This is a genomic window from Kitasatospora sp. NPDC097643 (genome assembly GCF_040302625.1).
Lineage (GTDB): Bacteria > Actinomycetota > Actinomycetes > Streptomycetales > Streptomycetaceae > Kitasatospora.
The window spans coordinates 1-54,744 of sequence record NZ_JBEOSA010000016.1 but is presented as its reverse complement, the minus strand read 5'-3'; the positions used below and the strand labels follow the sequence as shown (position 1 = coordinate 54,744).

Below are 54,744 nucleotides of genomic sequence, written 5' to 3'. Positions count from 1 at the left end.
AGTGGCCGGCAGGCTTTCACCGAGGGGGGTTCCGGCCTTGGGGCTCGGAGCCGGGCCCGGGCCGAGCTCGGGTCCGGTGGGAGTGGCGTGATGGGGCCGGTGATGGGCGTCGGGGGCGGTCGGCGCGGTGGGAAGGACCGGGAGAAGGGCGGCAAGCGCCCGGACTACCTCGTCGAGGACGCCGAGACGTGGGCGCCGGACAAGCCGAGCAATCCGAACGTGGTGGAATGAGTGAGCTCCGCCAACGTGCGGACGTACAAGACCCGTTGTCCCGCAGGACGGAGAGCCTAGGGGCGCATCGCTGACTGGGGTGAACGTGTCGGGTAGTCGACTGGTGCGGGGCGCGGGTGTGCTGACTGCCGGGGCACTGCTGTGGGGGATGGTCGCTTTCCCGGCAGCAGCCGATCAGATTCGTGACTCGCAGTGGATTCTGCGCACGTTCGAAGTCGAGGCCAAGGTCTGGCCGCAGAGCCAGGGCGAGGGCGTCGTCGTCGCCGTGATCGACAGTGGGGTGATGCCGGATCACCAGGACTTGACGGGGCAGGTGCTGCCCGGTGCGGACTTCTCCGGGCCGAGCACGGACGGCCGGGTCGACTCGGTCGGTCACGGAACGGGAATTGCGAGTCTCATCGCGGGTCATGGGCACGGGGACCGAGCCGGTGTGGTGGGCCTTGCACCCAAGGCCAGGATTCTGCCCGTGCGGATCAGGACCAACGGTGAGTCCCCGGAGCTCGTTCAGTCCGACATCGCGCTGGCGGTTCGCTACGCGACCGATCACGGCGCCAAGGTCATCAACATGTCGGTCGGCGGATACTCGCGGTTCGATTCGGCGGCCCGTGACGCGATCAACTACGCGGTGTCCAAGGACGTCGTCCTGGTGGCGGCGACCGGGAACACCGCTGGTGATTCCGTGGAGTACCCCGCTGCCTTCCCGGGCGTTGTCGCCGTGACGGCGATCGACGAGCAGGGGAAACCGTGGGAGAAGGCGACCGCTGGACCGGAGACCACCCTTGCGGCGCCGGGGGTCGAGATCTATCACGCGTCGGCGAAGTCCACGTCGAGTTACGGCATCAGCCAGGGGACGTCCGACGGAGTTGCCTACGTCTCCGCCACCGCCGCGCTCATCAGGTCGAAGTATCCCTACCTCTCCGCCGGGCAGGTGATCAACCGGATGATCCGGTCGGCTTCCCGCCCGGCGGACGGGGCCGCGGTGCCGAACGACCGGTACGGGTTCGGGGTGCTCGCGCCGGCGAAGGCGTTGGAGGTGGATCCGGTGGTGGATGGTGGGCCGCGGGAGAATCCGTTGGTGGGGCGGCGGGAGTCGCAGGGGGCTCCGGCGGGGGTGACGGAGGAGCCGTCGGAGGTGGCGGTGGCGCCGGGGGCGGAGGGGGACGCGGGGTCCGGGGGGTTCGAGGTCGCGGTGTGGGGGGTGTTGGGCGGGCTGGTGGTGCTGGTGGTGCTGGTGGTGGGGCTGGTCGGCGTGTTGGTGGTGCGGGCGCGCCGGCGGAGGCGGCGGGGGGCCGAGGAGGTGTGGCCGCCGCGGCCGCCGGAGCAGCCGTACGGGGGGTCGTACCCGTATCAGCGGTGAGCCCGGAGCCATTCCTCGCGCAGGGCGGCCATGTGCAGGACGTCGTGGTAGCGGCCGTTCCACTGGTGGGCTTGGCGGGCGCGGCCTTCGATGGTGAAGCCGGCTTTGCGGTAGGCGTGGGCGGCGCGTTCGTTGTGGTCGAAGACTTCCAGGTGCACGCGATGGAGGCGGATGGTCTCGAAGGCGTGGCGCAGGACGAGGACGGTGGTTTCGGTACCGAGGCCACGGCCGGTGCTGTCGGGGGTGAGGGCGATCCGGTAGGAGGCGGAGGCGTTGTCGGGGTCGACGTCGGTGAGTGCGGTTTCGCCGAGGAAGCGGCCGGTGGCGGGGTCTTCGATGACGAGGTCGAGCCGGTCGGTCTGGTCGGGGCGGGTGGTGCACCAGCGTTGGATCTGGTCCCGGGTGAACGCGGTGCGGGTGCCGGTGAGGCGGTTGGTCTCCTCGTCGTGGCAGAGCTCCCACATGGGGTCGGTGTGCCGGGCTTCCATGGGGACGAGGCGGACGGTGGGGCCGTGCAGGGTGGGTTTGTCGGCGAGGGCGGCGAGGTCGACGGGGGTGTGGGTGGTCATGATCCACAGGATGAACCGGCGGGTTCCGTTGCGGCCACGTGTTTTCGCCCGCCCCGCCCCGTCGTCCCCCGCCCCCCGCCCCGCCCCGTCGTCCCCCGCCCCCCGTGGCGCCCCACCGCCCCCTCACCGCCGGGCCGTTACTCGGCGACGGCGATCTGCTGCCGGTGGTGGACCGGTGCGCTGAGTTCGTCGACGACGGCGACGGCGAGGTCGGCCTGGGCGATCCGGGGGCCGAGGACCTGGGGGCCGCCGGAGCGGTAGCGGCCGGTGCCGGGGGCGGTGCGGTCGAGGTCGAGGGGCGGGGTGACGACGACCCAGTCGAGGTCGGCGGGGGATTCCCGGAACAGGTCGAGGGCGACGGCGTGGCCGAGCGAGAAGGTGCGGTAGGCCTCGGGGAAGTCGGGGTCGTCGTGGACGGCGACGCCGGGGGCGGTTTCCAGCGTGGTGGCGACGCCGATGCTGACCAGGCGGGGCACTCCGGCCCGGTCGAGGCCGGTGACCAGCGCGGTGGCGGCGGCGCGGTAGAACTCGGCGGAGGGGACGTCGGGGGTGTAGACGGAGCTGACGGCGGTCGGGTGCCCGTGGGCGGTGGCGGCGACGGCGGCGGCGTCGGTGACGTCGCAGCGGACGAGGGTGACGCCGTCGGCGGCGAGGTCGGGGTGTCGTTCGGGGTCGCGGACGGCGGCGGTGACGGTGAGGCCGCGTCGCCGGGCCTCGGCGACGACGGCGCGGCCGACCTGCCCGCCCGCGCCGTACACGATGACGTCCGCGCGGTTCCGGTTGGCGGTGCTGCCCATGGTGGTGGTCTCCCGTTGGTTCGGCTGATCCGGCGCGGGCTCGTCGCCCGCGGTGGCCGTGACGGTAGACCGGGGGGTGCCGGTTACTTCAACGGTACCGGCGCCCAACGACGCTGACGGGAGTTCGGCTCCTGGGCCCGGTCGGCTACCGTCGGGGCATGACACAGACCGCGCTGGAACCGCTGCCGCCGGACCTCTTCCCCGCCGACTGCCCGGTGGAGTCGGTTCCGGTGCTGGGCGGCCGGAAGTGGGCCTGGAAGATCATGCGGTGCCTGGAGTCCGGGCCGCGCCGGTTCTCGGAGCTGCGGGTGCCGTTGGTGGGCATCACGCCGAAGGTGCTGGCGGAGTCGCTGCGGGCGATGGAGCAGGACGGCGCGGTGGTCCGCACGGAGTTCGACGAGAACCCGCCGCGGGTGGAGTACGCGCTGACGCCGCTGGGCCGGACGCTGCTGGGGCCGATGGACGCGATGTGCGCGTGGAGCCGGGAGCACCTGGGCAGCCTGTTGGCGGCCCGGGAGGAGTACGAGCGGGCCCACTAGGACAGGGCCCGGCGGGGCGGGAGGGCTGGCAGCATTTCGGCGGCCGCTGGCGTCAATGCCGCTGGTGGGGCGGGTGTCGCGGCGGCCATCCTGGGGCCATGAGCACTTCTGAGCACGCCCTGACCCCGGCCGACACCGCCGACGGAACCGCCGCTACCGCCGCTACCGACGCGATCGCCCCCGACACCAAGGACTGGACCTGGGTGCTCGAACGCCCGTGCCCGGACTGCGGGTTGGACACCCCGTCGGTGGTCCGCGAGGACGTCGCCGGGATGATCCGCGCCAACGCCGAGGGCTGGCTGGCCGTGCTGGCCGGGGACGAGGCGGCGCTGCGCCGCCGACCGGCCCCGGGGGTCTGGTCGGAGCTGGAGTACGCGTGCCACGTCCGGGACGTCTTCCGGCTGTTCCACGTCCGACTGAACCTGATGCTCGACCAGGACGGCCCGCTGTTCGCGAACTGGGACCAGGACGAGACGGCGGTCGCCGAGCGCTACCGGGAGCAGCGGCCGGAGGTGGTGGCCGGGGAACTGGCGGAGGCCGCGGAGACGCTGGCCGCCGCCTTCGCGCGGGTGGCGGGGGAGCAGTGGGCGCGGACGGGTGACCGCAGCGACGGGGCGCGGTTCACCGTGGAGTCGTTCTCCCGGTACCTGATCCACGACCCGGTCCACCACCTGTTCGACGTGACGGGCGCGCGGGCCTGAGCCTTGCGGCTCTGAACTGCGGGGCCCGGGCCGGGGTCACCAGCCGGAGGCCTCGCGCAGCATGGTGCGCCGGAGTCGGCCGGCCACGCTGGCGGTGTCGGTGCCGATGCAGTCGGCGATCTCGGGGGCGGCCAGCCCGACGACGTAGTGCAGGATCGCCAGGTCGTCGTCGGCCGGGTGGCGGTCCGAGGGCGCGGCGACCTGGCGGGTGTGTTCGGCGACCGTGCTGCGCAGGATCTGCCAGGCGCGCGCGGTCGGGTTGGAGCTGCCCAGTAACTCGCGCCACTGGACGGCGATTTCGGCGAATGCCTGCTGGACGGCGGTGGCCGCCGCGGTCTGCTCGGTCAGCCACACCCGGGCATAGCTGAGGTACCGGGGGCGGTGGAGTTCGCAGAAGGCGGCGAACTCCAGTGGTACGTCCTCCGGTTCGCCGGGCCTCGGGGGCGGCTCGGCTGAGCTCGTGTGACGGTTGGTCATCTCGACTTCTCGGCAAGGGAGATGGGTTTCTGGCGGTCGATCATCTGTGCTCACTCTACGGTAGGCCCTCGGTGCGCTGGGTGACCAATCTGATGGAATGCCCGGAACCTGCCGCCGCTCGGCCGGTTCCGGTACTGGCCGGTACGGCGGGGCGGTGTGGCCGCCGGGCGGAGGATCGGCGGGGGAGTGGTGCGCAGTGGCGTGGGGGCGTGGGCGTGAGCCTGTCGTGGCTGGTCAGAGGCTTGGAGCGGCGGTGCCTGCACGGCGGTTGATGTGCCACCGTAGGGCCTGCGGCGGCTGACGTCCACGCCCACGGCGCGAAGCCGCGCCCGCACAACCGTCCGCGCGACCGCCCGCACGACTCGGGCCCACGCCGCGCGCCGGGTTCGAGGCGGGGAGGGGGCGGGAAAGGGCGGGAAAGGGGTGGCGGTGCAGGCGCAGACCCGGTCGGTCCCGCGCCTGCCGGCCGCCACCGCGTCCGTCGGTGTCGCGTCCGTGGCCGCCGCGCGCCCGTCGGTCACGCCCGGCGGGGTCGGCGCCGGGGTCGGAGCCGGGCGGAGGGGCGGAGTCGGTGGTCAGTGCTGCGGCCGGGCCTCGGCCTCGGTCGGGCGGAGCAGGTCGTCGACGGTGCTGCCCCGTTCGAGCTGGGTGGGGAAGGACTCGACGGCCCGTCGCCGGGCCAGCTGGGCGGCCGCTGCCGCCGCGGCCGAGGCGGCGGCAGCGGCCCCGGCGACGGCCTCCTCGCGCTCGCACCGGTGCACGGCCGCCGGGTGGACGCCGACCGGGTGTGCGCCGGCCGCATGGGCGCCAGCCACATGGGTGTTGGCCGCCTGGGCCCCGTTCGCGTGCCCGCTACCCCCGTGCCCGCCCGTCGAGCGTCGGCGGCGGGTGAGCGCGGCGCGGGCGGCGTGTTCCTCGGCCGCCTGTCTCGCGGCCAGGTAGGCCTGGACGGCTGCCATGCCGTAGACCGGCTGGATCAGCTGATGGCCTTTGAAGAAGGGTCTGGCCGGGGCGAATCCGGCGGCGACCACGAGGTCGCGGATCTCGGCTATCTCCGCCTCGCTGCGGGCGGTGAAGCGGACCTCCCAGCCCTTCTTGTACGTATGGCCCTGTTCGCCGCTGCGGCGGGCCGGGTCCGGGCGGCGGACGTATCCGGGCAGGCGGCCGAGGCGGAGCTGGGCCGCGCGGAGGCCGGCGGTCTCGTCACGTGACATGACGTAAGCCTAGGCAATCCGAGGGGTGGGATTGACGCCTTGAGGGTCCCTCGGAGTATGCCTTTGGTCACGCTGGGTCAGACGTCCAGGTCGGCGATCGTTTTCGATCAGATATGACAACCTTACAGCTGCCCATTACTCCGAATGAGTGAGGGTATGGGGACTTTAGTGCGGGCTGATCCCGGTTTCGCGACGGTTGCGTAACAGTGCGTCAGGCTGCCGGTCGCGGATTGGGCCGGTTGGGGATGGTGTCCGCATGAGCTACCGGATTCCCTCGCCGCCGCCGTCCCTGGAGGAGCTGGCGCAGCGTCAACAGAACGTCGTCACCGCGAGCCAGCTGCGCGCCCGGGGCGTGCCGACCCGGGTGGTCAGCGAACACTGCCGTCGCGGCGGTCCCTGGCAGCGGCTGCTGCCCCGGGTCTACCTGTTGCAGTCCGACGGGCCGACGCCGGAGCAGCGGATGTGGGCCGCGCTGCTCTACGCCGCGCAGAACGGCCGCGAGGAGGGCCGCCGCGAGGGGGCGGTGATCACCGGCGCGGCCGCGCTCGCGCTGTACGGCTTCGCCGCCGTGCCCCGGCTGCCGGCGGTCACCGGCGTGGACGTCCTGGTGCCGCGCCAGCGCCGGCTGAAGGACGCCGGTCAGGTGCGGATCCGGCGCACCGAACGGGAGTTGGTGGCCCGCTCGGTGCACGGACTGGCCTGCGCGCCGGTCGCCCGGGCGGTCGCGGACGCACTGTGCGAGTGGACGGCGGACCCGACCACCCCGGCGCCGGTGCGCGAGGTGCTGCGCGAGGCCGTCTCCCGCCCCGACAGCCGGTGCACGGTACGGGAGTTGGCGACCGAGCTGGTCGAGCACGGGCTGACCGCGGACCCCCGGGTGCGCGCGGCGCTGGACGAACTCCTCGCCGCCGAGCGGGACTTCGTGCTGGAGCGGCTCGGCGAGCTGGTGGACGAGTGGCTGCTGCCGGTCCCGCTGTCCGGCCCCGAGCTGCGGATGCGCGGCGGCACCTACATCGCCGTCCCGGACCTCTACTGGCCGGAGCAGGGCGTCGCGGTGGAGGTGGACTCGGACCTGCGCTGTGTCAGCGAGGGCGAGGCCGCCTGGGTGCGCGGCGGCCAGCACCGGATGGAGTACCTGGGGATCCGGGTGGTCTACGTGTCCGGTGCCCGGCTCGCCGCCGACCCGGAGGCGGTCGGCGGCGAACTGCGCGAGGCCTACCGGGCCGGCGGGACGGACGTCGTCGAGCTGCTGGTGGTCCAGTAGCCGGTCCGGTACCGGACGGACCGGCCGTGGGTCCGGTGACGCCCGGACCGGCAGCGGGTGCTAGGAGCGGACCACCGGAGCGCCGACCAGTTCGACCCCGGCCGCCCGCAGTTCGGCGAGCGCGGCGGCGGTGGTCTCCGGCGCCACCCCGGCGGTGAGGTCGAGCAGGACGCGGGTGGTGAAGCCCGCCCGGGCGGCGTCCAGCGCGGTCGCCCGGACGCAGTGGTCGGTCGCGATGCCGACCACGTCGATCTCGTCGACCTGCCGCTCGCGCAGCCACTCCACCGGGCCGCGGTTGTTCTCGTCCAACCCCTCGAAGCCGCTGTACGCCGCCGAGTAGGCGCCCTTGTCGAAGACGGCCTCGACCGCGCCGGAGATGACGGCCGGCGCGAAGTTGGGGTGGAAGCCCACGCCCTCGGTGCCGGCCACGCAGTGCACCGGCCAGCTGTTGACGTAGTCGGGGTCGGCCGAGAAGTGGTCGCCCGGGTCGATGTGGTGGTCGCGGGTGGCGAGGATGTGCTGGTAGCCGGCGGGGGACTCGGCGATCAGGTCGGTGATGGCGGCGGCCACCTCGGCGCCGCCGGCGACGGCCAGGCTGCCGCCCTCGCAGAAGTCGTTCTGCACGTCGACGACGATCAGTGCCCGGTGCATGACTCGCATCCTCGGATCTCGGGGGCGTTCGCCGGTCGGCGGTGCGCCCCGGTGGGCGAGCCCTCGGAGGGGTGCCCGGCCCCGTGGCGGGGACTCGGGGTTCTCGGGGGCTCAGGGGAACTCTACGGCTGACTCTAGGGAGTGGCGCGCGGGGGCGGAAGGTCTGCGGCCGTCCGCCGGTCCGCCGGATCCGCTCCGGGTCGGTGGATGAGCGGATCGGTGGATCGGCGGATCAGCGCCCGGTGGCCCGGCGGCCCGGCGGTCAGTGGATCAGCAGCTCGGTCGGCAGCACCGGGTCGCCCTTGGAGAGCTGAGTGGCCGACAGCGGCAGCGCGGCCCGGGCCCGGACGTGGCGCTCGCGGGCGGCGTCGAGCGGCTCGCGGCCGACGGTCTCGCCGGCCAGCACCAGCGGCACCTGGACCAGGTGCGGTTCCAGCGCGGGCGGGACCGCTCCGGTGCCGACCACCTCGGCCTCGGCCACGCCGTCCGGGTCGGGCCGGCGGGCGGCCCACTTGCGGCCGCCGATGCTGGTCTTGCCGCCGGCCGCGCGCTTGGCGACCGGCACCAGCGGCCCGCCGTCGGCCTCGGCGCGGGCGACCAGCTTGTAGACCATCGCGCAGGTCGGGTGGCCGCTGCCGGTGACCAGGCTGGTGCCGACGCCGTAGCCGTCCACCGGGGCGGCGGCCAGCGCGGCGATCGCGTACTCGTCCAGGTCCGAGGTGACGATGATCCGGGTCTTCTCGGCGCCGAGCTCGTCCAGTTGGCGGCGGACCCGGTGGGCGAGCAGGGTGAGGTCGCCGGAGTCGATCCGGACCGCGCCCAGTTCGGGGCCGGCCACCTCGACGGCGGTGCGGACGGCCTCGCGCAGGTCGAAGGTGTCGACCAGCAGGGTGGTGCCGCGGCCCATGGAGGCGATCTGCGCCTTGAAGGCGTCCCGTTCGCTGTCGTGGACCAGGGTGAAGGCGTGCGCGGCGGTGCCGGTGGTGGGGATGCCGTGGGTGAAGCCGGCCTCCAGGTCGGAGGTGGCGGCGAAGCCGGCCACGTAGGCCGCCCGGGCGGCGGCGACGGCGGCCTGTTCGTGCGCGCGCCGGGCGCCCATCTCGATCACCGGACGGCCGCCGGCGGCCGCGGTCATCCGGGAGGCGGCGGCGGCGATCGCCGAGTCGAAGTTGAGGATGGACAGGATCACCGTCTCCAGGATCACCGCCTCGGCGAAGCTGCCCTCGACCGTGAGCAGCGGCGAGCCGGGGAAGTAGACCTCGCCCTCGGGGTAGCCGTGGATGTCGCCGGTGAAGCGGTAGTCGGCGAGGTAGCGCAGGGTGTCCTCGTCGACGACGCCCTGGGCGGCGAGCCAGTCCAGCTGGGCGGTGGTGAACCGGAAGTTCTCGACGGCGTCGAGCACCCGGCCGGTGCCGGCCATCACGCCGTAGCGGCGGCCGCCGGGCAGTCGGCGGGTGAACACCTCGAAGACGGAGCGGCGGTGCGCGGCTCCGCTGCGCAGGGCTGCCTGCAGCATGGTGAGCTCGTAGCGGTCGGTGAGCAGCGCGGTCGAACCGGCCGCGCGCACGGAAGTGGCGTCCATGAGGATGATGCTACTACCACTTAGCGTCAAAGTGACGATTTCTCTCGATGGGGCCGGGCCGGAATCGCCCGGGGGTCCCCCGGATGGCAGCATGGGGCTGAAGGGGCCATGGACCGAGAGCCCAGCGAGGAGGACCCGGCGGTGAGTGTCGCGCCCGTGGAGATCGAGCGCCCGGAGGTCGAAGGCCTGCCGGTGACGGAACCGGACACGCCCTGGGTGACCATCGTGCACAACGACCCGGTCAACCTGATGAGCTACGTCCAGTACGTCTTCCAGGCCTACTTCGGCTACCCGAAGGACAAGGCCCGGAAGCTGATGATGGAGGTGCACACCAAGGGTCGGACGGTGGTGTCCAGCGGCTCCCGCGAGGAGATGGAGCGGGACGTCCAGGCGATGCACGGCTACGGCCTCTGGGCGACCCTGCAGCACGACTGACGGCGGATCCGGGGCACCCGGCCGGGGCGGGACCCCGGCGGAACCCCGCCCGAGACCAAGCGACGACGAAGAAGACGGGCTGACCGATACCGATGGCTGGGTTGTTCGAGAGTGCCGGCGGCGGGAGCGCGGCGATCGCGCTGGACGAGCTGGAGGCGTCCATCCTGCGCTCCCTGGAAGTGCAGATGCTGGAGCTGATCGGCCCCGGCCCGGGCGGGGACGGCGGTGACCCGCTGGCCGCCCTGTTCGCCGAGGGTCCGACCGAGGCGCCCGCCGACCCGGCGCTGGCCCGGCTCTTCCCGGACGCCTACGGCGATCCGGCCGAGGCGGGGCCCGCGGACGAGGAGACCAGGGCGGCCTCCGGCGAGTTCCGCCGCTACACCGAACTGGACCTGCGGGCCCGCAAGCGCGAGGACGCGCTGCACGTCGTCCGGGCGCTGGACGCCCTCGGCGGCGACGGCGGGGTGGTCAAGGTGGACGCCTCCGGGAGCGGGCGCTGGCTGGGCGCGCTCAACGACCTGCGGCTGACCTTGGGCGTCCGGCTGGAGGTCACCGAGGAGGACGAGCAGGGCCTCTACGAGCTGCCGGACAGCGACGAGCGCAAGCCCCTGGTGATGGCCTACCTCTGGCTGGGCGCGCTCCAGGAGTCGCTGCTGGAGGCGATCACGGACTGAGCGCGCGGACCGATCGTGCCCGCTCCCGGACAGGCCCCGGCCGTACCGTCCAGTATCTGGACAGTCGGCCGGGGCATTGTCGTTCAAATCGGGCGAAACCCTAGCGTGACTCCTCAAATATCGCTCAGATGAACACCGCTGGCCGAACCGTGCGTGGTACGACTTTTGCTCCCAAAAGACCATCCAGGACGGTGCACCTTGGCCGAGCAGCAGTACGACGAAGTCGTCGACGCGACACCGGACGAGGAGGGGTACGAGCGGGGCCTCGGCAGCCGCCAGATCCAGATGATCGCGATCGGCGGCGCGATCGGCACCGGCCTCTTCCTCGGCGCCGGCACCGCGATCTCCAAGTCCGGCCCGAGCCTGATCCTGTCCTACGCCGTCGCCGGCGTGGTGATCTTCGCGATCATGCGGGCGCTCGGTGAACTCCTCACCTACCGCCCGGTCTCCGGCAGTTTCGCCGAGTACGCGCGGGAGTTCCTCGGCCCCTTCGCGGGCTACGTGACCGGCTGGACGTACTGGCTGTTCTGGGTGGTCACCGGCATGGCCGAGACCACCGCCGCCGCGGTGTACGTGAAGTTCTGGGCGCCCGGCATCCCGCAGTGGCTCAGCGCGCTGGTCTTCCTGGTGGTCCTCTACGCGGCCAACCTGATCTCGGTGAAGCTGTTCGGCGAGATCGAGTTCTGGTTCTCCATGGTCAAGGTCACCGCCATCCTCGGCATGATCCTGATCGGCATCGGGGTGCTCACCCTGGGCTTCAGCAAGGCCGGTGACACCGCGTCGATCACCCACCTGTGGGAGCACGGCGGCTTCTTCCCCAAGGGGATCGGCGCCACCGTGATGACCCTGCAGATCGTCATGTTCGCCTACCTGGGCGTCGAACTCGTCGGTGTCACCGCGGGCGAGAGCGAGAACCCCGAGAAGACCCTGCCGCGCGCCATCAACACCCTGCCCTGGCGCATCGCGCTGTTCTACATCGGCGCCCTGGTGGTCATCCTCTCGCTCGTGCCGTGGACCGAATTCCAGCCCGGCGTCAGCCCGTTCGTCGCCGCCTTCGGCAAGATCGGCATCCCGGCGGCGGCCGGCATCATCAACTTCGTGGTGCTCACCGCCGCGCTCTCCTCCTGCAACTCCGGCATGTACTCCACCGGCCGGATGCTGCGCGACCTCGCGCTGCGCGGACAGGCCCCGGGGCAGCTGACCAAGCTCAACTCCCGCCGCACGCCCGCCTTCGCGATCACCGTCTCGTGCCTGCTGATGGGCCTCGGGGTGGGGCTCAACGCGCTCGTCCCGGCCCGGGCGTTCGAGTACATCACCTCGGTCGCCACCGTCTGCGGCCTGTGGACCTGGGCGATGATCCTGATCAGCCAGATCCGCTACCGGAAGGCCTGGCAGGGCGGCCACCTGCCGCCGCCCACCTTCAGGGCCCCCGGCGGGGTCTGGACCAGCTGGGCCGCGCTCGGCTTCCTCGCCCTGGTCCTGGTGCTGATCGGCATCGACGAGGACTCCCGGATCTCGCTCTACGTCTTCCCCGGCTGGGCGCTGCTGCTGGTGATCGGCTACCGGGTGCTCAAGAGCCGCAACCCGCAGGCCGTCCACGCGGTCGCCCACGACCACCTGCACGCGTCCGGCGACGCCGAGCGCACCGGCTGACCGGACCGGCCGGCCGGTCCAGTTGGGCGGGTCGGCCGGCCGGTGGTCCGGCGGGCCGACCGCGCTGTGGACACCCCGGCGGACACCCGCCGGGGCGTGGCTATCCTGACCGCATGCTGACCATCACCCGAGAACTCCGCGACCGGATCGTGGCCCACGCCCGCGCCGACCACCCGGACGAGGCCTGCGGCGTGGTCGCCGGACCGGCCGGCACCGGACGGCCCGAACGGTTCGTCCCGATGCTCAACGCCGCCCGCTCGCCCACCTTCTACGAGTTCGACTCGGGCGACCTGCTCAAGCTCTACCGCGAGATGGACGACCTGGACGAGGAGCCGGTGATCGTCTACCACTCGCACACCGCCACCGAGGCCTACCCCTCGCGCACCGACGTGAGCTACGCCTCCGAGCCGTTCGCCCACTACGTCCTGGTCTCCACCGCCGAGGGCAACGGCGAAGACGACCCCTACCAGTTCCGCTCGTTCCGCATCGTGGACGGCGAGATCACAGAGGAAGACGTCCAGGTCGTCGAGGCCTACCCGGCCTGACCAGCACCCACCTGGACGCGGCCCGTCGACCCTCCGCGAGCGGTCGGCGGGCCCGTGTTGTCTCAGTACGGGATACGGAAACATCCGGATCCCGAGACAGGCATGTCGAAGCGGGCCCGGGAATCTATACGATGAGCCCATGCGTTCCGTCGATGTGAGCAACCAGGCCCCGGGCACCCGCCTCGTGGCGCGCCTGCACATCGACCTGTGCCGGCTCGCCAGCGCGATCTGTCCCGGCACGCCCGCGCGCTCGCGCTGAGCCGCCCTCGCCCCACCCGGGCCCGCCGCCGGAACGCGGTGCCGCGCCCCGGGAACATCAGCCCTGCCGCGCCCGCCGCGGCCCACCCACCTCACGACTCGCACAGGAGCGCACCCATGGCCATCGAGGTCCGCATCCCGACCATCCTCCGCACGTACACCGACGGCGCCAAGGCCGTCGAGGGCGCCGGCAGCAACCTCGGTGAACTCTTCACCGACCTCGACGCCCGCCACCCGGGCATCGCCGCCCGCCTGGTCGAGGGTGGCGAGCTGCGCCGCTTCGTCAACGTCTACCTGAACGACGAGGACGTCCGGTTCCTGGAGGGCATCTCCACCGCCCTGACCGACGGCGACAGCGTCACCATCCTGCCCGCCGTGGCCGGCGGCGCCCGCTGACCTCCCGCCCTCCCGCCCGTCGCCACTCGGGGGCACGGGCGGGAGGGCACACTCGTACCGACCCTCACCGCCGTGGCCGGAGGCCTCCCTTGCGTTACGACAGCCCGCTCGAAGCCGTCGGCAACACCCCGCTGGTCCGCCTGCCGCGGCTGTCCGCCGCCGTCCCCGGGAACGCCGACGGGCTGGTCACCCTCTGGGCCAAGCTGGAGGACCGCAACCCCACCGGCTCGATCAAGGACCGCCCGGCCCTGCACATGATCGAGCGCGCCGAGGCCGACGGCCGGCTCACCCCCGGCTGCACCATCCTGGAGCCCACCAGCGGCAACACCGGCATCTCGCTCGCCATGGCCGCCAAGCTCAAGGGCTACCGGATGGTCTGCGTGATGCCCGAGAACACCAGCGAGGAGCGGCGCGAGCTGCTCCGCATGTGGGGCGCCGAGATCATCTCCTCCCCGGCCGCCGGCGGCTCCAACACCGCCGTCCGGATCGCCAAGGAGATCGCCGCCGAGCACCCCGACTGGGTGATGCTCTACCAGTACGGCAACCCCGACAACGCGGGCGCCCACTACGCCACCACCGGCCCCGAGATCCTCGCCGACCTGCCGGGCGTCACCCACTTCGTGGCCGGCCTCGGCACCACCGGCACCCTCATGGGCGTCGGCCGCTACCTGCGCGAGAAGGTCCCCGGCGTGCGGATCGTCGCCGCCGAACCCCGGTACGACGACCTGGTCTACGGCCTGCGCAACCTCGACGAGGGCTTCGTCCCCGAGCTGTACGACGCCGAGGTGCTGACCACCCGTTTCTCGGTCGGCTCCGCCGACGCCGTCCGCCGCACCCGCGAACTCCTCCAGCAGGAGGGCATCTTCGCGGGCGTCTCCACCGGCGCGATCCTGCACGCCGCGATCGGCGTCGGCCGCAAGGCCGCGACGGCCGGGGAGCGCGCCGACATCGTCTTCGTGGTCGCCGACGGCGGCTGGAAGTACCTGTCCACCGGCATCTACACCGCCGAGTCCACCGAGGCGGCGGTCGAGGCGTTGCAGGGCCAGCTCTGGGCCTAGCTGTTCTGGACGGCCCGCTCCGCGCGGGCCCAGATCTGCCGGTCCACCACGCCGGCCCGGCGGCGGAAGGCCGACAGCGGCACCTCGCGCAGCTCGTCGGTCTCCAGCCAGCTGGTCCGGCCCTGCCGGTCGCCCACCGAGCCGGGCGGCAGCGGCAGCACCCCCGGCCGGTCGGCGTGGTGCTTGCTGGTGATCTTCGCGACGGTGGCGGTCCGGCCGTGCACCCGCAGCACCAGGCACGGGCGGTCCTTGGCGCCCGGCCCGTCCTCGAACGGCACCTCCGCCCACCAGATCTCCTGCGGTGCCGGCCCCGGGCGGCCCTTGGTCGCCGGGCGCCGCGGCGGGTGCGCCGGCCCGGAGGGCCGCGGGGCCGGGCGAGTGCGCCGGACCAGTACGGACACGACGGCGGCCAGGAGCGCGACGCCCGCCACCGCCAACACCACCCAGATGCCAGTCATGCGGCGAACCGTACCGGGCCGACGGCGGCCGTCACCAGCGGGGCGGCCGTGACAGTTGAGTATTTGTCCGCACGATGCTCCCGGTTCGTCACGAATCGACCACAGCGACCCATCCGCGGCAAAGGCACCGCCACCAGCCGGTAAGGCTGCCTCACGACCGACCCCCACGCCCCGGAGGTGGACTCGTGAACCAGCGCAGCGACCTGTGGTCCTACGTCGAGATCGCCCGCCACATCAACGTCCGGCCCGAGACCGTCCGCAACTACCGGCGGCACGGACTGCTGCCCGACCCGGACGCCGCCGACGGCGCCGGACACCCCCGCTGGTACCCCGACACGATCCGCGAGTGGGCCCGCAACCGCCCCCGGCACCGCTGAACCGGACGCACCGCCCCCCGGCCCCGGCGTTCTGGTGATTCCAGCCACAGCCCGGCACGGGGACGGGGGCAAAGTGCCGCTCCGCCCTTACCCTCGACACACCAACGCAGTGCTACCGGCCGGTCCCCGGCCCGGCCTGCCGTTTTTCCAGCAGCAGCAGTGCAGCAGCCAGGACGTGTCGGGGCGGAGGGGCTCGGATGAAACTGACCGTGGTGGGGTGCTCGGGGAGCTTCCCGTCCGCCGACTCGCCCTGCTCCAGCTACCTCGTCGAGGCCGACGGCTACCGCGTCGTGCTCGACCTCGGCAATGGTGCCCTCGGCGCCCTGCAGAAGTACGTCAGCCTCTACGAGGTCGACGCCGTGCTGCTCAGCCACCTGCACGCCGACCACTGCGTCGACCTGTGCGCCTACTGGGTCGCCCGCAACTACCGCGCCGAGGGCTGCCCCGACCCGATGCCGGTCTACGGCCCGGCCGGCACCGCCGAACGGCTCGCCCGTGCCTACGACATGCCGGAGAACCCGGGGATGAAGGAGGTCTTCGACTTCCACACCCTCACCCCCGGGAGCTTCGACCTCGGCCCGTTCCGGATCGAGGTCGCCCAGGTCAACCACCCGGTCGACGCCTTCGCCTTCCGCGTCGAACACGGCGGCCGCTCGCTGGTCTACTCCGGCGACACCGGCGAGAGCGCCGCCCTGGTCGAGCTCGCCCGCGACACCGACCTGTTCCTCTGCGAAGCCGCCTACATCGACGGCCGCGACACCTACCGGGCCGTCCACCTCAACGGCCGCGAGGCCGGCGAACACGCCACCGCCGCCCACGCCCGCCGGCTCGTCCTCACCCACATCCCCCCGTGGACGGACGCCGAGCACAACCGCCGCGACGCCGCCGCCGCCTACGCCGGGCCGGTCGAGATCGCCCGGGCCGGCGCGGTGTACGAGATCTGAACCCCGCGCCCGGACCGGTCAGTCCACCGGCGTCAGCCAGTGCCGGTAGCGCGGATCCGCACCCGAGACGGCGGCCGCGTAGGCCTCGCGCAGGCGGGCGGTGACCGGGCCCGGCGTCGCCGGCGGCTCGCGGTCGTCCAGGGCGCGGACCGGGACGATGCCGGCGGCCGTACCGCAGACGAACAGCTCGTCCGCCGCGTACAGGTCCGAGCGCAGCAGGCCCTCCACCCGGACCGGCAGGCCGAGGTCGCGGGCCAGCGTCAGCACGGTGTCCTGGGTGATGCCCTCCAGGGCGCCCGCGCTGCTCGGCGGCGTACGCAGCACCCCGTCCCGGACGGCGAACACGTTCTCCCCGGTGCACTCGCTCACCGAGCCGTCCGGGCCCAGCAGCAGCGCCTCGTCGTACCCCGCGTCGTTCGCCTCCCGACGGGCCAGCACCGAGTTCAGGTACGGGCCGGTGGCCTTCGCGGCGGGCGGCACCGCGTTCGGGTCGTTCCGCCGCCAGCTGCTCGTCTTCAGGGTGATCCCGGCCTCCGCGTCCGGGAGTTGGCCGCGCCACTCCCAGCTCGCGATCGACACCGCCACCGGCGAGTGCCGCATGTCGATGCCCATCGAGCCGTAGCCCAGGAACGCGAAGTGCCGCAGATAGCAAGCCCGGTGGCCGTTGGCCCGCACCAGGTCGAGCGTCGCCTTGGTCAAGTCGTCGACACCGTAGGGGAGTTCCATGCGGAGCATCCGGGCGCTGCGGTCCAGCCGGCGCAGGTGCTCGGGCAGCCGGAACACCGCCGGGCCGTCGTCGGTGGCGAACACCCGGGTGCCCTCCAGCACCCCCGTGCCGTAGTGCAGGCCGTGCGTGAGGACGTGCACCCGGGCCTCGTGCCAGGGCACCAGCGCGCCGTCCAACCAGATCGTCGAAGCTTCGGGAAGAGCCATGCCGACCATCCTGCGGGCCGCCCCGCCGCAGGTCAGCCCGTCGACGGCGGCCGGGACCGGCCATGGCCGGGAGCGGCAACGGCGTCCCAGCCCGTGGACGCCGGGTTGCGGAACGCCGGCCGTCCCACGGAGCGGAAGCCCCCGCCCCCGCGCCGCCGCCCTCACTAGGCTGCGCCGATGGAGAGCCCCACCGGCACCGACGCCACCCAGCTCTACGCCCGCCTGCTCGCCGAACCCGGCCGCCCGCCCGCCGCCCTGGGCCTCGACTGGGACGAACCCCGGCTCGCCGCCGCCACCGCCGAACTGCGCACGCTCGGACTCCTCCAGCCCGCCGCCGACCACCGCGGCGGACCGGCCGCCGTCTCCGTCGACACCGCCGTCCACCAGCTCCTCCTCGACGCGGACGCCCAGGTCGCCGCCCTCGTCGAGGCACTGCGCCGCACCCGCGGCGCCGTCGACCGGCTGCACACCGGCTACCTGCCGGTCCAGCACCGCCACCACGCCGGCACCGCCGGCAGCGCCCTCGAACTCGTCCGGGGCGCCGACCGGATCGCCGCCCTGCTGGAGGACGCCGCCCGCGGCGCCCACACCGAGGCGCTGTCCCTGCGGCCCGGCCAGGACCTCTCCGGGCCCGCACTGGCCGGCAAACTCGCCCGCGAACGGCTCGCCCTCGCCCACGGCGCCGCGCTGCGCACCATCTACCCGGCCGCCGCGCTGCGCCGCCCCGCCGTGCTGGCGCACGTCCGGGAGCTGACCGGGGCCGGGGCGCGGATCCGGGTCGCGCACTCGCTGCCGCTCTGGCTGATCGTGGTGGACGCCCGGCTGGCGATCCTGCCCGCGCCCGGCTCCGGGCCGGGCGGGGACGCCCCGGTCGCCGCCGCGGCCGTGGTGGTGCGCGAGCCGGCCCTGGTCGCGCTGGTGGCGGAGCTCTTCGAGTACTTCTGGTCGGCGGCCTGGCCCCCGCCCGAACTCGGCCCCGGAGAAGCTGACCTGACGGATCGTCAACTCACCGTGCTGCGCCTGCTGGCGGCCGGGCTGACGGACGCGGCGATCGCCCGCAAGCTGGAGCTGTCCGAGCGGACGGTGCGCCGGCTGGTCGCCGAACTGACCGCCGGCCTGGGGGCGGAGAGCCGCTTCCAGGCCGGCGTCCACGCGGCCCGGCTGGGGTGGATCTGACCTGTCCGGCAGGGGCCCTAGCGGCGCCCGGGGACGGGCAGTCCGAGGTGGTCGCGCAGGGTGGGGCCGGTGTAGTCGGTGCGGAACACCCCGCGCTCCTGGAGCAGCGGCACCACCCGGTCGACGAACTCGTCCAGGCCGCCCGGCAGGAGGTGGGGCATGAGGATGAAGCCGTCGGCCGCGTCCTGCTGCACCAGGTGGTCGATCTGCGCGGCGACGGTGGCCGGCGAGCCGATGAAGGTCTGCCGGCCGGTCACCTCGATCACCACCTCGCGGCTGGTCAGGTTCTTCTCGGCGGCCAGCGCCCGCCACCGGGCGGCGATGGCGAGCGGGTCGCCGATCCGGGTCCGGCCCCGCACCGCGCGGCCGTCCGGGTCGGGGTCGACGGTGGGCAGCGGGCCGTCCGGGTCGTGGTCGGACAGGTCGATGCCCCAGACGTGTTCCAGCTGGACGATCGCGGTCTGCGGGCTGATCTGGGTGCGGCGGATCTCGGCGGCGCGTTCGGCCGCCTCGGCGTCGGTGTCGCCGAGGGCGAAGGTGGCCCCGGGCAGGATCTTCAGCTCGTCCGGCTTGCGCCCGTACGCGGCCAGCCGGCGCTTGACGTCCGCGTGGAAGGCCCGGCCCTCGGCGAGGGTGTTGTGCGGGCTGAAGACGACGTCGGCGGCCGCGGCGGCGAACTCCCGGCCCTCGTCGGACTCGCCGGCCTGGATGACCACCGGGTGGCCCTGGGGCGGGCGGGGCAGCGAGAGCCGGCCCTCGACGTCGAAGTGCGGGCCGCGGTGCTGGACGGGCTGGTCCTCGGCGTCCCAGAACTCCCGTGCCAGCTGGAGGAATTCGGCGGCCCGGGTGTAGCGGTCGGCGGGGTCGAGGTAGCCGCCGCGGCGGAAGTTCTCGCCGGTGAAGGCGTCCGGGGTGGTGACCACGTTCCAGGCCGCCCGGCCCGCCGAGAGGTGGTCCAGCGAGGCGATCCGGCGGGCCAGTTCGTAGGGCTCGTTGAAGGTGGCGCTGAGGGTGGCGGCCAGTCCGATCCGGTCGGTGACGGCGGCCAGCGCGGCCAGCACGGCGACCGCCTCGGGGCGGCCGGCCACGTCCAGGTCGTGGATGCGGCCCTTGACCTCGCGCAGCCGCAGGCCCTCGGCGAGGAAGAAGAAGTCGAACCTGCCGCGCTCGGCGGTGGCGGCGAGGTGCCGGAAGGAGTCGAACGAGATGTTGCTTCCGGCGGCCGGGTCGCTCCACACCGTGGTGTAGTCGACGCCGGGGAACAGCACGGCGAGGTGGATCTGCTTGAGCGAGCGGTCCGTCATCGGGTCACCTCGGCGAGAACGGCGGAGTCGGCGGCGGTGTTGGCGGCGGTGTTGGCGGCGCTGGAGGCGGCGGTGTAGCGGCTGGCCGGGCGGGCCAGGCCGAGGTGGTCGCGCAGGGTGCGGCCGGTGTACCCGGCCCGCAGCAGCCCGCGGGTGCGCAGCTCGGGGGCGACCCGGTCGGCGAGGGCGGCGAGGTCGCGCCCGGGGTCGGCGGGTATCAGGTGGAAGCCGTCGATGCCGGTGCCGGGCGCGGTGAGGTCGGCGAGCAGGAGCTCGACCGCGGCCCGGTCGGGCAGGGCGGCGTCGAGCCGGGCGAGGATCCGCAGCTGTTCGCCGGCCCGCAGCCGCAGTTCGGTGGCGGCGGTCAGCCGGGTGGCCGGGTCGGGGGCGTCGAGCAGCACGACGTCGGCGTACCGGATGGCGGTGGCCACCCGGGCGCGGCCGCCCGCGGAGGCCTCCAGGGCGAGGTCGTCGGCGGCCACCGGCACCACCACGACCGGGCGGCCCTGCGGCGGGCGCGGGGTGATGGACGGGCCGCGGACCGAGAAGTACCGGCCCTCGAAGTCGATGTGGTGCAGCTTGGCGCGGTCGAGGAAGCGCCCGGTGGCGGCCTCGCGGATCTCCGCGCCGTCCTCCCAGCTGTCCCAGAGCCGGGCCGCGACCTCGGCGGCCTCCGCGGCCTCCGCCCAGAGCTCGTCGGCGGGGGCGGCCGGCCGGCGGCCGAAGGCCCTGGCCTCTGCCTCGGCGGGGGAGACGCCGACCAGCCAGCCGCCCCGGCCCTCGCTCACCCAGTCCAGGGTGTTGACCGCGATCGAGGTGCGGAACGGCTCGGTGTGGGTGGTGGTGACGGTGGGCACCAGGCCGATTCGGCTGGTCAGCGGGGCGATCCGGGAGAGGACGGCGAGGGCGTCGGCGCGGCGCGGTTCGGCGGTGAAGGAGTCGTCGAGGGTGACGAAGTCCAGGGTGGCCCGCTCGGCGAGCCGGGCGAGGTCGGTGAAGTGCCCGGCGTCGAGGTGGCCGGGGCTGTCGAGGGCGGCGGACAGGTGCAGCTGGCGGGGCATGGTGAGCCTGACTTTCCTCGTGCGGACGCGCGCGGGCGCGGGCCGGCGTACGCGACGCGGGCGGGCGCGTGCGGACGGCGAACGGGAGGTGTGGAGAACGGGCGCGGCGCCGGGCGGGACGTCAGCCGGGCGGCGGCGGGGGAACGGTCAGCTCAGCCGCGACACGCCGCGGACCACACGCGACCGAAGTCGATGTGGCTGCGGGTGACCAGCGGGCACGAGGCGTTCACGGCTTCAGTTGACCAGGGCCTCCGGCGGTTCGTCAACCGTCCTTCGCAAGGCCTGGCACGCCTTGGCACGGGCTTCACACCGGCCGCGGCCGGACGTACGACGACCCCGCCCCGCCGCTGGGGGAGCAGCGGCGGGGCGGGGCCGGGGGTGCGGTCGGGCGGGCCTGGTCGTCAGGCCTTGGTGACGTCCTCGATCTCGTCGTCGTCCTCGCGACCGGGGGTCTTGAGGTCGAACTTGGTGATCGCGAAGCGGAAGAGGAAGTAGTACAGGGCGGCGAAGGCCAGGCCGATCGGGATGATCATCCACGGGTCGGTGGCCTTGTTCCAGGCCAGCGCGTAGTCGATCAGACCGCCGGAGAAGGTGAAGCCGTCGTGCACGCCGAGCGCCCAGGTGACGGCCATCGAGACGGCGGTGAGCAGCGCGTGGATGACGTACAGGGCCGGGGCGATGAAGACGAAGGCGAACTCGATCGGCTCGGTGACACCGGTGACGAAGGAGGTCAGGGCCAGCGACAGCATCATGCCGGTGACGGCCTTGCGGCGGTGCGGCTTGGCGGCGTGGGCGATGGCCAGCGCGGCGGCGGGCAGCGCGAACATCATGATCGGGTAGAAGCCCGACATGAACTGTCCGGCGGTCGGGTCGCCGGCGAAGAAGCGGGTCAGGTCGCCGTGGACGACGGTGCCGTCCGGCTTGGTGAAGTCACCGGTCTGGAACCAGGCGTAGGAGTTCACGAACTGGTGCATGCCGACCGGCAGCAGACCGCGGTTGACCAGGCCGAAGGCGCCAGCGCCGAACGCCCCGGCACCGATCAGGGTGTCGTTCAGGCTCTTGATGGCGTCGCCGATCGGGCCCCAGGCCAGGCCGAAGAAGACGCCGACGGCGGTGCCGACGAAGGCCATCAGGATCGGGACGAGGCGGCGGCCGTTGAAGAAGCCGAGCCAGTCGACCAGCTTGGTGCGGTGGTACTTCTGCCACAGCACCGCGGCCAGCAGACCGATCACGATGCCGCCGAGCACGCCCGGGTTCTGGTAGGTCGCGGCCTCGTCCTTGCCCGGGAGGATCTTGTACTCGGTGATCGGGAACGCGGTCAGCACGTTCTTGTACACCAGGTAGCCGACCAGGGCGGCGAGGGCGGTGGAGCCGTCCGCCTTCTTGGCGAAGCCGATCGCGATGCCCACCGCGAAGAGCAGCGGCAGGTTGGAGAAGACGCCGTCACCGGCGGCGGCGAACACCGAGGCGACCTTGTTCCAGCCGAGGCCGTCCTTGCCGAAGACGTCGTCCTGGCCCAGGCGCAGCAGCAGACCGGCGGCGGGGAGCACCGCGATGGGCAGCTGGAGGCTGCGGCCGACCTTCTGCAGACCCTGGAGGAGGCTCTGGCCGAACTTCTTGCTGGGGCTTGGCGTGGCCGGAGCCGTGGCGGGCGCCGGTGCCTGCGCAGACTGACTCATGGGGGTGGGTTCCTAACGGCATGGCGGTCGGTCGGGGGAAGGCACAGGGGGCCGAACCGCGAACTGGTCTACACCACGTGTGGTGTAGACCAGTTTTGTAGCACGGGCGGAGAAGGCGGGGAACCCCGGAAAGCGGAACCGCCGGGAAGCGCTATGAAATCGAAACCTACCTGCGGAACGGCGATCATGATTACCCGCCGTGATTGGGATTTTGGCTATTTGCGCAACAAAAGCACGACCGTGCCCGTCAGGGCCGTAGGTCCTTTCCGGAAATGCCGAAGGCCCTCGGACCGGCGGGTCCGGGGGCCTTGCGGGAACTGGGTGGTGACGCTCGGTATCAGGCCTTGGTGACGTCCTCGACCTCGCTCTCGTCCTCCCGGCCCGGGGTTTTCAGGTCGAATTTGACGATGATGAATCGGAAGAGTGCGTAGTACACCGCGGCGAAGCCGGCCCCGATGACGATGATCAGCCAGGGTTTGGTGGCCAGCCCCCAGTTGATCACGTAGTCGATCAGGCCGGCCGAGAAGCTGAAGCCGTCGTGCACCCCCAGCCCCCAGGTGATCGCCATCGACGCGCCGGTCAGCAGGGCGTGCACGGCGAACAGTGCCGGGGCGATGTAGGCGAAGGAGTACTCGATCGGCTCGGTGACGCCGGTGACGAAGGAGGTCAGGCCCACCGAGAGCATCAGGCCGTAGATCTCCTTGCGGCGGTGCGGCTTCGCCGAGTGCGCGATCGCCAGCGCCGCGGCCGGCAGCGCGAACATCATGATCGGGAAGAAGCCCGACTGGAACTGTCCGGCGGTCGGGTCGCCCGCCAGGAAGCGCGGGATGTCGCCGTGCACGACGGTGCCGTCCGCCTTGGTGAACTCGCCGAACTGGAACCAGACGAAGGTGTTCAGCAGCTGGTGCATGCCGATCAGCAGCAGGGCGCGGTTGAACACCCCGAAGATGCCGGCGCCGGCCGCCCCCAGGTCGGCCAGGTGCTGGCTGAAGTCGTTGAGGGCGCGGCCGATCGGCGGCCAGACCCAGAGCGCCAGGCAGGCGAGGAGCATGCCGACCAGGGCGGTGATCATCGGCACCAGGCGGCGGCCGTTGAAGAAGCCCAGCCAGTCCACCAGCCGGGTGCGGTGGAAGCGGACCCAGAGCCAGGCCGAGATCAGGCCGATCAGGATGCCGCCCAGCACCCCGGGGTTCTGGTACGTCGCGGCCGCCGCCTTCGCCGAGGTGTAGTCCACGCACTGGTCGCTCACCAGGACGGTCGGCGGCTTGCAGTGCTCGGGGAAGGCGTGCAGCACCCGGTAGTAGACGAGGAAGCCGACCACGGCCGCCAGCGCGGTCGAGCCGTCCGCCTTCTTGGCCATGCCGATCGCCACGCCGACGCAGAACAGCATCGGCAGGCCGAGCGAGGAGTCGAGCAGGGCGCCGCCGGCCGCCGCGAACACCCTGGCGACGTTGTCCCAGCCCAGGCCGTCCTTGCCGAAGACGTCCGGCTGGCCGAGCCGGTTGAGGATGCCGGCCGCGGGGAGCACGGCCACCGGCAGCTGGAGCGAACGGCCCATCTTCTGGAGGCCGCCGTAGAAGGTGTGCCACCACGTGGTCCGCGGGGCTGTGGCTCCTGCCGAACTCATCCTTCGCCCTCCGGGTGCGGATGTCGGCCGGTGGCCCCCGGCGGGACCCCGGGCGGGGCTCCGGAACTCCCGGGGTCCTTTCTGCGTTCATCGGAGTACACATATATTGGTGTAGACCACTTTGGAACGCAGGCCGCACGCCGAGGCGTGGCCCCGCTGATCGTCATCCTCCGGTGAGGGTCGGGGCCGTGCGCGCCGAACTGGGCCAAAAGTGGACTAACGTGGCAGATCGGACCGACGCGGGCGATGCTGGTCGCGCTGCCCGGCAGCACGACGGCAGCTGAACCCGCGTCAGCGCCGGCCGCGACCTCCCGGCCGCTCGGACCGGGGGGACCCCAGCACAGCGCAGGACGGCACCCGGCAGAGCAGCCGGCGGGCCGAGACAGAGGGAGAAATCAGATGGCCAGCAAGGCTGAGAAGATCGTCGCCGGTCTGGGCGGCATCGAGAACATCGAAGAGGTCGAAGGCTGCATCACCCGCCTGCGCACCGAGGTCAAGAACGCCGCCCTGGTCGACGAGGCCGCCCTCAAGGCCGCCGGCGCCCACGGCGTCGTCAAGATGGGCACCGCGATCCAGGTCGTCATCGGCACCGACGCCGACCCGATCGCCGCCGACATCGAGGACATGATGTGAGCTGAGCCGTCCGGCTCACCCCCACGGCCCGCCGCACCCCCACCCGGGGGCGGCGGGCCGAGGCCTATCCGGACCACCCGACCCGAGCGACTACGCTCGGTACCTATGTCACGCATCGACGGCCGCACCCCCGACCAGCTCCGCCCCGTCACCATCGAACGGGGCTGGAGCAAGCACGCCGAAGGCTCCGTCCTCATCTCCTACGGCGACACCAAGGTGCTGTGCACCGCCAGCGTCACCGAAGGCGTCCCCCGCTGGCGCAAGGGCAGCGGCGAAGGCTGGGTCACCGCCGAGTACTCCATGCTCCCGCGCGCCACCAACACCCGCGGCGACCGCGAAGCCGTCAAGGGCCGCATCGGCGGCCGCACCCACGAGATCAGCCGGCTCATCGGCCGCTCGCTGCGCGCCGTCGTCGACCACCGCGCCCTCGCCGAGAACACCATCGTCCTCGACTGCGACGTCCTCCAGGCCGACGGCGGCACCCGCACCGCCGCCATCACCGGCGCCTACGTCGCCCTCGTCGACGCCGTCGCCTGGGCCCGCGACAAGAAGCTCCTGCGCGCCAAGGGCCAGCCCATCACCGGCGGCGTCAGCGCCGTCAGCGTCGGCATCATCGACGGCGTCCCGATGCTCGACCTCCAGTACCAGGAGGACGTCCGCGCCGAGACCGACATGAACATCGTCTGCACCTCCGACGGCCGCTTCGTCGAGGTCCAGGGCACCGCCGAGGGCGCCCCCTTCGACCGCGCCCTGCTCGACCGGCTGCTCGACCTCGGCACCCTCGGCTGCGCCGAACTCGACGAGATCCAGCGCAAGGCCCTGGAGGGCTGAGACGGGCTCAGCACCACGCGGCGCACGCGCTGTACAGGGCGGGCCCCGAGCCCGTACGGTTCCCGCAGCACCCCCGCTGCGGGAACCGCGCACCCCACCACGCGCGTCCTTCCCACGGAACCCGCGCCCCCCAGGAGGACCGGATGCCGTCGAGCATCGCCCGCCCCGCCGCCCTCGCCGTGGCCGGTCTGATCGTCATCCTCCCGCTCAGCGTGGTCAGCTGCTCGGCCGCGCAGAAGGCCCTCGACTGCGGCACCACCGCGGTGAAGATCACCGGCGACGTCGCCGACGTCACCAGCGCCTACCACAACGCGAGCAACGACTCCGCGGCCGCCGGCCGGGCCCTGCAGAAGCTCAAGAACGACCTCGACCAGGTCGGCAGGAACTCCAAGAGCACCGACGTCGCCAAGGCCGTGGCCGACCTTCAGAAGCAGGCCGACAAGGTGCAGCAGGCCGTCGACAAGAAGGAGGTCCCCGACCTCAAGCCGCTCGGCGACGCCGCCGGCAACCTCACCTCGGTCTGCACCGGCTGACGCCCGGTCATCGCGGCCTTGGTTATCGTGGGCCGCATGTCCACCCGCCTGATCCTCGCCACCCGCAACCAGCACAAGGTCGCCGAGCTGCGCGCCATCCTCGCCGACGCCGGCCTGGACGTCGAACTCGTCGGCGCCGACGCCTACCCGGAGATCCCGGACGTCCCCGAGACCGGCGTCACCTTCGCCGAGAACGCCCTGCTCAAGGCGCACGCCCTGGCCCGCGCCACCGGCCTGCCCGCCGTCGCCGACGACTCCGGCCTCTGCGTCGACGTCCTGAACGGCGCCCCCGGCATCTTCTCCGCCCGCTGGGCCGGCAAGCACGGCGACGACCGGGCCAACCTCGACCTGCTGCTCGCCCAGCTCTCCGACATCGCCGAACCGCACCGCGGCGCCCACTTCGCCTGCGCCGCCGCCCTCGCCCTCCCCGACGGCACCGAACGCGTCGTCGAGGGCCGCCTCCTCGGCACCCTGCGCACCACCCCCGCCGGCGACGGCGGCTTCGGCTACGACCCGATCCTCCAGCCCCTCGGCGAAACCCGCACCTGCGCCGAACTCACCCCCGCCGAGAAGAACGCCATCAGCCACCGCGGCCACGCCTTCCGCGCGCTGGTGCCGGTCGTGAAGGACCTCCTGGGCTGACACGCCGTCCACTGAATGCCGAAGGCCCGCCCCGGAGAACTCTCCGGGGCGGGCCTTCGATTTGAAGGTTTGAGGTTGGTGCGGCCTGAGGGATTCGAACCCTCACGGGGTTTCCCCCACCGGATCCTAAGTCCGGCGCGTCTGCCGAGCTCCGCCAAGGCCGCGTGGCCTCTAGTCTAGGGCTTCGATACCGATGGGGACACCGCGATTCCGTGCGGCGCTTTGCGCTTGTTCTTGTTCCTCCCGCAGTAGGTGTCGGTGACGGAGTGGCAGTTCGGGCAGAGCAGCCGGAGGTTGGCCGGCCGGTTGTCCGACCAGTCGCCGTTGATGTGGTCGACCTCCAGGGTCATCGGCCGGCCGCGCCACTCGGGGCCGGTGCCGCAGTCCTCGCACAGCTCGGGTCGGCCGAGCTCGGTCAGTGCGCTGCGGATTCGCGAGCCGGGAAGCCGCTTGGCTTCCGAGGGGCGTCGGATGAGGAGCTGCTCGGCCGGGATCCTGGTGGGGAGTCGCTTGCCGCGGGCGTGGGCCTGCCCCGTGAAGTGCGAAATGTCGATGCCGAGCGCCTTGATGCGGCGCCCGATGTGGGCCTGGGTGCCGCCGGCCTGGCGCTTGTGGAGGTAGCGCACGACCCCAGCCACGCTGTGACATGCCGAGACGGCCTCCTGGAGGACCTCCCGGGTGTAGACGCTTCCGGTCGGGCGGAAGTGTGAGGTGTCGATCCCGTACTCGGTGAGCTTGCGGCGCAGGTACTTGCGTCGGTCGCGGTTCGGCTCCCGGCTGAGTGCGGTCAGCATCTCGTCGAGCGAGGTGGCAGTGGCGGCGATGCTCGCGAGGAGCTCGCGGGTGTACTCGATCGGCATGGTCGTTCCCCCTTCGGGCAGTTGTGTGCCCGTCCCCCGGTATGCGAACGATCGGCGGGTGGATTGGTTACGGCCTCTGGGATGTTTAGGTGCTGATTACCAATTGGTACAGACCTATTGACCTATGTGGTTCAGACCACATAGCTTCGGCGCCAATTGGAATCCCCCACGTGCGTGCTCCCCCACAGGCACGCGCCGACACTCTCTCCCGGAGGACCGAGTGTTGATCCGAAGCACGGCGGAGCGGCGTCCCACCGCTGCCCACCGCCGCACGAGCCCGGCGGCCCGGGCGGGCGTGGCCTCGTTGGCGGCGGCGAGCCTGGCCGGTCTGCTGATGGCGACGCTGGGCGCGGCGCCCTCGCAGGCGTCGGCGGCCGTCGACAACGCGAGCTGTCGCCCCGACGGCCTGTACCAGGCGCCCGGGGTGGACGTCCCGTACTGCTCCGTCTACGACAGCAGCGGGCGCGAGAAGATGGGCGCCGACCACCAGCGCCGCATCATCGGGTACTTCACCGGCTGGCGCACCGGCAAGAACGGCGACCAGCCCTACCTGGTGAGCGACGTCCCCTGGGACAAGGTCACCCACCTCAACTACGCGTTCGGCCACGTCGGCGGCGACAACAAGATCTCCGTCGGCACCGACGGCCCGACCAACGAGGCCACCGGGATCTCCTTCCCGGGCGTGCCCGGTGCGGAGCTGGACCCGTCGCTGCCGTACAAGGGCCACTTCAATCTGCTGACGAAGTTCAAGAAGCAGTACCCGAACGTCAAGACCCTGATCTCGGTGGGCGGTTGGACCGAGACCGGTGGTTACTTCGGGGACGACGGCAAGCGCGTCAACTCGGGCGGCTTCTACTCGATGACCGTCAACCCGGACGGCAGCGTCAACCAGGCCGGCATCGACACCTTCGCCGCCTCCTCCGTCGACTTCATCCGCAAGTACGGCTTCAACGGCGTCGACATCGACTACGAGTACCCGACCTCGATGAAGGACGCCGGCAACCCGCTGGACTGGCAGCTCGCCAATGCCAAGCGCGGTTCGCTGGCCAAGGGTTACGCGGCGCTGATGAAGACGCTGCGGGAGAACCTGGACCGGGCCGGCGCCGCCGACGGCCGGCACTACCTGCTCTCGGTCGCGGCCCCGTCGTCCGGCTACCTGCTGCGCGGCATGGAGACCTTCCAGGTGGCGCAGTACCTGGACTACGTCAACATCATGTCGTACGACCTGCACGGCGCCTGGAACAAGTACGTCGGCCCGAACGCCTCGCTGTTCGACGACGGCAAGGACGGCGAGCTGGCGGCGGCCAACGTCTACGGCACCGCCCAGTACGGCGGCATCGGTTACCTCAACGCCGACTGGTCGTACCACTACTTCCGCGGCGCGATGCCCGGCGGCCGGATCAACGTCGGCCTGCCGTACTACACCCGCGGGTTCAAGAACGTCCAGGGCGGCACCAACGGCCTCTGGGGCACGGCGTCCGCGACCTCCTGCCCGGTCGGCTCCGGCCTGACCTCCTGCGGTGACGGCGCGGTCGGCATCGACAACATCTGGAACGACAAGGACGACGCGGGCAAGGAGTCCCCGGCCGGGTCGAACCCGATGTGGCACGCGAAGAACCTGGAGAAGGGCATCCTGCCCGACTACCTGGCCAAGTACGGCGTGACGGACACCGCGCTGCAGGGCAGCTACGCCCGCAACTACAGCAGCGCCCTGGTGGCGCCGTGGCTGTGGAACGACACCAAGAAGGTGTTCCTCTCCACCGAGGACGAGCAGTCGGTGGGCGCCAAGGCGGACTACATCGTCAACCAGGGCGCCGGCGGCACGATGATCTGGGAGCTCGCGGGCGACTACAAGTGGGACGCGACCGCCAACGGCGGCAAGGGCCAGTACGTGCCGGGCTCGACGCTGACCTCGCTGATGTACGACAAGTTCAGGTCGGCGACCCCGTACGGTGCGACCCGCTCGACGATCGCGCTGCCGCAGCAGACCCTGCCGATCGACGTCTCGTTCACCAACTTCGCGCTGGGGGACTCGAACTACCCGATCAACCCGAAGATCCACATCGTCAACAACTCGACGACGACGCTGCCGGGCGGCACCGAGTTCCAGTTCGACTACAGCAACTCGGCCTCGGGCAACGCCAAGGACCAGTCGGGCTTCGGCCTCCAGGTGATCCGGCAGGACAACCCCGGTCCGGGCAACGTGGGTGGCCTGAAGGGCACTTACAACCGGGTGTCGGTCAAGCTGCCGGGCTGGCAGTCGCTGGCGCCGGGTGCCTCGGTGGACCTGGACTTCGTCTACTACCTGCCGGTCTCGACGCCGTCGAACTGGACGGTCAACGTGGGCGGCACGTTGTACGGGATCAAGGGCGACCTGACCCGGGGCGCGGTGGACGGCGGTACGACGCCGCCGACCACCCCGCCGACGACTCCTCCGACCACGCCGCCGACGACTCCTCCGACCACCCCGCCGACGACTCCTCCGACCACGCCGCCGACGACTCCTCCGACCACGCCTCCCACCACCCCGCCGACGACGCCGCCGACGACGCCCCCGACCACGCCGGCCGGTTGCGCCGGAGCCCCGAGCTGGGACGCGGGCACCACCTACGCGAGCACCACCAAGGTGTCGTGGAAGGGCCACTACTACCAGAACAAGTGGTGGACCAAGGGCGACGACCCCTCGGCCAGCGGCCAGTGGGGTGTCTGGAGCGACCTCGGCGCCTGCTGATCACGGCGGCCCGCTGAGGTGAGAGACGGCGGTGGCGGTGCACCCGGTCGGGGGGTGTGCCGCCACCGCTGCGTTCCCCGGAGGGACGGATCAGGCCTCGACCTTGAGGTCGCGCAGCAGCTTGGCGACGTGCCCGGTGGCCTTCACGTTGTAGAGCGCGCGCTCGACCTTGCCCTGCTCGTCCACGATCACGGTGGAGCGGATCACGCCGACGTAGGTGCGGCCGTAGTTCTGCTTCTCGCCGAAGGCGCCGTAGGCCTCCAGCACCGTGTTGTCGGGGTCGGACAGCAGGGTGACCTTGAGGTTCTCGGCCTCGCGGAACTTGCCGAGCTTCTCCGGCTGGTCCGGGGAGATGCCGATGACGTCGTAGCCGGCGCCGGCGAACACCTCCAGGTTGTCGGTGAAGTCGCAGGCCTGCTTGGTGCAGCCCGGCGTGAGCGCCTTGGGGTAGAAGTAGACGATGACCTTGCGGCCCAGGTGGTCGGCGAGGGACACCTGGTTGCCGTCGGCGTCGGACAGGCTGAAGGCGGGCGCGGTGTCGCCGGGCTGGAGACGCTCACTCACGGGTTGACTCTCCTGGTGCGTGCTGGGACGGGCGGTCGTACCACGGCAAACTTACCCCCGATGGTGGGTGGGGCCGCGCGGCCGTACGCGGCAGCTGACAGACTGGGTCAGTCGCACAGGACAACATCAGCAAGTGAATGGGGTGGCCCGAGTGGGCGAGGCGAGCACACAGGACAAGTCGGCGCGGACGACCGCCCAGATCGAGGCGGACATCGCGCGGACCCGCACCCAGCTGGCGTCGACCCTGGACGAGCTGGCCGTGCGTGTCCACCCGAGCACGATCAGCGCCCAGGTGAAGGCGAAGGCCGCGGCGGCCGTCGAGGAGCGGGCCGGCCGGGCGTACGTGGCCGCCAACGGCCTGGTGGAGAAGGTGCGCGCGCAGTTCGTCGACGACAAGGGGCAGCCGCGCAAGGAGCGGATCGTCCCGGCCGCGCTGGTCGGGGTGGGCGTGGTGCTGCTGGTCGCCTCCGCCCGCAGGCGCCGCAAGGACTGAGCGGGGCGCGACATCCGGGGCCGGGCGTGGCTGCGCCCGGCCTTCCGTATGCCGGGCTGGCATCACGTGACGCTCCCGGGGGCGGTACCTTCGGGATCGTGAGTACGAACGACGAACCGACCCCGCAGTCCGGCTCCGCCTCGCTGGAGCACGACTCGGCCCGGCACGACCGCCTGGGCGAGAAGCTGCCGATCAAGATGCTGCACGACCGGGTGCTGGTGAAGACCGAGGGCGGCGAGGGCGAGCGCCGTTCGACCGGTGGCATCCTCATCCCCGCCACCGCGGAGCTCAGTAAAAGGTGCACGTGGGCGGAGGCCGTCGCCGTCGGCCAGAGCGTGCGCTCGGTGGAGCCGGGTGACCGCGTGCTGTACGACCCGGAGGACAAGTTGGAGGTCGAGGTGCGCGGCGCCACCTACGTGCTGCTGCGCGAGCGCGACCTGCACGCGGTGGCCGCGATGCGCTTCGGCGACACCGAGGGCTCGACGGGTCTCTACCTCTGACCGTGCGGCCCCGCTGACGGTGGGGCCCCGCTGACCGTGCAGCCCCGCTGACCGTGCGGCCCCGCGCCCGGTACGGCGATCCCGGTCACCCACCCCGTTCCTGACCGGAATTGTCGGTGCCGGGCGCTATGGTCCGGGCATGGTGACACGTGTGCGGATGATCGGCGACGGCGAGCGGCGGGCCAGGGTGGGCCGCCGGCAGCTGCTGGCGCCGTCGGTGCGGGCGGCGCGGGTGGAGGACGTGGCCGACGCGGTGGTCGGGCTGCACGCGACGGACGCGGCGACGGTGTACCTGTCGGCGTGCGCGCGGCTGGCGGAGCCGTCGGCCGCGGAGGTCGAGCGGGCGTTGTACGAGGACGTCACGCTGGTGAAGCTGCTGTCGATGCGGCGGACGATATTCGCCGTGACGGAGGGCTTCGCGCCGTACGTGAGCTCGTCGACGGCGCGGGCGATCGCGGCGAAGGAGCGGGCGACGCTGCTCAAGCACCTGCGGGATCACGCCGAGGGCTGGGACGAGGCGCGGCTGGCCGGGGCGGAGCGGGCGGTGCTGGCCGCGCTGGCGCTGCGCGGTGAGGCGACGACGGCCGAACTCGCGGTGGACGTCCCGGAGTTGCGCGAAACGATGCTGATGTCGGCGGGCAAGCCGTACGAGAGCCGGCAGAGCGTGGGCAGTCGGCTGCTGCGGCTGCTGGCCTCGGACGGGCACGTGCGGCGCTGCCGTCCGCGGGGTTCGTGGCTGAGCAGCAGCTATCCGTGGGCGCCGGTGCCGCAGTGGCCGGACGTGCCGGTGCGGGAGGCGAAGGCCGAGGTGGTGCGGCGCTGGCTGGCCGCGTACGGCCCGGCGACGGTCGAGGACGTGAAGTGGTGGACGGGGTGGACGCTGGGGGACACCCGTAAGGCCCTGGCGGACGTCGGGGCGGAGGCGGTCGAGCTGGCGGGCGGGGTGGCCGCCCTGGTGCTGCCGGGGGACGGCGAGCCGGTCGCGGAGCCGGAGCCGTGGGCGGCGCTGCTGCCGGCCCTGGATCCGGCGGTGATGGGCTGGCGCGGGCGGGACTGGTACCTGCGGCCGGAGGACGTGCCGGCGCTGTTCGACCGGGCGGGTAACGCCGGGCCGACGGTGTGGTGGTGCGGCCGGGTGGTGGGCGGCTGGGCGCAGCGGCCGGACGGCGAGGTGGTGTGGCGGCTGTTCGAGGACGTCGGGTCGGAGGCCGAGCGGGCGGTGGCGGTGGAGGCGGCGCGGCTGTCGGGCTGGCTGGGGGAGGTGCGGGTGACGCCGCGGTTCCGGACGCCGCTGGAGCGGGAGCTGGCGGCGAAGTGAGGTAGGGCGAAGTGAGGTAGGGCGCGCGGTCACCCCGCGCGCCGTCCCTCCGGTGGTCACTGCGTCGGCGGTGTCGCCGGGGGTTTGGCCGCGGGGGTGCCGGTGGCGCTGGTGGCCGTGGGCTGCGGGGTGGTCCTGGTCGGGGTGGGGTGGGCGGTCGGGCTGGGTTGCTCGTGGGTGGGGGTGGGCTGCGGGGCCGGCGGGCTGGGCTCCGGGGCGTGGCTCGGTGTGCCGGGGTCGGGGGCGGCGCTGCTGGGGGCGGGGTGGGTCGGGGCGGTGACCGTGGGGGCGGTGCCGCCGGGGGTCTCGCCGCCGGTGCCGCCGCCACCGAGGCCACCGAGGCCACCGAGGCCGCCGGTGCCGGCGGCGGGTGTGGTGCTGGTCGGCCCGGGGGTGGCGCTGCTGCTGGGGGTGGTGGTGGCGCTGGGGCCGGGGCCGAAGGTGGGCTCGTTGCGGCTGGGCTGGCTCTGGAGGTCGAACTGCCGGACGGCGGTGCCGTCGAGGGCGGCGGTCATGTAGGCGGTCCAGATCTTGGTGGGGAAGGTGCCGCCGTTGATCCGGGTGAGTCCGGCGGTGCCGGACAGCGGTTCCTTGGCGTGGGTCTTCGGGTTCTCGCGGAACAGGCCGACGGTGGTGGCGAGTTCGGGGGTGTAGCCGGCGAACCAGGCGGAGAGGTTGGCGTCGGTGGTGCCGGTCTTGCCGGCGGCGGGGCGGCCGAGGTCGAGGGCGGCGGCGCCGGTGCCGCGCGGGCTGACGACGTCGCGCAGGACGTCGGTGACGGCGTCGGCGTCGTCCCGGTCGAGGGCGTTGGTCGGGGTGTGGTCGGGCATCTTGGGGACGTCGATGGCGCCGCCGGGGTTGACGCGTTCGAGCTTGGCCACGGACCACGGGGTGTGCGCCTGGCCGTGGTTGGCGAGGGTGGCGTAGACGCCGGCGAGGTCGAGGGCGCTGGGGGTGGCGGTGCCGAGGGTCATCGAGGTGTTGGCCGGGTCCATGCCGCGGACGCTGTCGGGGATGCCGAGCTTGATGGCGGTCTGCCGGACGCGGGCGAGTCCGGCGTCGACGCCTTCCTGCGCGTACACGGAGTTGACGGACTTCACCATGGCGTAGCGCAGGGTGATGTCGCCGTAGTCGATGTCGTCCTCGTTGGGCGGCGCGTAGGGGGTGGGGCCGCCGGTGACGGGGCGTTCGCTGGTGCCGTCGTAGTGGCTCTCGGTGGTGATGGGGCGGCCGTCGAGGGTGTGCTGGGCGACGAGGCCGGCGGCGAGGTCGATGGGCTTGAAGGTGGAGCCGATCTGGTTGTCCTGGCGCAGCGCGTCGTTGTAGGGCTGCTTGGCGTAGTCGGGGCCGCCGTAGACGGCGACGACGCGGCCGGTCCCGGGTTCGACGGAGGCGCCGGCCACGCGGACGTCGGTGTCGGTGGTGGGGCGGGCCTTGGGGTCGAGTTCGTCGGTGAGTTCGTCCTGGACGGCCTTGACGAAGGCGTCCTGGCGGGGCTTGTCGAAGGTGGTGGTGATGCGCCAGCCGCCGGCCTTGAGGGTGGCGGCGTCGATGATGCCGCTGGAGACGAGGTAGTCGTCGGCGACGCCGACGAGGTAGCCGGCCTGGCCGGAGAGGCCGGTGGCGGGCTGGGGGTCGGTGGGCTCGGGGAAGGTGGTGGCGGCGCGTTCGGTGGCGCTGAGGAAGCCGAGTTGGACCATGCCGTCGAGGGTGTAGTTCCAGCGGGCGAGGGCCTTCTCGCGGTTGGCGGGGGTGGCGGTCCTGACGTCGTAGAGGCTGGGGGCCTGGAGGAGGGTGGCGAGGTAGGCGCCCTGGGCGACGTCGAGTTCGGAGACGTCGACGCCGTAGTAGGCGTGGGCGGCGCTCTGGATGCCGTAGGCGCCGCGGCCGTAGTAGCTGCTGTTGAGGTAGCCGGCGAGGATGTCGTTCTTGTCGCGCTGCTGGTCGACCTTGAGGGCGATGAAGAGTTCGCGGCCCTTGCGCTCGATGGTCTGGTCCTGGGTCAGGTAGTAGTTCTTGACGTACTGCTGGGTGATGGTGGAGCCGCCCTGCATGCCCTTGCCGGTGAGGGTGTTCCAGCCGGCCCGGAGCATGCCCTTCAGGTCGATGCCGCGGTTCTGGTAGAAGGTGCGGTCCTCGGCGGAGACGACGGCGTGCTGGGTCTGGAGCGGAATCTGCCGGATGGTGACGTCGGTGCGGTTGACCGCGCCGGTGCGGGCGATCTCGGTGGTGCCGTCGGCGTAGAGGTAGATGTTGTTCTGGGCGACGGCGTGGGCGTTGGCGTCGGGCACCGGGACGATGACGTAGAGCACCGCGAAGGCGCCGACGGTGAGCAGCAGCAGGGTGGTGAGGGCGCCGAGGGTGATCCGCCAGGTGGGCAGCAGCCGGCGCCAGCGGGGGAGGGCGCGGCGGGCCGCGCGGCGGGCGGCTCGTTTGGCCTGGCGTCGGGTGCTCAAGGTCATGCCGAGATTATGTGCTATTTGACGTGAGATCAGCGGGGTGGCCCGGGGTCGGCGTGCGTGGGAAAACCGGGTGCGGGGGCCGGGTGGCGGCGGTACGGTGCAAGGTGCAAACCACATAGCGCACGTAGTTTCCGGCAGCTCCGCTCGCCCGGCCCGGCACCCCCGGGTACGGCCGGTCGGAGCCGTTGGGGCGTGCGCCGACGTCGAGGGGCAGCTGTCTGCGCCAGTAATTGTCGATAAGGAGACAATATGCTCTACGCCGCCGTCGCCCGCGGCGCGTTCCGCCGCTACTCCACCTACCGGGCCGCCACCTTGGCCGGCGCCGTCACCAACAGCGTCTTCGGCATCATCCTGGCCTCCTCCTTCCTCGCCCTCTGGCAGGCCAGACCCCGCCTCGGCGGCTACGACCAGAGCCAGGCCGTCACCTACATCTGGGTCAGTCAGGCCCTGCTGGTCACCGTCGCCGTGTGGGGCGGCGGCTTCCAGGACGAGCTCCAGGACCGCTTCCGCAGCGGCGACATCGCCGTCGACCTCTACCGCCCGGTCGACTTCCAGGGCTGGTGGCTGGCCACCGACCTCGGCCGGGCCGGCTTCCAGCTGCTGGTCCGCGGCACCGTACCGCTGCTGGTCGGCGCGCTGGTGTTCCGCGTCCGCCTGCCCGAACACCCGCTGACCTGGGCGGTCTTCCTGCTCACCGTGCTGCTCGCGGTGGTGGTCAGCTTCGGGCTGCGCTTCCTCGCCTCGATTACCGGCTTCTGGCTGCACGACGCGGACGGGGTGCGCTCGGTGATGCTGGTGGTGTCGATGTTCTTCTCCGGGATGCTGCTGCCGATCGCGCTCTTCCCCGGCCCGCTGCGCGAACTCGCCCAGGTCCTGCCCTGGGCGGCGCTGGTCAAGACGCCGACCGACGTCTTCCTGGAGCGCGCGACCGGCACCGGACTGCTCCACGCGCTCGGCTTCCAGCTCGCCTGGGCCGTCGCCCTGCTCGCCGCGGGCCGGGGCGCCCAACTGCTGGCGACCCGCCGGGTGGTGGTGCAGGGTGGCTGAGCCCCTCCTGACCCGGACTGCCGCGGAACCCGCGCTCACCCGGGCCGGCACCGAGCCCGCGCTCACCCGGGCCGCCGCCGAGCCCCTGCCGGCCCGGACCGGCTGGGCCGTCCGCTCCTGGTGGCTGTGCGCCCGGATGTGGATGCGCTCGATGATGGCCTACCGGGCCTCGTTCGCGCTGAACCTGGCGGCCAGCCTGGTCACCCACTCGCTGGACTTCGTCGTCCTGGTGCTGATGTTCCAGCACACCGACCGCCTCGGCGGCTGGAGCCTGCCGGAGATCGCCTTCCTCTACGCCACCGCGACCTTCGCCCTCGGCATCGCCAACCTGCTCGTCGGCTCGGTCGACGGCCTCGGCAGCCGGATCGTCAACGGGACGCTGGACACCATGCTGATCCGGCCCGCGCCGGCGCTCTCCCAGCTCTGCGCCGAACGCTTCTCGCTGCGCCGGCTCGGCCGCCCGGTCCAGGCCCTCGTGGTGCTCGCCTGGTCGCTGGCCGCCCTGGACGTCACCTGGACCTGGGACCGGGTGCTGCTGGTGCCCGTCCTGCTGGTCTGCGGCTCCGTGATCTTCAGCGCGATCTACATCGGCGGCGCGACCGTCCAGTTCTGGTGGGGCGAGTCCAAGGAGCTCCAGAACTCCTTCACCTACGGCGGCGCGACCCTGCTCCACTACCCGCCGACGATCTTCGCCAAGGAGCTGGTCGCGGGCGTCGTCTTCGGCGTCCCGCTGGCCTTCGTCAACTGGCTGCCCGCCCTGCACATCCTCGGCCGGCCCGACCCGCTCGGCCTGCCCACCGCCTTCCAGTACGCCTCGCCGCTAGCCGCCGCGCTCTGCACGGCCGGCGCCGGGCTGGCCTGGCGGGCCGGGCTGCGGGCCTACCGCGGGACCGGCAGCTGAACCCCACCGACCTGATTCCACGTGAGGAGATCCGCATGCCCCTGATCGAAGTCGAGGACGTCCGCCGCACCTTCACCGTCCGCGCCCGCACCGGCCGGTTCACCCGGGTCAAGCGCGAGGTCCGCGCGGTGGACGGGCTGAGCTTCACCGTCGAACCCGGCGAGTGCGTCGGCTACATCGGCCCCAACGGCGCCGGCAAGTCGACCACCATCAAGATGCTCACCGGCATCCTCGTCCCCAGCTCCGGGCGGCTGCGGGTGGCCGGCGTCGACCCGGCCCGCGACCGCGTCACGCTCGCCCGCCGGATCGGCGTCGTCTTCGGCCAGCGCACCACCCTGTGGTGGGACCTCCCGCTGCGCGACTCCTTCGAGCTCGCCCGGCGGATCTACCGCATCCCCGACCGGCGCTACCTGGAGAACCTCGACCGCTGCGTCGACCTGCTCGACCTCGGCGCCCTGCTGGACACCCCGGTCCGCCAGCTCTCGCTGGGCCAGCGGATGCGCGGGGACCTCACCGCGGCCCTGCTGCACGACCCGCAGGTGCTCTACCTGGACGAGCCGACCATCGGCCTGGACGTGATCAGCAAGGGCAAGGTGCGCGAGTTCCTGCGCGAGGTGAACCGGGAGCAGGGCACCACCGTGCTGCTCACCACGCACGACCTCACCGACATCGAGCAGCTCTGCGACCGGGTCATGGTGATCGACCACGGCCGGGTCGTCTACGACGGCGGGCTGGACGGCCTGCACACGGCCGGGGAGAGCGAGCGGACCCTGGTCGTCGACCTGGCCGACGCCCGGCCCGCGATCGAGGTGCCCGGCGCCCGGGTGGTGAAGGTCGAGGGGCCGCGCCAGTGGCTGGCTTTCCCGGCGAAGGAGAGCGCCGCGCCGATCGTCGCGGCGGTCGCCGAGCGCTACCCGCTGGTGGACCTGTCGGTGCGCGAGCCGGCCATCGAGGACGTGATCGCGCGGATGTACGCGGAGGTCGCGATCGGCTGAGCGCTACCGGCTGAGGCCGTCGGGTCGCCGCGATCGGCTGCGGCGGCCCGCGGTTGCCGGACCTCCGGGTCGCCGCGGATGCCGGGGTCGCCGGGCTCCCGGCGCGTGATCGCGGGGCACGCCCTCGCGCGCGCCGGGCAGCGGGCAGACTGGCGGGGTGAGTGACGAAGCCTTCAGCGGGACGGGCCCCGGGGTCCGGTTCACCGCCGCCGACGAAGAGAAGAGCCGTGGCGTCCGCCGGATGAAGACCATCGCGACCGGCCTGCTGGCCTTCGCGACCCTGGTCTTCGCCCTCGCCACCTGGGCCAAGGCGGCCGGCGCCGGCCCCTGGGCCGGGTACGTGGCGGCGGCCGCCGAGGCGGGCATGGTCGGCGCGCTGGCCGACTGGTTCGCGGTGACCGCGCTGTTCCGCCGCCCCTTCGGCCTGCCGATCCCGCACACCGCGATCATCCCGACCAAGAAGGACGCCTTCGGCCGCTCGCTCGGCGACTTCGTCGGCGACAACTTCCTCTCCGGCGGGGTGGTGCGAGGGCGGCTCGCCGCGCTCGGCATCGCCCGGCGGCTGGGGGAGTGGCTGGCCGCGCCGGGCAGCGCCGAGCGGGTCACCAAGGAGGCCTCGGCGGCACTGCGCGGGGTGCTCGCGGTGCTGCGCGACGACGACGTGCAGGCGGTCGTCGCGGAGGCGGTCACCCGGCGGGCGGCGGCCACCTCGGTCGCCGAGCCGATGGGCCGGATGCTGGGCAAGGTGGTCGCGGACGGCGGGCACCACGGCGTGGTGGACCTGGTGGCCGTCCGGGCGCACGGCTGGCTGACCGCCAACCACGAGGAGGTGGTCCAGCGGGTCAGCCAGAAGACCCCGGGCTGGACCCCGAAGTTCATCGACCACCAGGTCGGCGAGCGGGTCTACAAGGAGCTGATGCGGTTCGTCACCGACATCCGGGACGACCCGAACCACCCGGCCCGCGGCGCCATCGACAACTTCCTCGCCGACTTCGCGACCGAGCTGCAGACCGACCCGGAGACCATCGCCCGGGTCGAGCGGGCCAAGGTGGAGCTGCTGGCCCGCCCCGAGGTGCAGGACCTGATCGCCTCCACCTGGGCGGCCGTCCGCACCCTGGTGCTCGGCGCGGCCGAGGACGAGGACAGCGAACTGCGCCGGCGCATCCGCGAGGGCGTGCGGAGCTTCGGCACGCGCCTGGCCACCGACCCCAAGCTCCAGGCCAAGGTCGACGGCTGGCTCCAGGACGCCGCCCAGTACCTGGTCGACACCTACCGGGCCGAGATCACCTCGCTGATCTCCGAGACGGTCGCGAGCTGGGACGCCGACGACGCCTCCCGCAAGATCGAGGCCAACGTCGGCCGCGACCTGCAGTTCATCCGGATCAACGGCACCGTGGTCGGCGCGATGGCCGGCCTGCTCATCCACACCGTCGCGGTCGCCCTCGGGGGGTGACCGGTCGGCTTCGGCCTATCCTTGCCAGCACTGCGGGTACGCGCGTAGAAGCAGAAGCCCGGCAGCGAAGCAGACGCGAAGCGAACGCGAACAGACGCGAAGCAGAAGCGCACGTAGAAAGCGAAGAAGGGAACCACCGTGGTCCAGCCGGACGGAAGTCGGATCGGAAACCTCACCGGAAAGGGCGGCATCGAGGCGTTCATCGCCGGGATGCCCAAGGCGGAGCTGCACGTCCACCACGTCGGCTCGGCCTCGCCGCGCGTCGTCGCCGAACTGGCCGCCCGCCACCGCGGCCAGTCCAAGGTGCCGACCGACCCGGCGGCGCTCGCCGAGTACTTCACCTTCACCGACTTCGCGCACTTCATCGAGGTCTACCTGAGCGTCGTGGACCTGATCCGCGACGCCGAGGACGTCCGCGCGCTCACCTACGGCGTGGCCGAGGACATGGCGCGGCAGAACATCCGCTACGCCGAGCTGACCGTCACCCCGTACTCCTCGGTCAGCCGGGGCATCCCGGACGTCGCCTTCATGGAGGCGATCGAGGACGCCCGGCTGCGCGCCGAGAAGGAGCTCGGCATCGTGCTCCGCTGGTGCTTCGACATCCCCGGCGAGGCCGGTCTGGCCGCCGCCGAGGAGACCGCCCGGCTCGCCGTCGACCTGGCCCCCGAGGGCCTGGTCAGCTTCGGCCTCGGCGGCCCGGAGATCGGCGTGCCGCGCCCGCAGTTCAAGCCGTACTTCGACCGGGCGCGGGCGGCCGGCCTGCGCAGCGTCCCGCACGCCGGGGAGACCACCGGGCCGCAGACGATCTGGGACGCGCTGCGGGAGCTCGGCGCCGAGCGCATCGGGCACGGCACCCAGGCGGTGATGGACCCGGCGCTGCTCGACCACCTGGGCGAGCACCGGATCCCGCTGGAGGTCTGCCCGACCTCCAACATCGCCACCCGCGCGGTGGAGCGGATCGAGGAGCACCCGATCAAGCAGATGGTGGACGCCGGGCTGCTGGTCACGATCAACAGCGACGACCCGCCGATGTTCGGCACCGACCTGAACACCGAGTACGCGGTGGCGGCGCGACTGCTGGAGCTGGACGAGGCCGGGGTGGCGGCGCTGGCGCGCAACGCGGTCGAGGCCTCCTTCCTGGACGCGGCGGGCAAGGCGCGCCTGACCGGGGAGATCGACGCGTACCTGGCGGGCTGGCAGGGCTGATCGACGCTGGTCTTCGGTGCGCAACCGCCCCGTCCGCTTCGGCCGGCGGGGCGGTCGCGCGTCCGGCGCCCCATCTCCGCCCGGCTCAGGAGAACTGCCGGGGCGGGGAGTCGATGCTGTCGGTATCTCGGCCTCGGGGCCCGGCTCAGCGTGGCTCGGCGGCCCGGAGCAGGCGGGGCGGGAGGTACGGGGAGCGGACGCGGATGGTCCAGCCCCGGCGGCGGGCGTGGCAGGCGAGGGCCAGGACTTCGAGGCTGAGCGCGGCGTCCGAGTCGCTCGCGCGGTCCGCGACCAGGTGGTGGTCGCGGTGGGCTTCGAGGGCGTCGGCCAGGGCGAGGTTGAAGCTGGTCTCGTCGCCCTCCACGAGCTGCGAGAACAGCACGGTGGGCGGCGGGAGGAAGCCCGCGTGCTCGGCCTTCGCGACGTCCCGCAGGGCCCGTTCGGTGGCGGGCAGCGGGTCGACGCCCCGGAGGTAGTCGTGCAGGGCCACGCGGTACGAGGCGTACGCGGAGCGGTCCCCGGCGGAGTGCGCCGGGCCGGCGAGGACGAGCGGGGCGAGGTCCGCGCGGACGCCGGTGATCAGGGCGAGGTCGAGGGCGAGCTGCCAGTGGCCGGGGCCATTGTTGTGGTCCCGGGTGGCGGGGCAGCGGAGCGTACGGCCGTCGATCACCACCTCGGCCTCGGTGCCGGGCTCGGCGAGGGCGATGCGGAACAGGGCGGCGCCGAGCTGGGAGGCCAGCCGCAGGGCGGCGAGCTGGGCGTCGGTGACGTCGTCGGACTGCGAGGCGCGGGCGTTGAACAGGCGCTTCTGGTGGCCCAGGGCGGAGGCGAGGGCGGACACGCCGACGGTCCTACCCTCCGCCGGGCTGATCGCCTCGCGGATGCGCTGCTCGAACCAGGCCGCGCCGTCGGGGTGGAGGGGGAACGGCTCCCCCGGCCGGTCGACCAGGAGGGGCCCGGCGGCGAGTTGGGCGAGGGCCTCGGGTCGCGGATCGCGGCCGAGACCGTGGACGCGCGGACCGGCGGTCTCGAAGCCGGTGACCAGGGCGCGCGGGAGGTAGTCGGTGGAGCAGGGCGGGGCCCAGCCGTGGGTGCGGTGGGCGAGGGCGGACAGCGCGAGCGGGAGGAGCGGGAGCAGGCTGCTGGGTCGGGAGCCGTGCGGGGCGCGGAGGAGGGCGAGCAGAGCGGCGTCGAAGGAGTCGCGGTCGGCGGCGGCCAGGGCACGCAGGGCCTGGAGGCCGGGCTGCCGGTCGTCCGGGTCCGGGGGCAGGTCGGTGTCGTTGAGGACGTGGGCCGCGAAGCCGTCGACGAGTGCGCGGGCGGCGGAGTCCGGGGCGTCGGGCATCAACTGCCGGGCGAAGACGAAGGCCTCGCCGTGGCGATCCACCGTGTCGGAGAGGATCGCGAGGCAGAGGGCGTCGATCCACTGCTGCGGGGTGACGCCGTGGACGGGGTCGCGGTCGGCGGAGTGGTCGGACTCGTAGCCCATCCCGAAGTCCGGGTAGTCGAGGAAGACGTGGAAGCTGTCGACGGGGTAGTAGGCGGCGAAGGAGACGGCGCCGACGGCGGCCTCGGTGGCGTCCTTGAGGACGGCCCTGGCCTCGGGGGAGTCGAGGGCGGGGTGCGAGGCGGAGAGGGCGCCGAGGTGGTCGAGGAAGGCGTCGGCGATGAGCTGCCACTCGGTGGTGGTCATCAGGCCGACGCGGGAGTAGGAGTGGACCTGACGGCCGATCCGGTTCGCGAAGTCCTCCCGGGCGGCGGAGATCGCCGACTCGTCGACCTGGTGACGCTCGATGTGCACGGTTGCCGCTCCCCTTTTCGCTGCCCGTTGTCGCTCTGGCGTGGGCTCCAAGCGTAGGGAGGGGGACGGACAGCGGGCCGTCCTCGGAGTCAGGCGGCCGTCGGCACCGGGAGCGGCCGCCAGTTGGCCGGGAGGCCGCGCATGACGAGGGCGGAGTCCAGGGTGGCGCTGCCGGGCGGGAAGTGGCCGGGGTCGTCGAAGAAGGAGGAGGTGACGGACCGGATCCGGCAGGCGTCCATGTCCCAGTGCTCGGTCTGGAGGGCCATGGCGTCCAGCCGGCGGCTGTCCCGGGTGGCGGAGAAGCCGGTGGAGCCGTTGCGGAAGAAGGCGGAGGCGGCGGCGAGGTCGGTGAACAGGGCGCTCCCGTCGAGGTCTTGGGAGACGTCGACGGTGGCGTGCACGCGGGTGGTGCGGTCCCGGCTGGTGTAGGCGACGGAGAGCCGGTCGGGCGTCTCGTGCACGTCGAAGTCGGCGCGGTGGTGCTCGCCGGGGAAGAGCCGGCCGCCGGCGAGGACGTAGAGCCGGGAGGCGGTGTCGCGGCGCGGGATGTAGACGCCGGTCTCGACGCCGTCCGGGCCGTCCCACTCGACGGCGAAGCGGTGGGCGGCGTTCTCGCTGCGCAGACCGAGGCCGGCCGGGGCCCAGGCGGGGCGGACGTCGCCCAGGCGGAGCAGGCAGATGCCGCCGACGGCGTGTCCCCGGACGAGCTGCGGGCGCAGCGGGGCGGGGAGGTGGCGGGCGGCGACGGCGGGGTCGACGCGGTAGTTGACGAGGAGCCGGCGTTCGACGGTGCTGGCGAGGCGGGGCTGGATCACGGGGTCGGGCCTTCCTGCGCGGAGGAGCGCCACTTGGTGTGGCGCAGCACGATCTGTTCGGGGCAGACGGCGCTGAGGAAGCCGCCGACGCAGAGCGCGAGCCGGTCCTCGACGAGGGAGTAGAGGATGCGGTTGCCGTCCCGGCGTTCGGTGATCAGCCCGGCGTGCTTGAGGACGCCGAGGTGGCGGGAGACGGAGGGGGCGCTGATGGCGAAGCGGCTGGCGATCTGACCGGCTGCCAGTTCGCCGTCCTTGAGGTCCTGGAGGATCTGGCGGCGGGTGGGGTCGGCGAGGGCGCGGAAGACCCCTGCGGTGTCGTCGTCGGGCTGTGTCACAGGACAGTATTTAGCATGTTTGCTAAATGGCTAACAAGGGGGCGGGTCTCAGGCGTTCTTGGGGGCGGGGGCGCGGTACGGGCGGAGTTCTAGACGCCAGGGGTCGGTGGGCTTGTCGGTGCGGAGCCTGAGGAGGCCTGGGCGGGGGATGAGGAGGGTTTCAAGGCCCTCGCCGTTGATGTAGAGCATGGTGGCGGACCACCTCGGGAGGCCCTCGGGGGTGGGGCAGTCGCACTCGTCGTCGAGCTCCCAGCGCCAGCACTCGCAGATGTACTCGGCGGCCCAGGAGGACGAGTCGACGTGCAGGACGACCTCGGAGGGGGCGCCGGGGCGGAGGGCGACGACGAGTTGACCGGTGCCTTCGCGGGTGCCGGAGAGTTCGTCGACCTCGGAGGGGGCGTAGAGGCGGACGGACCACTCGGTGCGGCCCTTGGCCTCGATCTTCAGGTGGGTGACGTCCAGGGGGAGGACGGCGCGGGCGATCTTCAGGCCGTCGGAGGAGGAGGCGTAGAGGAGGGCGCTGTGGGTGTGCACGCGGGTGGGGGTGCGGGTGATCGGGGTGATCTGGACGTAGGAGGAGGTCTTCGCCGAGATCTCGACCATGGCGACGGCGGAGGGGTCCGGGAAGGAGATGGGGAACTCGTGGGTGGTGTTCGCGTTCCAGAGCGCGGAGTGGTGGAAGGGGGAGTCGCCCTCGTGGCGGGGGATGGCGGTGGGGAGGTCCTGCGGGCCGGCGGGGGCGAGGCGGGGGAGGTCGTCGGGGGAGGGGGAGGGTTGGGGGAGGGGGGTTGCGCGGGCGGGCTTTGTGGTGGGGGCGACGACGGCGGGGGGTTTGGTGGTCTCGGCGGTTTTGGAGGCGGCGAGGACGGATTCGGCGACGGCCCGGGCGGCGTCGAGGGTGCGGCGGTGGAGGGCGACGGTGGCTATCAGGGCGCCGAGGCCGAAGCCGAGGATGAGGAAGGCGATGGCGAGAAGCATGAGTCCCCCCGGTGGCGCACTGCCCGGCTCCTTCGCGGGGCGAAGGAGCCGGGCAGTGCAGTGGTTGGGATTAGAGGTCGAACTCCCCGGCGCGGATGGCAGAGAGGAGGTCGCGCCATTCCTCGGTGGTGAGTTGGGCGATGGCGGTGGGCTGGAGGCTGCTGCGAACGTAGACCGAGCCCTCGGCTATGGCCACCTCCGGGCAGGCATTGGCGTCGGCGCAGGCCTCGGGGCGCTTCCAGTGCAGGGTCATGGCTTAGATCTCTTTCTTGATGAGCCTGATGGCATCACGAGACTGGCTCTCGGTGAGAGATCGCTCGGTCATCGTGTCAATGATGTGGCGGTAGTTCTCCAAGTGCTTTTGCTCGTGGAGGAACGCCGGGCCGCCAACCGCGTCGAGCTGAACAGCATCCAAGCGAGGAACCGGCCCCTTCGCGTAGAAGATGCCTTGACCTGCGCCCACGAATCCATTGGAGCTGAAGCTGATGACTCGGAGCGTGATGTGCGGTAGCTCCGAGAACTCAAGCAGCTTGTCCAGCTGGTGCTTTGCGGCATCGCGGCCACCGAACAGCATGCGCAGCGCGGCTTCGTGAATCAGCGCTGAGTACGGTTGAGCTCCCTCGCGCATCAGGAGTGCCGAGCGCTGGAGTCGATGCTCAAGGCGGGCTTCGAGAAGGCGCGGTGGGAGTGGCGGGTAGAGATCCTTGAAGATCGCTCTCGCGTATGCCTCGGTCTGCATGGCACCAGGAACATGCGAAACCTGATACGTGCGAATGCTCTTGGCGAAGTACTCCATCTCGGCAATGTCGAGGAATCCGACCGGAACGGAACCGCGGTAGTCCTCCCACCAGCCCTTGTGGCGCTCCTCGGCCATGGCCGCGAGCGCATCGACGAAGGCGATGTCGCTCTCCTGGAACTCCGCGGCGAGCATCCGTACCCGCTCGGCCGTGATCGGGTACTGCCCCTTCTCGATCTGGGTGATCTTCGTGCGGGCGAACCCGAACAGTGCGGCAGCTTCGGCGGTCGTGCGGCCCGCGCAGTCGCGCATCTTCCGCAGCTCAGTGCCTACTCGTTCCTGCCTTGCTGACGGGGTGGTTCGTGGTGGCATGCCCCCAAGCATCCATCGCGACCCCTGGAAGGGTCCAGCAATCCATCGATCGAGTGAAGCCGGGGGGTAGAAGTACCCCTACATGTACCACCAATGCCCTACAGTCGGTGATGCACCGATCACCGACTGGGCGTCAGTAACGCTGCATGCACCGCAGAGCACCCATGCCCCTGGACTGGCTCACGGCGACCGCCCGCTCGGCATTTCCCCTCACCCCCCAGGGAGATCCCTGTGCGTCACCTCAACTCCCCCGCCCTCACCCTCGCCCGCGAGTCCCTCCGCGACGCCATGACCCGCGCCGGCTGGCCCCCGCCCCTCATCGCCGACGCCGAACTCGCCCTCGTCGAACTGATCGTCAACGCCTGGCGCCACGGCGGGACGACCGCCCCCGTCGTCCACACCCTCTTCCTCGACAGCACCCTCCGGGTCGCCGTCGCCGACCGCTCCTCCACCCTCCCCGAGCAGCGATGTCCCTCCCTGCTCTCCGAGTCCGGCCGAGGACTCCAACTCGTCTCCGGCCTCACCCACCGCTGGGGCGTCGAACCCCACCAGCTCGGCAAGTCCGTCTGGTTCGAGTGCGACCTGGACGGTGCCGCATGAGCGCCCACCACCCCATCCACCCCGCCGACCCGGCCCTCCAGCACCTCACCACCCGCGACCTCACCGACCTCATCGTCGAACTCCGCACCGAGGGCCGTGAGTTCGGCCTACTCTGGCCCTCCGCCAAGCCCGGCGAGACCGTCCTCAACGGCCGCGTCCTCGTCTCCCTCGGCAACATCCCGGCCAGCACCCTCATCAACCTCCTCGCGCTCCTCCGCGAGTACAAGCGCGACCGGGACCGCCACCGATGCTCGGACTCCTGACCCTCAACCTCCTCGCCGCCCTCCTCGGCGCCCTCTGCGAAGCCCTCTCCCGCAGCCTCCGCGACCGCGCGACCGCCCACGACTCGTTCAGCCGGGACATCTGACCGAACCGCCCCACAGGCCGCCCTCCGGACGGCATCCTGGTGCTCCACCGAGCGAAGAGGAGTCCATCCATGAAGCTCAAGTTCCTCGGCAGCACCAGCGAAAAGGGCGACTGCCCCACGCTCTACGAAACCGAGGACGGCGACATCGTGGTCCAGGGCGATCGCCTCACTGACCCCGAAGCCCTCGCCCAACTGCGGGATGTCAAGGAATCCGAGGCCTTCGTCGTCGTGCCACGAGAACTGCTCACACGGTTCGCGCCGAAGGAGTAGGCCATGCCCGAGATCACTCCGTTTGCCGAAGCGGCCTACCTGTTCGAGGAATTCGAGCACACTGCGTTCCGCCTGGAGACTCGTCGGGGCTACGCCACAGACCGTCACGGCGCCCGATATCAGGCCTTCCTCGCGGGTGAACACCCGGCCTACGAACCCGATTCGCCCTGGAACGCGGCCGTGCGTGCGGCCGTTGCGCAGGGCAAGCGGTACGAGAGGGTGCGTCTGGTTGACGATCCGCCCACCGATGGGCAGCGTTTCCTCCTCGCCTCCGGCTTGGGCAACGTTCAGGCCGGCGAGGACATTCGTAACCTCACGCGCGCCGACGCCGTTCGCCTTGGCCTTCCGGACTTCGACTACTGGTTGTTCGACTCCCGGATCCTGGCACGGTTCCACTTCGACGACCTCGACGTCACGCTGGGCGTCGAGATTGTCGAGGACGCCCCCACCGTGCTCCGCGCTTGTCAAGCACGCGATGCCGCCTGGCACTTCGCGGTTCCGACGGGCGAGTTCAGTCGGCGGGTAGCCTCCGGGGTGTGAGCACCGATTTCCAGCGGGCCCGGCTGTCCCTCGGTGTGCGGCTACGGGAGTTGCGCACCGAGGCGGGCGTGAACGGGCGTGACCTCGCCGCGCGACTGGGCTGGCCGGCGTCGAAGGTTTCGAAGCTGGAGAACGGCAGGCAGACGGCCACTCCTGCGGACCTCCAGGCGTGGGCCGAAGCCCTCGGGCGGCCCGAGGCCGCTGCGGAGTTGAAGGGGAGGCTGCAAGGCCTGGCCTCCCGCTACCGTGGGTGGAAACGGGTGCTGGCCGGTGGCCACCGAGTGCGGCAGGAGACCGGAGTCGCGCACAGCCGGGAGACGACGGTGACCACCGGCTACGAACCCGCCATCGTCCCGGGCATGTTCCAGATCGCCGAGTACGCCCGGCACGTGCTGACCCACGCGACCAATCTCGACGACGGGCCGCGAGACATCGACGAAGGCGTGCGCGCCCGCTTGAGGCGTCAGGAATCCCTCTACCAGCCGGGGAAACGCTTCCGGTTCATCATGGCGGAGGCCGCGCTGTACGTGCGGATCTGCCCGCCCGAGGTTCTGGCCGCACAGCTTGATCGGCTGGGCGGGGTGCTCGGTCTCGACACGGTCGAGCTGGGGATCGTGCCGATCGGCGCGCCGGTGACCGTCATTCCCAAGCACGGGTTCTGGATCTTTGACGACAGGTTCGTGACCGTCGAGACGTGGAACGCCGAGATGTGCCTCGAAGAGCCTGCCGATATCGAGCTGTACCGGAGGATCTGGGGGAAGTTGCATGCGGCGGCCGTGTACGGCCCGGCAGCACACCGGCTGATCGCCCGAGCACGCTCAACCCTGGCTATCTCCTGAGAAACCCGCGGAAGGCGAGTCGCCGACCGGAGAAAACCCGAGAAATCGGGCTCCGGGCGGTCGAGTTGGGCTCGTACGGTGCTGGTCGCGGCGCAAGAGCCGCGACGATCGGAGGGAGCAGAACCATGGCCACCCCACTTCCCCAGCCTCCGCCCCCGCCGGCCCCGCCGGCCCCGCCGGGTCCCGGGCCGATGATCCCGGTGAGCGGCGCGACCGGCCGCACCACGTCCACCACCACCACGACCAGGTAGGAGACACCCATGGGATGGGGCCTCGGCAAGGGCGGCAGCTCCGGCGGCGGCAGCGGGTCCAACGACGGTGGTCAGGGCAAGCACGCCGGCAAGAAGGACTTCGGGAAGGATGCGCCGAACCAGGACCACCAGTCGCGGAAACCCAGCGGGAAGCACGGCAAGGACGGCGACAAGAAGTGACCAGCACGCAGAATCTCGCGCAGCCGGCCGGGACCACCGAACTGCTTCAGGCCGTCTCCCGCTACCTCGGCCGCGATGTGGCCCCCGAGTGGCGCAGGGCGGGCGAAGCGGCCCCGCGTCACCGTTTCCTCCCCCACCGGATCTGGCTGAGCGACGACGACGCCCTCGAACCCTGTGACCGCGAGCACGACCCCGATCGCTGGTTCGCCGCCGCCTACGCGGACGAGCCCGTGGTGACGCAGATCAACGACGGGCAGGAGCCGGACGACCCGGACGACGCCTGGCCGTCCTCCTCGGCATCGGCGCCCTCGATCGTCTTCCAGATGCTCGAACTCCTCGACCTCACCGCGGGGATGAGAGTCCTGGAGATCGGTGCCGGTACCGGGTTCAACGCCGCCCTGCTCGCCCACCGCCTCGGCGACGTGAACGTGACCACCATCGAGATCGACCCCGTCGTGGCCGATCTCGCACGAGCCAACCTCAAGTCCAACGGCTACGCCCCCGCCGTCGTCTGCGGCGACGGGAGCCTCGGCTGGGGCGCCGAAGCACCGTACGACCGCGTGGTGGCCACCTGTTCGGTGAAGCGGGTGCCCTACTCCTGGATCCGCCAGACCAGGCCCGGCGGCGTCATTCTCGCCCCCTGGTACGACGAGTGGATCTGCGGCGGGCTGCTCCGCCTGACCGTCGGCGACGATGGCACCGCCACCGGCCGCTACACCCCCGACAGCGCGTTCATGCTGATGCGCACCCAGCGCCGCGACCTCCTCCTCTTCCGGGATGTCGTCATGGACGACCACGTACCCGCCGAGTCCTCCACCACCCTCGACCCCTGGGCGGTCGCCGACTCCGCCTTCGAGACCCAGTTCGCCCTCGGTCACCGTCTCGTCGACCTCTGGTACGCCTGGCACCACGACCCCGACGTCGAGGGCGTGAAGACCCGGCTCTGGGTGGCCACGACCGGCGGCGGCTCCTGGGCGGCCGTCGACTGGGACGGCACCGAGAACGCCGAGCGCTACACCGTCTGGCAGCACGGCCCGCGCCGCCTCTGGAACGAGGTGGAGGCCGCACACCAGTGGTGGCTGGACAACGGCCGCCCCGGTCCCGCCCGCCTCGGCCTGACCGTCACCCCCGAGGGCCACCGTGCCTGGCTCGACGACCCCGCCAACGCCTGGCCCCTGCCCTGACCCTGCTCCGGCGTCCAGGATTGCTGTCCTCGGAACTCTTCTTCTCGTGGAACCAAGCGAGTTGAATAATCGTCAGTCCCGTCACGGATGACGATGAGGGGGTTGCCGGGGATGCTGGTTGAGTCATTGAGCGCGCTGGCTGCGGCCGGGGGTGCCGGGATCGTTCAGGCCGCCGGTACGGACGTGTGGACCGCCACCCGGGACCGGGTCGCCCGGCTGTTGGGCCGGGGCCGCCCGGAGGCCGAACAAGCGGCGCGCGAACGCCTCGACCGGACCGGTGAGGCCCTACGGGCTGCGGCCACCCCGGAGGAGCGTGCGGCCGCCGCCAGTCGCCAGGAGGCTTCCTGGCAGACCCGCCTGGAGGACTTCCTCGAAGGCCTCGACCCGGCCGAACAGGCCCAGGCGGCCGATCAGTTGCGCGCTCTGCTCGCTACCACCCCGCCCCCCGCCGTCCAGCTCCGGGCCGACAACAGCGGGGTGACCGCCGGCGGGGACATCAGCAACCAGGGCGGCGCAATGGGTCGCGACTTCAGCGGCCCGGTCACGATCGGTGGCACCGACCGCCCTACCCCGCCGGGGGCGGACCTGCGCTGACCGTCCCCGGAGCCGAGCACGGCCCCGTCGGCCAGCAGGCCGGCGTGCGCAGCGGGCACGACCTCGTCAACTCCGGTGGTGTGGTGGCCGGAAGCATCCGCGACGTCCATGTCCATGGTCCCAGCGCGACCGCTCCGGCACCCCTCGCCTGGCCGGTGCAGGTCGGCGCCGTCCCCACGGTCGCCGACTGCTATCGTCACCGCCCGTCCCTCGACACCATCCTCGCTACGGGCAATGGCGGTGCCGTGGTGCTCAGCGGCCCGGCTGATACCGGCAAGACCCAGGCTGCCGCCCACTACGCCCGGTCGGCGCTGCGGACGGGCGCACTCGACCTGCTGCTCTGGGTCGACGCGTCCAGCCGGGCCGCCGTCCGCCACGACTACGCCCGCGCCGCCGCGCGCCTCGGCTTGTCCACCGGACCGGATGCCGCCGACGTGCTGCTCACCTGGCTGAATACCACCGACCGCCGCTGGCTGCTGGTCCTCGACGGCCTTGCCGCTCCCGGTGACCTCGACGGCCTCTGGCCGGACCCGGCCCCCGGTGCCGCCCTGCTGGTCACGACGCGCAGCGCCGACCCGAGCCTGCGTACCCGCCGCCGCCGGTTGCTCCCGGTCCGCGCCTTCACGACCTGGGAGGCCGTCGGCTACCTGGCCGACCGGCTCGCCGTTCACGACCTGGGTGCGACCGAGGGTGAACTGGCTGTCATCGCCGACGAGTCAACCGGCCTGCCATCCGAACTCTCCTCCGCGGCCGACCGGTTGATCGCGGCGGGTGCCAGCGGTCCGCCGTACCCGCACGGCCTGCGGCGCGGCGCCGTCCGCCTGCGTCGGCCGGTGGACTGCCCGCTGTGCGGCCCGCCCCTGCCGGGCCTGAGCATCGCGCTCCGCCACGCCCCGGAGGACGAGCTCTGGGCCCGCTGGATCGCGGAGGTCCTGGCCCGGGCAGGCCTCGGCCCGCTCGTCACCAGCGACACCGCCCCCGACCGCACGATCGTGCTGCTCTCGCCCGCCTACCTGCGCTCGCCCCTGGCCACCACCACCCCCGCCGACCCCGGCCTGCTGACCGCGCGGATCGACGCCGTCGCCCCGCCCTCCTCGTACCACCAGGGCCCGACCGTCACCCTCGTCGGTCAGTCCGCCGAGCAGGCCGCCGACGCCCTGCTCGCCGCCCTCGGCGGCGCGCCGCACCCGCCCGACCTCACCGGCCTGCGCTACCCCGGCACGCAACCGGCCCACTTCAAGGCGCCGCCCCGCCACCCCTCCTTCACCGGCCGGCACGCCGTCCTGGAACACCTGCACCGGCAACTGGGCGGCGGGATGGCGGCCGTGCTGCCGAGCTCCCAGACCCTGTACGGGCTCGGCGGGATCGGCAAGACCCAGATCGCGCTGGAGTACGCCCACCGGTTCAGGACCGAGTACGACCTGGTCTGGTGGATCGACGCCGAGCAGCCCGACCTGATCGGCCCCGCCCTCGCCGACCTGGCGCGCGAACTCGGCCTCCCGGTCGGGGACTCGGTCGCCGAGGCCAGCGGGGCCGCGCTGACGGCCCTGCGGCGCGGCACCCCGGCCGCCCGCTGGCTGCTGATCTTCGACAACGCCTGCGACCCCGCGGACATCCTCCCCTTCCTGCCCGGCGGCCCCGGGCACCTGCTCGTCACCTCCCGCAACCCGGAGTGGAGCCGGGTGGCCGAGGCCCTCGCCGTGGACGTCTTCACCCGCCGCGAGAGCGTCGAGCACCTGTGCCGCCGGGTCCAGGGCCTGACCGAGCCGGATGCCGACGAGGTGGCCACCGAACTCGGCGACCTCCCGTTGGCGCTGGAGGTCGCGGCGGCCTGGCTGGACGCCACCGCGATGCCGGTCGACGCCTACCTCGCCCAGTTGCGCGCCGCCGCCGCCCAGGTGCTCTCGCTGGAGCACCCGGTGGACTATCCCGCCTCGCTGGCCGCCGCCTGGAGCGTTTCGATCACCCGGCTGCGGACCCGGAACCCGGCTGCCGCCCGTCTGTTGCAGCTCTGCGCGTTCTTCGGCCCGGAGCCGATCGCCATGCGGCTCGTCTACAACGAGCGGATGATCGCCGCGCTCGCCCGGTACGACCCGCGGCTGGACGGGCCGCTCGCCCTCGCCGGGGCGATCCGCGCGATCGGCCGCTACTCGCTCGCCCGGGTCGACGGCGGCCGCCGGACGGTCCAGCTGCACCGGCTCGTCCAGGCCGCCATCCGGTGCGAGATGACCGAGGAGGAGCAGCGGACGGCGGTCCACGACGTCCACCTCGTGCTGGCCGGTGCCCGGCCCGTCCAGGGCGACATCGACGATCCCTCCAACTGGCCCGCGTTCGACGACCTCTGGCCCCACCTGGGTGCGTGCAACATCCACTACTGCGACGCGCCGGAACCCCGCCAGCTGCGCATCGACCGGGTGCGCTACCTGTGGAAACGGGGCGAACTCGAGCGTGCCGACGAGCTCAGTGCCGCCCTCATCCCGGTCTGGACGGAGAAGCTCGGCGCCGACGACCCACAGACCCTGCTGTTGCGCTTCCAGCGTGCCAACGTCCTGCGCTCCCAAGGGCGGTACCGCGAGGCACTGGCCCTGGACGAGGCGGTGCTGGCCCGGCAGCGGGCGACCCTGGGCGAGCACCATCCGCACACCTTGACGACCGCCGGTTCGCTCGGCGCCGATCACCGGGTGCTCGGCCGCTTCGAGGACGCGCTCGCGCTCGACCTCGACACCTACGGCCGCCTGCGGACCCTGTTCGGCGTCGACAATCCGCGGACGCTGTCCATGGGCCACAACCTGGCGATCGACCACCGGCTGGTCGGCGACAGCCGGGCCGCCCACGAGCTCGACCGGGACACCGCGGCCCGGCGCGCCGACGTGCTCGGCCCGCGCCACCCGTACACCCTCACCACCAAGTACTGCGTCGCCCGCGACCTGCGCGACCTCGGCGACTTCCCGGCCTCGATCGACCTGCTGGCCGAGGTGGCCGCCGACCTCGACGCGGTCCTGGAACCGGACCTTCCGGAGAGTCTGCGCAACGCCACCTCGATGGCGGTCTCGCTTCGCCGGGCCGGCCGGCTGGAGGAGGCCCGCGCGATCAACGTCGCCACCTACGAGCGCTACCGGGACCGTTACGGGGAGGACGCGCCCGACGCCCTGATCTGCGCGGTCAACCTGGCGGCCGACCACAGCGCCGCCGGGGACAACGTCGCCGCCCGCGAGCTCATCGTGCGGATCCACGCGGCGTACCGGCGGCTGTTCGGTGCCGACCACCCGTTCACCCTCGCCTGCGCCGCCAACCACGCGCTGTACCTGCGCACCAGCGGCGACGCCGACGCGGCCGTCGAGCGCGGTGAGGACGTGGTCGAGGCGCTCGGCCGACGCGTGGGCCCGGAGCACCCGTTCGCCCTCAAGGCGGTCCTCAACCTCGCCAATGCCTACGCCGACGTCGGCCGCCACCCCGAGGCCCGCAGTTTGCAGCGCCGGACCTTGGACGACCTCCGCGCCCGCTACGGCCCGCAGCACCCCGACACCCTGGCCTGTGCCGCCAACCTCGCCGGCACCCTGCGCGCCCTGGACCACGCCGACGAGGCCGCCGACCTCCACACCCGGGCCCTCGCCGACCTCACTCGCCACCTCGGCCCCGACCACCCCGACACCTGCACCGCCCGCGCCTGGCGCCCGATCGACCGCGACCTCGAACCCCAGCCGGTCTGACGCCGGGGGCCCTGCGCGAGAAGTCGGCTGGGCCGACTTCTCG

The 54,744-nt window shown here is 72.3% G+C and carries 58 protein-coding genes and 1 tRNA gene (1 of these 59 only partly in view); 37 read left to right on the top strand and 22 right to left on the bottom strand.

All coding sequences use genetic code 11. The features are described from left to right. Positions 1-231: the 3' end of a WXG100 family type VII secretion target gene (locus ABTY15_RS13575; RefSeq protein ID WP_350581532.1), read on the top strand. 1,224 nt of this gene lie to the left of the window's left edge; the window shows 231 of its 1,455 coding nt (coding positions 1,225-1,455); its start codon lies off the left edge, out of view; it ends in the stop codon at positions 229-231. 118 nt (positions 232-349) lie between these two features. Then, a complete protein-coding gene (gene mycP / locus ABTY15_RS13570) occupies positions 350-1,588 on the top strand; it encodes a type VII secretion-associated serine protease mycosin (RefSeq protein WP_350581529.1) in 1,239 nt (412 codons plus the stop codon). Here mycP and ABTY15_RS13565 read toward each other — a convergent pair. Beyond that, the gene (locus ABTY15_RS13565) at positions 1,579-2,157 is read right to left on the bottom strand and encodes a GNAT family N-acetyltransferase (protein ID WP_350581528.1); all 579 of its coding nucleotides are present in this window, start codon (positions 2,155-2,157) and stop codon (positions 1,579-1,581) included. The genes mycP and ABTY15_RS13565 overlap by 10 nt on opposite strands. Positions 2,158-2,294: 137 nt before the next feature. Next, positions 2,295-2,954: an NAD(P)-dependent oxidoreductase gene (locus tag ABTY15_RS13560; protein WP_350581525.1), complete on the bottom strand. Its 660-nt coding sequence runs from the start codon at positions 2,952-2,954 to the stop codon at positions 2,295-2,297. 158 nt (positions 2,955-3,112) lie between these two features. On the opposite strand from ABTY15_RS13560, the gene ABTY15_RS13555 reads away from it, so the two are divergent. Both ABTY15_RS13555 and ABTY15_RS13550 read left to right on the top strand, forming a co-directional pair. Beyond that, positions 3,113-3,493: a winged helix-turn-helix transcriptional regulator gene (locus ABTY15_RS13555; protein ID WP_350581522.1), complete on the top strand. Its 381-nt coding sequence runs from the start codon at positions 3,113-3,115 to the stop codon at positions 3,491-3,493. Positions 3,494-3,591: 98 nt separating this feature from the next. Continuing rightward, positions 3,592-4,194 (top strand): DinB family protein, encoded by a 603-nt coding sequence (locus tag ABTY15_RS13550; RefSeq protein ID WP_350581519.1) that lies wholly within the window; start codon positions 3,592-3,594, stop codon positions 4,192-4,194. Between the two features lie 36 nt (positions 4,195-4,230). On the opposite strand, the gene ABTY15_RS13545 is transcribed toward ABTY15_RS13550, so the two are convergent. Together ABTY15_RS13545 and ABTY15_RS13540 are read right to left on the bottom strand one after the other, a co-directional pair. Continuing rightward, positions 4,231-4,671: a hypothetical protein gene (locus ABTY15_RS13545; RefSeq protein ID WP_350581515.1), complete on the bottom strand. Its 441-nt coding sequence runs from the start codon at positions 4,669-4,671 to the stop codon at positions 4,231-4,233. Between the two features lie 575 nt (positions 4,672-5,246). Continuing rightward, complete coding sequence (locus ABTY15_RS13540; protein WP_350581512.1) at positions 5,247-5,885, bottom strand: hypothetical protein; 639 nt, start codon at positions 5,883-5,885, stop codon at positions 5,247-5,249. A gap of 256 nt (positions 5,886-6,141) precedes the next feature. Here ABTY15_RS13540 and ABTY15_RS13535 point away from each other — a divergent pair, with 256 nt between their 5' ends. Further along, entirely contained in the window at positions 6,142-7,149 is a 1,008-nt protein-coding gene (locus ABTY15_RS13535) for a hypothetical protein (RefSeq protein ID WP_350581510.1), read from the top strand. 60 nt (positions 7,150-7,209) lie between these two features. On the opposite strand, the gene ABTY15_RS13530 is transcribed toward ABTY15_RS13535, so the two are convergent. Both ABTY15_RS13530 and ABTY15_RS13525 read right to left on the bottom strand, forming a co-directional pair. Beyond that, the gene (locus ABTY15_RS13530; RefSeq protein WP_350581507.1) at positions 7,210-7,800 is read right to left on the bottom strand and encodes an isochorismatase family protein; all 591 of its coding nucleotides are present in this window, start codon (positions 7,798-7,800) and stop codon (positions 7,210-7,212) included. A 262-nt stretch (positions 7,801-8,062) separates the two neighbouring features. Next, positions 8,063-9,382 (bottom strand): nicotinate phosphoribosyltransferase, encoded by a 1,320-nt coding sequence (locus ABTY15_RS13525; RefSeq protein ID WP_350581499.1) that lies wholly within the window; start codon positions 9,380-9,382, stop codon positions 8,063-8,065. Between the two features lie 141 nt (positions 9,383-9,523). Between ABTY15_RS13525 and clpS the strand changes: the two genes are divergently transcribed. From clpS to ABTY15_RS13490, 7 genes are all read left to right on the top strand, one after another. Beyond that, positions 9,524-9,817 carry an ATP-dependent Clp protease adapter ClpS gene (gene clpS / locus ABTY15_RS13520; protein ID WP_350581496.1) on the top strand — a complete coding sequence of 98 codons (294 nt, stop codon included), beginning with the start codon at positions 9,524-9,526 and terminating at the stop codon, positions 9,815-9,817. 92 nt (positions 9,818-9,909) lie between these two features. Then, a complete protein-coding gene (locus ABTY15_RS13515) occupies positions 9,910-10,491 on the top strand; it encodes a DUF2017 domain-containing protein (protein ID WP_350581494.1) in 582 nt (193 codons plus the stop codon). Positions 10,492-10,776: 285 nt separating this feature from the next. Beyond that, on the top strand, positions 10,777-12,144 hold the full coding sequence (locus tag ABTY15_RS13510) for an amino acid permease (RefSeq protein WP_502893496.1): 1,368 nt from the start codon (positions 10,777-10,779) through the stop codon (positions 12,142-12,144). Positions 12,145-12,257: 113 nt separating this feature from the next. Further along, complete coding sequence (locus ABTY15_RS13505; RefSeq protein WP_350581488.1) at positions 12,258-12,689, top strand: M67 family metallopeptidase; 432 nt, start codon at positions 12,258-12,260, stop codon at positions 12,687-12,689. A 139-nt stretch (positions 12,690-12,828) separates the two neighbouring features. Further along, entirely contained in the window at positions 12,829-12,948 is a 120-nt protein-coding gene (locus tag ABTY15_RS13500) for a putative leader peptide (RefSeq protein ID WP_350581485.1), read from the top strand. A gap of 116 nt (positions 12,949-13,064) precedes the next feature. Continuing rightward, a complete protein-coding gene (locus ABTY15_RS13495; protein WP_350581481.1) occupies positions 13,065-13,343 on the top strand; it encodes a MoaD/ThiS family protein in 279 nt (92 codons plus the stop codon). A gap of 89 nt (positions 13,344-13,432) precedes the next feature. Continuing rightward, complete coding sequence (locus ABTY15_RS13490) at positions 13,433-14,401, top strand: PLP-dependent cysteine synthase family protein (protein WP_350581471.1); 969 nt, start codon at positions 13,433-13,435, stop codon at positions 14,399-14,401. On the opposite strand, the gene ABTY15_RS13485 is transcribed toward ABTY15_RS13490, so the two are convergent. Next, entirely contained in the window at positions 14,398-14,859 is a 462-nt protein-coding gene (locus ABTY15_RS13485; protein ID WP_350581469.1) for a type II toxin-antitoxin system PemK/MazF family toxin, read from the bottom strand. The two genes, ABTY15_RS13490 and ABTY15_RS13485, sit on opposite strands and share 4 nt — an antisense overlap. Positions 14,860-15,044: 185 nt before the next feature. On the opposite strand from ABTY15_RS13485, the gene ABTY15_RS13480 reads away from it, so the two are divergent. Continuing rightward, complete coding sequence (locus ABTY15_RS13480; protein WP_350581467.1) at positions 15,045-15,236, top strand: MerR family transcriptional regulator; 192 nt, start codon at positions 15,045-15,047, stop codon at positions 15,234-15,236. A 197-nt stretch (positions 15,237-15,433) separates the two neighbouring features. Beyond that, positions 15,434-16,180, top strand: a complete 747-nt coding sequence (locus ABTY15_RS13475) for an MBL fold metallo-hydrolase (RefSeq protein ID WP_350581464.1) — start codon at positions 15,434-15,436, stop codon at positions 16,178-16,180. 18 nt (positions 16,181-16,198) lie between these two features. Here the strand turns inward: ABTY15_RS13475 and ABTY15_RS13470 are convergent, their stop codons facing one another. Next, a complete protein-coding gene (locus tag ABTY15_RS13470; RefSeq protein ID WP_350581459.1) occupies positions 16,199-17,113 on the bottom strand; it encodes a branched-chain amino acid transaminase in 915 nt (304 codons plus the stop codon). 177 nt (positions 17,114-17,290) lie between these two features. Between ABTY15_RS13470 and ABTY15_RS13465 the strand changes: the two genes are divergently transcribed. Further along, positions 17,291-18,289 carry a helix-turn-helix transcriptional regulator gene (locus ABTY15_RS13465; protein WP_350581456.1) on the top strand — a complete coding sequence of 333 codons (999 nt, stop codon included), beginning with the start codon at positions 17,291-17,293 and terminating at the stop codon, positions 18,287-18,289. A 17-nt stretch (positions 18,290-18,306) separates the two neighbouring features. Here the strand turns inward: ABTY15_RS13465 and ABTY15_RS13460 are convergent, their stop codons facing one another. From ABTY15_RS13460 to ABTY15_RS13445, 4 genes are all read right to left on the bottom strand, one after another. After that, on the bottom strand, positions 18,307-19,593 hold the full coding sequence (locus tag ABTY15_RS13460; protein ID WP_350581453.1) for an LLM class flavin-dependent oxidoreductase: 1,287 nt from the start codon (positions 19,591-19,593) through the stop codon (positions 18,307-18,309). After that, positions 19,590-20,654, bottom strand: coding sequence for an LLM class flavin-dependent oxidoreductase (locus tag ABTY15_RS13455; RefSeq protein WP_350581446.1), 1,065 nt, complete (start codon positions 20,652-20,654; stop codon positions 19,590-19,592). Before ABTY15_RS13455 ends, ABTY15_RS13460 begins: the two co-directional genes overlap by 4 nt. A gap of 401 nt (positions 20,655-21,055) precedes the next feature. Then, positions 21,056-22,333 carry a PTS transporter subunit EIIC gene (locus ABTY15_RS13450; protein ID WP_350581443.1) on the bottom strand — a complete coding sequence of 426 codons (1,278 nt, stop codon included), beginning with the start codon at positions 22,331-22,333 and terminating at the stop codon, positions 21,056-21,058. A gap of 337 nt (positions 22,334-22,670) precedes the next feature. After that, complete coding sequence (locus ABTY15_RS13445; protein WP_350581441.1) at positions 22,671-23,960, bottom strand: PTS transporter subunit EIIC; 1,290 nt, start codon at positions 23,958-23,960, stop codon at positions 22,671-22,673. Positions 23,961-24,359: 399 nt separating this feature from the next. Between ABTY15_RS13445 and ABTY15_RS13440 the strand changes: the two genes are divergently transcribed. The 4 genes from ABTY15_RS13440 (at position 24,360) to rdgB (ending at position 26,599) form a co-directional block, all read left to right on the top strand. Next, positions 24,360-24,593 carry a PTS sugar transporter subunit IIB gene (locus ABTY15_RS13440; protein ID WP_350581439.1) on the top strand — a complete coding sequence of 78 codons (234 nt, stop codon included), beginning with the start codon at positions 24,360-24,362 and terminating at the stop codon, positions 24,591-24,593. Positions 24,594-24,698: 105 nt separating this feature from the next. Further along, entirely contained in the window at positions 24,699-25,424 is a 726-nt protein-coding gene (gene rph, locus ABTY15_RS13435) for a ribonuclease PH (RefSeq protein ID WP_350581435.1), read from the top strand. Positions 25,425-25,567: 143 nt separating this feature from the next. Beyond that, complete coding sequence (locus tag ABTY15_RS13430; protein ID WP_350581432.1) at positions 25,568-25,957, top strand: hypothetical protein; 390 nt, start codon at positions 25,568-25,570, stop codon at positions 25,955-25,957. A gap of 36 nt (positions 25,958-25,993) precedes the next feature. Beyond that, positions 25,994-26,599, top strand: coding sequence for an RdgB/HAM1 family non-canonical purine NTP pyrophosphatase (gene rdgB / locus ABTY15_RS13425; RefSeq protein ID WP_350581429.1), 606 nt, complete (start codon positions 25,994-25,996; stop codon positions 26,597-26,599). A 76-nt stretch (positions 26,600-26,675) separates the two neighbouring features. Here the strand turns inward: rdgB and ABTY15_RS13420 are convergent. Together ABTY15_RS13420 and ABTY15_RS13415 are read right to left on the bottom strand one after the other, a co-directional pair. Continuing rightward, positions 26,676-26,763, bottom strand: a tRNA-Leu gene (locus ABTY15_RS13420). Positions 26,764-26,775: 12 nt separating this feature from the next. Then, positions 26,776-27,459 (bottom strand): HNH endonuclease signature motif containing protein, encoded by a 684-nt coding sequence (locus tag ABTY15_RS13415; protein ID WP_350581426.1) that lies wholly within the window; start codon positions 27,457-27,459, stop codon positions 26,776-26,778. Between the two features lie 334 nt (positions 27,460-27,793). Between ABTY15_RS13415 and ABTY15_RS13410 the strand changes: the two genes are divergently transcribed. Further along, on the top strand, positions 27,794-30,190 hold the full coding sequence (locus ABTY15_RS13410; RefSeq protein ID WP_502893495.1) for a chitinase C-terminal domain-containing protein: 2,397 nt from the start codon (positions 27,794-27,796) through the stop codon (positions 30,188-30,190). 90 nt (positions 30,191-30,280) lie between these two features. On the opposite strand, the gene bcp is transcribed toward ABTY15_RS13410, so the two are convergent. Then, positions 30,281-30,754, bottom strand: coding sequence for a thioredoxin-dependent thiol peroxidase (bcp, locus tag ABTY15_RS13405; RefSeq protein WP_350581425.1), 474 nt, complete (start codon positions 30,752-30,754; stop codon positions 30,281-30,283). A 151-nt stretch (positions 30,755-30,905) separates the two neighbouring features. On the opposite strand from bcp, the gene ABTY15_RS13400 reads away from it, so the two are divergent. The 3 genes from ABTY15_RS13400 to ABTY15_RS13390 all read left to right on the top strand — a co-directional run bounded on the left by ABTY15_RS13400 (position 30,906) and on the right by ABTY15_RS13390 (position 33,065). Continuing rightward, the gene (locus ABTY15_RS13400) at positions 30,906-31,247 is read left to right on the top strand and encodes a DUF3618 domain-containing protein (RefSeq protein ID WP_350581423.1); all 342 of its coding nucleotides are present in this window, start codon (positions 30,906-30,908) and stop codon (positions 31,245-31,247) included. Between the two features lie 197 nt (positions 31,248-31,444). After that, positions 31,445-31,747 (top strand): GroES family chaperonin, encoded by a 303-nt coding sequence (locus tag ABTY15_RS13395; protein ID WP_156178586.1) that lies wholly within the window; start codon positions 31,445-31,447, stop codon positions 31,745-31,747. Between the two features lie 139 nt (positions 31,748-31,886). Beyond that, positions 31,887-33,065: a winged helix DNA-binding domain-containing protein gene (locus ABTY15_RS13390; RefSeq protein ID WP_350581421.1), complete on the top strand. Its 1,179-nt coding sequence runs from the start codon at positions 31,887-31,889 to the stop codon at positions 33,063-33,065. A 56-nt stretch (positions 33,066-33,121) separates the two neighbouring features. Here the strand turns inward: ABTY15_RS13390 and ABTY15_RS13385 are convergent, their stop codons facing one another. Further along, the gene (locus tag ABTY15_RS13385; RefSeq protein ID WP_350581418.1) at positions 33,122-35,527 is read right to left on the bottom strand and encodes a transglycosylase domain-containing protein; all 2,406 of its coding nucleotides are present in this window, start codon (positions 35,525-35,527) and stop codon (positions 33,122-33,124) included. Between the two features lie 249 nt (positions 35,528-35,776). Here ABTY15_RS13385 and ABTY15_RS13380 point away from each other — a divergent pair, with 249 nt between their 5' ends. The 5 genes from ABTY15_RS13380 to ABTY15_RS13360 all read left to right on the top strand — a co-directional run bounded on the left by ABTY15_RS13380 (position 35,777) and on the right by ABTY15_RS13360 (position 41,129). Next, positions 35,777-36,574: an ABC transporter permease gene (locus ABTY15_RS13380; RefSeq protein ID WP_350581415.1), complete on the top strand. Its 798-nt coding sequence runs from the start codon at positions 35,777-35,779 to the stop codon at positions 36,572-36,574. Further along, positions 36,567-37,475, top strand: coding sequence for an ABC transporter permease (locus ABTY15_RS13375; RefSeq protein ID WP_350581413.1), 909 nt, complete (start codon positions 36,567-36,569; stop codon positions 37,473-37,475). The genes ABTY15_RS13380 and ABTY15_RS13375 overlap by 8 nt, the downstream gene beginning before the upstream one ends. Positions 37,476-37,510: 35 nt before the next feature. Further along, a complete protein-coding gene (locus ABTY15_RS13370; protein ID WP_350581410.1) occupies positions 37,511-38,470 on the top strand; it encodes an ABC transporter ATP-binding protein in 960 nt (319 codons plus the stop codon). Positions 38,471-38,627: 157 nt separating this feature from the next. Beyond that, complete coding sequence (locus ABTY15_RS13365; RefSeq protein WP_350581407.1) at positions 38,628-39,923, top strand: DUF445 domain-containing protein; 1,296 nt, start codon at positions 38,628-38,630, stop codon at positions 39,921-39,923. Between the two features lie 138 nt (positions 39,924-40,061). After that, a complete protein-coding gene (locus ABTY15_RS13360) occupies positions 40,062-41,129 on the top strand; it encodes an adenosine deaminase (protein ID WP_350581405.1) in 1,068 nt (355 codons plus the stop codon). 145 nt (positions 41,130-41,274) lie between these two features. Here ABTY15_RS13360 and ABTY15_RS13355 read toward each other — a convergent pair whose 3' ends face one another. From ABTY15_RS13355 to ABTY15_RS13330, 6 genes are all read right to left on the bottom strand, one after another. Then, on the bottom strand, positions 41,275-42,930 hold the full coding sequence (locus tag ABTY15_RS13355) for an immunity 49 family protein (protein ID WP_350581401.1): 1,656 nt from the start codon (positions 42,928-42,930) through the stop codon (positions 41,275-41,277). An 89-nt stretch (positions 42,931-43,019) separates the two neighbouring features. After that, positions 43,020-43,745, bottom strand: a complete 726-nt coding sequence (locus ABTY15_RS13350) for a DUF2071 domain-containing protein (RefSeq protein ID WP_350581399.1) — start codon at positions 43,743-43,745, stop codon at positions 43,020-43,022. After that, positions 43,742-44,080, bottom strand: a complete 339-nt coding sequence (locus tag ABTY15_RS13345) for a metalloregulator ArsR/SmtB family transcription factor (RefSeq protein ID WP_350581396.1) — start codon at positions 44,078-44,080, stop codon at positions 43,742-43,744. Before ABTY15_RS13345 ends, ABTY15_RS13350 begins: the two co-directional genes overlap by 4 nt. A 48-nt stretch (positions 44,081-44,128) precedes the next feature. Next, positions 44,129-45,058, bottom strand: coding sequence for a hypothetical protein (locus ABTY15_RS13340; protein ID WP_350581395.1), 930 nt, complete (start codon positions 45,056-45,058; stop codon positions 44,129-44,131). 70 nt (positions 45,059-45,128) lie between these two features. After that, positions 45,129-45,311 (bottom strand): DUF397 domain-containing protein, encoded by a 183-nt coding sequence (locus tag ABTY15_RS13335; protein WP_350581393.1) that lies wholly within the window; start codon positions 45,309-45,311, stop codon positions 45,129-45,131. A 3-nt stretch (positions 45,312-45,314) separates the two neighbouring features. Next, positions 45,315-46,166, bottom strand: coding sequence for a helix-turn-helix domain-containing protein (locus ABTY15_RS13330; RefSeq protein ID WP_350581391.1), 852 nt, complete (start codon positions 46,164-46,166; stop codon positions 45,315-45,317). Positions 46,167-46,397: 231 nt separating this feature from the next. Here ABTY15_RS13330 and ABTY15_RS13325 point away from each other — a divergent pair, with 231 nt between their 5' ends. The 9 genes from ABTY15_RS13325 to fxsT all read left to right on the top strand — a co-directional run bounded on the left by ABTY15_RS13325 (position 46,398) and on the right by fxsT (position 54,701). Beyond that, positions 46,398-46,766 (top strand): ATP-binding protein, encoded by a 369-nt coding sequence (locus ABTY15_RS13325; RefSeq protein WP_350581389.1) that lies wholly within the window; start codon positions 46,398-46,400, stop codon positions 46,764-46,766. Then, positions 46,763-47,029, top strand: coding sequence for a hypothetical protein (locus ABTY15_RS13320; RefSeq protein WP_350581386.1), 267 nt, complete (start codon positions 46,763-46,765; stop codon positions 47,027-47,029). Before ABTY15_RS13325 ends, ABTY15_RS13320 begins: the two co-directional genes overlap by 4 nt. A 173-nt stretch (positions 47,030-47,202) precedes the next feature. Next, positions 47,203-47,403, top strand: coding sequence for a hypothetical protein (locus tag ABTY15_RS13315; protein WP_350581383.1), 201 nt, complete (start codon positions 47,203-47,205; stop codon positions 47,401-47,403). 3 nt (positions 47,404-47,406) lie between these two features. After that, positions 47,407-47,943 carry a DUF6879 family protein gene (locus ABTY15_RS13310; RefSeq protein WP_350581381.1) on the top strand — a complete coding sequence of 179 codons (537 nt, stop codon included), beginning with the start codon at positions 47,407-47,409 and terminating at the stop codon, positions 47,941-47,943. Continuing rightward, positions 47,940-48,782 carry a helix-turn-helix domain-containing protein gene (locus tag ABTY15_RS13305; RefSeq protein WP_350581379.1) on the top strand — a complete coding sequence of 281 codons (843 nt, stop codon included), beginning with the start codon at positions 47,940-47,942 and terminating at the stop codon, positions 48,780-48,782. Before ABTY15_RS13310 ends, ABTY15_RS13305 begins: the two co-directional genes overlap by 4 nt. Before the next feature lie 260 nt (positions 48,783-49,042). Next, positions 49,043-49,213: a hypothetical protein gene (locus tag ABTY15_RS13300; RefSeq protein ID WP_350581377.1), complete on the top strand. Its 171-nt coding sequence runs from the start codon at positions 49,043-49,045 to the stop codon at positions 49,211-49,213. Continuing rightward, complete coding sequence (locus tag ABTY15_RS13295) at positions 49,210-50,397, top strand: methyltransferase domain-containing protein (protein ID WP_350581374.1); 1,188 nt, start codon at positions 49,210-49,212, stop codon at positions 50,395-50,397. Before ABTY15_RS13300 ends, ABTY15_RS13295 begins: the two co-directional genes overlap by 4 nt. 111 nt (positions 50,398-50,508) lie before the next feature. After that, entirely contained in the window at positions 50,509-50,991 is a 483-nt protein-coding gene (locus ABTY15_RS13290) for a hypothetical protein (RefSeq protein ID WP_350581372.1), read from the top strand. A 44-nt stretch (positions 50,992-51,035) separates the two neighbouring features. After that, positions 51,036-54,701: an FxSxx-COOH system tetratricopeptide repeat protein gene (gene fxsT, locus ABTY15_RS13285; RefSeq protein WP_350581369.1), complete on the top strand. Its 3,666-nt coding sequence runs from the start codon at positions 51,036-51,038 to the stop codon at positions 54,699-54,701. Positions 54,702-54,744 lie beyond the last annotated feature (43 nt).

Excerpts from the sequence above, each read along its gene's own strand:
- ABTY15_RS13565 (WP_350581528.1), bottom strand. The coding sequence starts at position 2,157 with ATGACCACCCACACCCCCGTCGACCTCGCCGCCCTCGCCGACAAACCC.
- ABTY15_RS13560 (WP_350581525.1), bottom strand. The coding sequence starts at position 2,954 with ATGGGCAGCACCGCCAACCGGAACCGCGCGGACGTCATCGTGTACGGC.
- ABTY15_RS13555 (WP_350581522.1), top strand. The coding sequence starts at position 3,113 with ATGACACAGACCGCGCTGGAACCGCTGCCGCCGGACCTCTTCCCCGCC.
- ABTY15_RS13550 (WP_350581519.1), top strand. The coding sequence starts at position 3,592 with ATGAGCACTTCTGAGCACGCCCTGACCCCGGCCGACACCGCCGACGGA.
- ABTY15_RS13545 (WP_350581515.1), bottom strand. The coding sequence starts at position 4,671 with ATGACCAACCGTCACACGAGCTCAGCCGAGCCGCCCCCGAGGCCCGGC.
- ABTY15_RS13540 (WP_350581512.1), bottom strand. The coding sequence starts at position 5,885 with ATGTCACGTGACGAGACCGCCGGCCTCCGCGCGGCCCAGCTCCGCCTC.
- ABTY15_RS13535 (WP_350581510.1), top strand. The coding sequence starts at position 6,142 with ATGAGCTACCGGATTCCCTCGCCGCCGCCGTCCCTGGAGGAGCTGGCG.
- ABTY15_RS13530 (WP_350581507.1), bottom strand. The coding sequence starts at position 7,800 with ATGCACCGGGCACTGATCGTCGTCGACGTGCAGAACGACTTCTGCGAG.
- ABTY15_RS13525 (WP_350581499.1), bottom strand. The coding sequence starts at position 9,382 with ATGGACGCCACTTCCGTGCGCGCGGCCGGTTCGACCGCGCTGCTCACC.
- ABTY15_RS13515 (WP_350581494.1), top strand. The coding sequence starts at position 9,910 with ATGGCTGGGTTGTTCGAGAGTGCCGGCGGCGGGAGCGCGGCGATCGCG.
- ABTY15_RS13510 (WP_502893496.1), top strand. The coding sequence starts at position 10,777 with ATGATCGCGATCGGCGGCGCGATCGGCACCGGCCTCTTCCTCGGCGCC.
- ABTY15_RS13505 (WP_350581488.1), top strand. The coding sequence starts at position 12,258 with ATGCTGACCATCACCCGAGAACTCCGCGACCGGATCGTGGCCCACGCC.
- ABTY15_RS13500 (WP_350581485.1), top strand. The coding sequence starts at position 12,829 with ATGCGTTCCGTCGATGTGAGCAACCAGGCCCCGGGCACCCGCCTCGTG.
- ABTY15_RS13495 (WP_350581481.1), top strand. The coding sequence starts at position 13,065 with ATGGCCATCGAGGTCCGCATCCCGACCATCCTCCGCACGTACACCGAC.
- ABTY15_RS13485 (WP_350581469.1), bottom strand. The coding sequence starts at position 14,859 with ATGACTGGCATCTGGGTGGTGTTGGCGGTGGCGGGCGTCGCGCTCCTG.
- ABTY15_RS13475 (WP_350581464.1), top strand. The coding sequence starts at position 15,434 with ATGAAACTGACCGTGGTGGGGTGCTCGGGGAGCTTCCCGTCCGCCGAC.
- ABTY15_RS13470 (WP_350581459.1), bottom strand. The coding sequence starts at position 17,113 with ATGGCTCTTCCCGAAGCTTCGACGATCTGGTTGGACGGCGCGCTGGTG.
- ABTY15_RS13465 (WP_350581456.1), top strand. The coding sequence starts at position 17,291 with ATGGAGAGCCCCACCGGCACCGACGCCACCCAGCTCTACGCCCGCCTG.
- ABTY15_RS13460 (WP_350581453.1), bottom strand. The coding sequence starts at position 19,593 with ATGACGGACCGCTCGCTCAAGCAGATCCACCTCGCCGTGCTGTTCCCC.
- ABTY15_RS13455 (WP_350581446.1), bottom strand. The coding sequence starts at position 20,654 with ATGCCCCGCCAGCTGCACCTGTCCGCCGCCCTCGACAGCCCCGGCCAC.
- ABTY15_RS13450 (WP_350581443.1), bottom strand. The coding sequence starts at position 22,333 with ATGAGTCAGTCTGCGCAGGCACCGGCGCCCGCCACGGCTCCGGCCACG.
- ABTY15_RS13445 (WP_350581441.1), bottom strand. The coding sequence starts at position 23,960 with ATGAGTTCGGCAGGAGCCACAGCCCCGCGGACCACGTGGTGGCACACC.
- ABTY15_RS13440 (WP_350581439.1), top strand. The coding sequence starts at position 24,360 with ATGGCCAGCAAGGCTGAGAAGATCGTCGCCGGTCTGGGCGGCATCGAG.
- rph (WP_350581435.1), top strand. The coding sequence starts at position 24,699 with ATGTCACGCATCGACGGCCGCACCCCCGACCAGCTCCGCCCCGTCACC.
- ABTY15_RS13430 (WP_350581432.1), top strand. The coding sequence starts at position 25,568 with ATGCCGTCGAGCATCGCCCGCCCCGCCGCCCTCGCCGTGGCCGGTCTG.
- rdgB (WP_350581429.1), top strand. The coding sequence starts at position 25,994 with ATGTCCACCCGCCTGATCCTCGCCACCCGCAACCAGCACAAGGTCGCC.
- ABTY15_RS13415 (WP_350581426.1), bottom strand. The coding sequence starts at position 27,459 with ATGCCGATCGAGTACACCCGCGAGCTCCTCGCGAGCATCGCCGCCACT.
- ABTY15_RS13410 (WP_502893495.1), top strand. The coding sequence starts at position 27,794 with ATGGCGACGCTGGGCGCGGCGCCCTCGCAGGCGTCGGCGGCCGTCGAC.
- ABTY15_RS13395 (WP_156178586.1), top strand. The coding sequence starts at position 31,445 with ATGCTGCACGACCGGGTGCTGGTGAAGACCGAGGGCGGCGAGGGCGAG.
- ABTY15_RS13390 (WP_350581421.1), top strand. The coding sequence starts at position 31,887 with ATGGTGACACGTGTGCGGATGATCGGCGACGGCGAGCGGCGGGCCAGG.
- ABTY15_RS13385 (WP_350581418.1), bottom strand. The coding sequence starts at position 35,527 with ATGACCTTGAGCACCCGACGCCAGGCCAAACGAGCCGCCCGCCGCGCG.
- ABTY15_RS13380 (WP_350581415.1), top strand. The coding sequence starts at position 35,777 with ATGCTCTACGCCGCCGTCGCCCGCGGCGCGTTCCGCCGCTACTCCACC.
- ABTY15_RS13370 (WP_350581410.1), top strand. The coding sequence starts at position 37,511 with ATGCCCCTGATCGAAGTCGAGGACGTCCGCCGCACCTTCACCGTCCGC.
- ABTY15_RS13340 (WP_350581395.1), bottom strand. The coding sequence starts at position 45,058 with ATGCTTCTCGCCATCGCCTTCCTCATCCTCGGCTTCGGCCTCGGCGCC.
- ABTY15_RS13335 (WP_350581393.1), bottom strand. The coding sequence starts at position 45,311 with ATGACCCTGCACTGGAAGCGCCCCGAGGCCTGCGCCGACGCCAATGCC.
- ABTY15_RS13330 (WP_350581391.1), bottom strand. The coding sequence starts at position 46,166 with ATGCCACCACGAACCACCCCGTCAGCAAGGCAGGAACGAGTAGGCACT.
- ABTY15_RS13320 (WP_350581386.1), top strand. The coding sequence starts at position 46,763 with ATGAGCGCCCACCACCCCATCCACCCCGCCGACCCGGCCCTCCAGCAC.
- ABTY15_RS13315 (WP_350581383.1), top strand. The coding sequence starts at position 47,203 with ATGAAGCTCAAGTTCCTCGGCAGCACCAGCGAAAAGGGCGACTGCCCC.
- ABTY15_RS13310 (WP_350581381.1), top strand. The coding sequence starts at position 47,407 with ATGCCCGAGATCACTCCGTTTGCCGAAGCGGCCTACCTGTTCGAGGAA.
- ABTY15_RS13300 (WP_350581377.1), top strand. The coding sequence starts at position 49,043 with ATGGGATGGGGCCTCGGCAAGGGCGGCAGCTCCGGCGGCGGCAGCGGG.
- ABTY15_RS13290 (WP_350581372.1), top strand. The coding sequence starts at position 50,509 with ATGCTGGTTGAGTCATTGAGCGCGCTGGCTGCGGCCGGGGGTGCCGGG.